51 protein-coding genes and 1 riboswitch (1 of these 52 only partly in view) are annotated in these 56,274 nt (G+C 72.2%); of the genes, 23 read left to right on the forward strand and 28 right to left on the reverse strand.

The genetic code is table 11. The features are described from left to right. Positions 1-183: 183 nt before the first annotated feature. From ACFVQG_RS15010 to ACFVQG_RS15025, 4 genes are all read right to left on the reverse strand, one after another. Positions 184-702 carry a SixA phosphatase family protein gene (locus ACFVQG_RS15010; protein ID WP_383381771.1) on the reverse strand — a complete coding sequence of 173 codons (519 nt, stop codon included), beginning with the start codon at positions 700-702 and terminating at the stop codon, positions 184-186. Between the two features lie 55 nt (positions 703-757). After that, complete coding sequence (locus ACFVQG_RS15015; RefSeq protein WP_383381774.1) at positions 758-967, reverse strand: hypothetical protein; 210 nt, start codon at positions 965-967, stop codon at positions 758-760. A gap of 163 nt (positions 968-1,130) precedes the next feature. Then, positions 1,131-1,247 (reverse strand): SGM_5486 family transporter-associated protein, encoded by a 117-nt coding sequence (locus ACFVQG_RS15020; RefSeq protein ID WP_383381777.1) that lies wholly within the window; start codon positions 1,245-1,247, stop codon positions 1,131-1,133. A gap of 42 nt (positions 1,248-1,289) precedes the next feature. Next, positions 1,290-2,591, reverse strand: coding sequence for a CynX/NimT family MFS transporter (locus ACFVQG_RS15025; protein WP_383381780.1), 1,302 nt, complete (start codon positions 2,589-2,591; stop codon positions 1,290-1,292). Between the two features lie 70 nt (positions 2,592-2,661). Between ACFVQG_RS15025 and ACFVQG_RS15030 the strand changes: the two genes are divergently transcribed. Then, positions 2,662-3,357, forward strand: a complete 696-nt coding sequence (locus ACFVQG_RS15030) for a FadR/GntR family transcriptional regulator (RefSeq protein ID WP_383381783.1) — start codon at positions 2,662-2,664, stop codon at positions 3,355-3,357. Here ACFVQG_RS15030 and ACFVQG_RS15035 read toward each other — a convergent pair. From ACFVQG_RS15035 to fabG, 3 genes are all read right to left on the reverse strand, one after another. Beyond that, entirely contained in the window at positions 3,332-3,685 is a 354-nt protein-coding gene (locus ACFVQG_RS15035) for a hypothetical protein (protein WP_383381786.1), read from the reverse strand. The genes ACFVQG_RS15030 and ACFVQG_RS15035 overlap by 26 nt on opposite strands. Before the next feature lie 190 nt (positions 3,686-3,875). Then, positions 3,876-4,643: an enoyl-ACP reductase FabI gene (fabI, locus tag ACFVQG_RS15040; RefSeq protein WP_383381789.1), complete on the reverse strand. Its 768-nt coding sequence runs from the start codon at positions 4,641-4,643 to the stop codon at positions 3,876-3,878. Between the two features lie 5 nt (positions 4,644-4,648). After that, complete coding sequence (fabG, locus tag ACFVQG_RS15045) at positions 4,649-5,353, reverse strand: 3-oxoacyl-[acyl-carrier-protein] reductase (RefSeq protein ID WP_383381792.1); 705 nt, start codon at positions 5,351-5,353, stop codon at positions 4,649-4,651. A gap of 292 nt (positions 5,354-5,645) precedes the next feature. Between fabG and ACFVQG_RS15050 the strand changes: the two genes are divergently transcribed. From ACFVQG_RS15050 to tyrS, 3 genes are all read left to right on the forward strand, one after another. Continuing rightward, positions 5,646-7,169 (forward strand): TldD/PmbA family protein, encoded by a 1,524-nt coding sequence (locus ACFVQG_RS15050; protein ID WP_383381795.1) that lies wholly within the window; start codon positions 5,646-5,648, stop codon positions 7,167-7,169. 82 nt (positions 7,170-7,251) lie between these two features. Beyond that, on the forward strand, positions 7,252-8,646 hold the full coding sequence (locus tag ACFVQG_RS15055; protein WP_383381799.1) for a metallopeptidase TldD-related protein: 1,395 nt from the start codon (positions 7,252-7,254) through the stop codon (positions 8,644-8,646). 105 nt (positions 8,647-8,751) lie between these two features. After that, complete coding sequence (tyrS, locus tag ACFVQG_RS15060; protein WP_383381802.1) at positions 8,752-10,020, forward strand: tyrosine--tRNA ligase; 1,269 nt, start codon at positions 8,752-8,754, stop codon at positions 10,018-10,020. Between the two features lie 41 nt (positions 10,021-10,061). On the opposite strand, the gene ACFVQG_RS15065 is transcribed toward tyrS, so the two are convergent. After that, a complete protein-coding gene (locus ACFVQG_RS15065) occupies positions 10,062-10,337 on the reverse strand; it encodes a GlsB/YeaQ/YmgE family stress response membrane protein (RefSeq protein ID WP_383381805.1) in 276 nt (91 codons plus the stop codon). A gap of 226 nt (positions 10,338-10,563) precedes the next feature. Between ACFVQG_RS15065 and ACFVQG_RS15070 the strand changes: the two genes are divergently transcribed. Together ACFVQG_RS15070 and ACFVQG_RS15075 are read left to right on the forward strand one after the other, a co-directional pair. Then, positions 10,564-10,944, forward strand: a complete 381-nt coding sequence (locus ACFVQG_RS15070; protein ID WP_383381808.1) for a DUF3099 domain-containing protein — start codon at positions 10,564-10,566, stop codon at positions 10,942-10,944. 211 nt (positions 10,945-11,155) lie between these two features. Then, the gene (locus ACFVQG_RS15075; RefSeq protein WP_383381812.1) at positions 11,156-11,377 is read left to right on the forward strand and encodes a hypothetical protein; all 222 of its coding nucleotides are present in this window, start codon (positions 11,156-11,158) and stop codon (positions 11,375-11,377) included. Positions 11,378-11,448: 71 nt separating this feature from the next. Here ACFVQG_RS15075 and ACFVQG_RS15080 read toward each other — a convergent pair whose 3' ends face one another. The 3 genes from ACFVQG_RS15080 to ACFVQG_RS15090 all read right to left on the reverse strand — a co-directional run bounded on the left by ACFVQG_RS15080 (position 11,449) and on the right by ACFVQG_RS15090 (position 19,455). Continuing rightward, a complete protein-coding gene (locus ACFVQG_RS15080; RefSeq protein ID WP_383383769.1) occupies positions 11,449-13,323 on the reverse strand; it encodes a pentapeptide repeat-containing protein in 1,875 nt (624 codons plus the stop codon). A 176-nt stretch (positions 13,324-13,499) separates the two neighbouring features. After that, positions 13,500-14,930 (reverse strand): lipase family alpha/beta hydrolase, encoded by a 1,431-nt coding sequence (locus ACFVQG_RS15085; protein WP_383381815.1) that lies wholly within the window; start codon positions 14,928-14,930, stop codon positions 13,500-13,502. Next, positions 14,920-19,455 carry a peptidase C14 caspase catalytic subunit p20 gene (locus tag ACFVQG_RS15090; RefSeq protein WP_383381818.1) on the reverse strand — a complete coding sequence of 1,512 codons (4,536 nt, stop codon included), beginning with the start codon at positions 19,453-19,455 and terminating at the stop codon, positions 14,920-14,922. Before ACFVQG_RS15090 ends, ACFVQG_RS15085 begins: the two co-directional genes overlap by 11 nt. A gap of 63 nt (positions 19,456-19,518) precedes the next feature. Between ACFVQG_RS15090 and ACFVQG_RS15095 the strand changes: the two genes are divergently transcribed. Next, positions 19,519-20,511, forward strand: a complete 993-nt coding sequence (locus tag ACFVQG_RS15095) for a translation initiation factor 2 (protein ID WP_383381821.1) — start codon at positions 19,519-19,521, stop codon at positions 20,509-20,511. A gap of 76 nt (positions 20,512-20,587) precedes the next feature. Here the strand turns inward: ACFVQG_RS15095 and moaA are convergent, their stop codons facing one another. The 3 genes from moaA to ACFVQG_RS15110 form a co-directional block, all read right to left on the reverse strand. After that, positions 20,588-21,577 (reverse strand): GTP 3',8-cyclase MoaA, encoded by a 990-nt coding sequence (moaA, locus tag ACFVQG_RS15100; RefSeq protein WP_383381824.1) that lies wholly within the window; start codon positions 21,575-21,577, stop codon positions 20,588-20,590. A 132-nt stretch (positions 21,578-21,709) separates the two neighbouring features. Further along, entirely contained in the window at positions 21,710-23,329 is a 1,620-nt protein-coding gene (locus ACFVQG_RS15105; RefSeq protein WP_383381827.1) for a cation acetate symporter, read from the reverse strand. Then, the gene (locus ACFVQG_RS15110) at positions 23,326-23,682 is read right to left on the reverse strand and encodes a DUF485 domain-containing protein (protein WP_383381829.1); all 357 of its coding nucleotides are present in this window, start codon (positions 23,680-23,682) and stop codon (positions 23,326-23,328) included. The genes ACFVQG_RS15105 and ACFVQG_RS15110 overlap by 4 nt, the downstream gene beginning before the upstream one ends. A gap of 330 nt (positions 23,683-24,012) precedes the next feature. Here ACFVQG_RS15110 and ACFVQG_RS15115 point away from each other — a divergent pair, with 330 nt between their 5' ends. The 4 genes from ACFVQG_RS15115 to ACFVQG_RS15130 all read left to right on the forward strand — a co-directional run bounded on the left by ACFVQG_RS15115 (position 24,013) and on the right by ACFVQG_RS15130 (position 29,736). Further along, on the forward strand, positions 24,013-25,545 hold the full coding sequence (locus ACFVQG_RS15115; protein ID WP_383381832.1) for a S8 family serine peptidase: 1,533 nt from the start codon (positions 24,013-24,015) through the stop codon (positions 25,543-25,545). A 105-nt stretch (positions 25,546-25,650) separates the two neighbouring features. Beyond that, positions 25,651-27,180, forward strand: coding sequence for a S8 family serine peptidase (locus ACFVQG_RS15120; RefSeq protein ID WP_383381835.1), 1,530 nt, complete (start codon positions 25,651-25,653; stop codon positions 27,178-27,180). 64 nt (positions 27,181-27,244) lie between these two features. After that, positions 27,245-28,630: a CoA transferase gene (locus tag ACFVQG_RS15125; RefSeq protein WP_383381839.1), complete on the forward strand. Its 1,386-nt coding sequence runs from the start codon at positions 27,245-27,247 to the stop codon at positions 28,628-28,630. Positions 28,631-28,728: 98 nt separating this feature from the next. Further along, positions 28,729-29,736 (forward strand): CopD family protein, encoded by a 1,008-nt coding sequence (locus tag ACFVQG_RS15130; RefSeq protein WP_383381842.1) that lies wholly within the window; start codon positions 28,729-28,731, stop codon positions 29,734-29,736. 7 nt (positions 29,737-29,743) lie between these two features. On the opposite strand, the gene ACFVQG_RS15135 is transcribed toward ACFVQG_RS15130, so the two are convergent. From ACFVQG_RS15135 to ACFVQG_RS15145, 3 genes are all read right to left on the reverse strand, one after another. After that, positions 29,744-30,388, reverse strand: coding sequence for a lysoplasmalogenase (locus ACFVQG_RS15135; RefSeq protein ID WP_383381845.1), 645 nt, complete (start codon positions 30,386-30,388; stop codon positions 29,744-29,746). Continuing rightward, on the reverse strand, positions 30,385-31,257 hold the full coding sequence (locus ACFVQG_RS15140; RefSeq protein WP_383381848.1) for a sterol desaturase family protein: 873 nt from the start codon (positions 31,255-31,257) through the stop codon (positions 30,385-30,387). Before ACFVQG_RS15140 ends, ACFVQG_RS15135 begins: the two co-directional genes overlap by 4 nt. A 155-nt stretch (positions 31,258-31,412) precedes the next feature. Further along, positions 31,413-32,138 (reverse strand): VIT family protein, encoded by a 726-nt coding sequence (locus ACFVQG_RS15145; protein ID WP_383381851.1) that lies wholly within the window; start codon positions 32,136-32,138, stop codon positions 31,413-31,415. 147 nt (positions 32,139-32,285) lie between these two features. On the opposite strand from ACFVQG_RS15145, the gene ACFVQG_RS15150 reads away from it, so the two are divergent. The 5 genes from ACFVQG_RS15150 to ACFVQG_RS15170 all read left to right on the forward strand — a co-directional run bounded on the left by ACFVQG_RS15150 (position 32,286) and on the right by ACFVQG_RS15170 (position 37,237). Continuing rightward, positions 32,286-33,284 (forward strand): DEDDh family exonuclease, encoded by a 999-nt coding sequence (locus ACFVQG_RS15150; protein WP_383381854.1) that lies wholly within the window; start codon positions 32,286-32,288, stop codon positions 33,282-33,284. Between the two features lie 90 nt (positions 33,285-33,374). Further along, positions 33,375-33,608: a hypothetical protein gene (locus ACFVQG_RS15155; RefSeq protein WP_383381856.1), complete on the forward strand. Its 234-nt coding sequence runs from the start codon at positions 33,375-33,377 to the stop codon at positions 33,606-33,608. 82 nt (positions 33,609-33,690) lie between these two features. Then, positions 33,691-34,488, forward strand: a complete 798-nt coding sequence (locus ACFVQG_RS15160) for an SURF1 family protein (protein WP_383381859.1) — start codon at positions 33,691-33,693, stop codon at positions 34,486-34,488. Between the two features lie 200 nt (positions 34,489-34,688). Beyond that, entirely contained in the window at positions 34,689-36,476 is a 1,788-nt protein-coding gene (locus tag ACFVQG_RS15165) for a glycoside hydrolase family 15 protein (RefSeq protein WP_383381862.1), read from the forward strand. Positions 36,477-36,481: 5 nt separating this feature from the next. Next, positions 36,482-37,237, forward strand: coding sequence for an SDR family oxidoreductase (locus tag ACFVQG_RS15170; protein WP_383381865.1), 756 nt, complete (start codon positions 36,482-36,484; stop codon positions 37,235-37,237). 8 nt (positions 37,238-37,245) lie between these two features. Here ACFVQG_RS15170 and amaP read toward each other — a convergent pair whose 3' ends face one another. Genes amaP through ACFVQG_RS15195 form a run of 5 tightly spaced genes read right to left on the reverse strand, consistent with a single transcriptional unit; the run spans position 37,246 to position 39,610 of the window. Beyond that, positions 37,246-37,824: an alkaline shock response membrane anchor protein AmaP gene (gene amaP / locus ACFVQG_RS15175; RefSeq protein ID WP_383381868.1), complete on the reverse strand. Its 579-nt coding sequence runs from the start codon at positions 37,822-37,824 to the stop codon at positions 37,246-37,248. A 5-nt stretch (positions 37,825-37,829) separates the two neighbouring features. Further along, positions 37,830-38,510, reverse strand: a complete 681-nt coding sequence (locus tag ACFVQG_RS15180; RefSeq protein WP_383381871.1) for a DUF6286 domain-containing protein — start codon at positions 38,508-38,510, stop codon at positions 37,830-37,832. Further along, positions 38,507-38,902: a hypothetical protein gene (locus ACFVQG_RS15185; protein WP_383381874.1), complete on the reverse strand. Its 396-nt coding sequence runs from the start codon at positions 38,900-38,902 to the stop codon at positions 38,507-38,509. The genes ACFVQG_RS15180 and ACFVQG_RS15185 overlap by 4 nt, the downstream gene beginning before the upstream one ends. Then, a complete protein-coding gene (locus ACFVQG_RS15190; RefSeq protein ID WP_383381877.1) occupies positions 38,899-39,084 on the reverse strand; it encodes a hypothetical protein in 186 nt (61 codons plus the stop codon). Before ACFVQG_RS15190 ends, ACFVQG_RS15185 begins: the two co-directional genes overlap by 4 nt. A gap of 34 nt (positions 39,085-39,118) precedes the next feature. After that, entirely contained in the window at positions 39,119-39,610 is a 492-nt protein-coding gene (locus tag ACFVQG_RS15195; protein ID WP_383381880.1) for an Asp23/Gls24 family envelope stress response protein, read from the reverse strand. Between the two features lie 87 nt (positions 39,611-39,697). On the opposite strand from ACFVQG_RS15195, the gene ACFVQG_RS15200 reads away from it, so the two are divergent. Then, positions 39,698-40,414 (forward strand): nucleopolyhedrovirus P10 family protein, encoded by a 717-nt coding sequence (locus ACFVQG_RS15200; protein ID WP_383381883.1) that lies wholly within the window; start codon positions 39,698-39,700, stop codon positions 40,412-40,414. A gap of 15 nt (positions 40,415-40,429) precedes the next feature. Here the strand turns inward: ACFVQG_RS15200 and ACFVQG_RS15205 are convergent, their stop codons facing one another. From ACFVQG_RS15205 to ACFVQG_RS15215, 3 genes are all read right to left on the reverse strand, one after another. Then, the gene (locus tag ACFVQG_RS15205; RefSeq protein ID WP_383381886.1) at positions 40,430-41,233 is read right to left on the reverse strand and encodes an enoyl-CoA hydratase/isomerase family protein; all 804 of its coding nucleotides are present in this window, start codon (positions 41,231-41,233) and stop codon (positions 40,430-40,432) included. A 157-nt stretch (positions 41,234-41,390) separates the two neighbouring features. Continuing rightward, the gene (locus ACFVQG_RS15210) at positions 41,391-41,612 is read right to left on the reverse strand and encodes a helix-turn-helix domain-containing protein (protein ID WP_018567695.1); all 222 of its coding nucleotides are present in this window, start codon (positions 41,610-41,612) and stop codon (positions 41,391-41,393) included. 335 nt (positions 41,613-41,947) lie between these two features. After that, entirely contained in the window at positions 41,948-43,546 is a 1,599-nt protein-coding gene (locus ACFVQG_RS15215) for an ABC-F family ATP-binding cassette domain-containing protein (RefSeq protein ID WP_383381890.1), read from the reverse strand. Between the two features lie 281 nt (positions 43,547-43,827). On the opposite strand from ACFVQG_RS15215, the gene ACFVQG_RS15220 reads away from it, so the two are divergent. Beyond that, positions 43,828-44,241, forward strand: coding sequence for a VOC family protein (locus ACFVQG_RS15220; protein WP_383381893.1), 414 nt, complete (start codon positions 43,828-43,830; stop codon positions 44,239-44,241). 24 nt (positions 44,242-44,265) lie between these two features. Here the strand turns inward: ACFVQG_RS15220 and ACFVQG_RS15225 are convergent, their stop codons facing one another. The 3 genes from ACFVQG_RS15225 to ACFVQG_RS15235 form a co-directional block, all read right to left on the reverse strand. Further along, positions 44,266-45,666, reverse strand: coding sequence for a hypothetical protein (locus tag ACFVQG_RS15225; RefSeq protein ID WP_383381895.1), 1,401 nt, complete (start codon positions 45,664-45,666; stop codon positions 44,266-44,268). A 230-nt stretch (positions 45,667-45,896) separates the two neighbouring features. Then, positions 45,897-47,024: an alpha/beta hydrolase family protein gene (locus ACFVQG_RS15230; RefSeq protein WP_383381898.1), complete on the reverse strand. Its 1,128-nt coding sequence runs from the start codon at positions 47,022-47,024 to the stop codon at positions 45,897-45,899. A gap of 69 nt (positions 47,025-47,093) precedes the next feature. Then, the gene (locus tag ACFVQG_RS15235) at positions 47,094-47,777 is read right to left on the reverse strand and encodes a class II aldolase/adducin family protein (RefSeq protein ID WP_383381901.1); all 684 of its coding nucleotides are present in this window, start codon (positions 47,775-47,777) and stop codon (positions 47,094-47,096) included. 322 nt (positions 47,778-48,099) lie between these two features. Here ACFVQG_RS15235 and ACFVQG_RS15240 point away from each other — a divergent pair, with 322 nt between their 5' ends. The 5 genes from ACFVQG_RS15240 to cobN form a co-directional block, all read left to right on the forward strand. Continuing rightward, positions 48,100-49,365 carry an anion permease gene (locus ACFVQG_RS15240; RefSeq protein ID WP_383381904.1) on the forward strand — a complete coding sequence of 422 codons (1,266 nt, stop codon included), beginning with the start codon at positions 48,100-48,102 and terminating at the stop codon, positions 49,363-49,365. A gap of 29 nt (positions 49,366-49,394) precedes the next feature. Further along, positions 49,395-49,616 (forward strand): hypothetical protein, encoded by a 222-nt coding sequence (locus tag ACFVQG_RS15245; RefSeq protein WP_383381907.1) that lies wholly within the window; start codon positions 49,395-49,397, stop codon positions 49,614-49,616. Between the two features lie 502 nt (positions 49,617-50,118). Beyond that, a riboswitch (cobalamin riboswitch) is annotated at positions 50,119-50,194 on the forward strand. 127 nt (positions 50,195-50,321) lie between these two features. Next, positions 50,322-51,272 (forward strand): cobalamin biosynthesis protein, encoded by a 951-nt coding sequence (locus tag ACFVQG_RS15250; RefSeq protein WP_383381910.1) that lies wholly within the window; start codon positions 50,322-50,324, stop codon positions 51,270-51,272. Continuing rightward, complete coding sequence (locus ACFVQG_RS15255) at positions 51,269-52,804, forward strand: cobyric acid synthase (RefSeq protein ID WP_383381913.1); 1,536 nt, start codon at positions 51,269-51,271, stop codon at positions 52,802-52,804. The genes ACFVQG_RS15250 and ACFVQG_RS15255 overlap by 4 nt, the downstream gene beginning before the upstream one ends. Next, on the forward strand, positions 52,801-56,274 hold the 5' portion of the coding sequence (cobN, locus tag ACFVQG_RS15260) for a cobaltochelatase subunit CobN (RefSeq protein ID WP_383381916.1). It continues 183 nt past the right edge of the window; 3,474 of the gene's 3,657 nt are visible here — the first part of the coding sequence; the start codon lies at positions 52,801-52,803; its stop codon lies beyond the right edge, outside the window. The genes ACFVQG_RS15255 and cobN overlap by 4 nt, the downstream gene beginning before the upstream one ends.

Consider the following 56,274-nt stretch of genomic DNA (forward strand, 5'->3'; position numbering starts at 1 on the left):
AACACCACACCTGGCCCCAGCCCACCCACACCGGCACTCAAGCAGTCCGCATCCAACGACCCCAACCCGCCGACCCCTAAACGCAACGGCATTGGAACTAGGGCCTGTCTGACCATTCCCGCCTGACCCGGGCCCCGGTCTGAGGGACCGGTGCCGGGGCCGGTCAGTTGGCTGGGGCTGGGGTCACTCGGAGGGCGCCCAGTAGTCGGTCAGGGTGGCCACGCCCGGTTCCAGGGACTTCCAGGAGCCGGTGAAGGACAGCACGGCGAAGGCGGCGGCCGGGAAGCCGCGGCGCTTCATCCGGTCACGGGCGTCGCCCTCGGCCGCACCGGCCAGGATGTCGGCGAGGCCGTGCACTCCGGGGTTGTGGCCGACGAGGATGGCGTGCTGGGCGTCGTCGGGGGTTTCGTTGAGTACGGCGATCAGCTCGCCGGGTGAGGCCTCGTAGACCCGCTCCTCGTAGTGGGTCTTCGGCCGGTGCGGCAGCTCCTGGACGGCGAGCTTCCAGGTCTCCCGGGTCCGGACGGCGGTGGAGACCAGGGCCAGATCGAAGGTGATGGCGGAGTCGGCCAGCTTGCGTCCGGCGACTGCCGCGTCCATGCGGCCCCGCTCGGCGAGTGGGCGTTCGTGGTCGTCCACCTGGGGCCAGTCGGCCTTCGCATGCCGGAAGAGGACAATCTTGCGGGGTTCTGCGACGCTCATGCACTCCAGCTTCGCATGAAACATGCCACCGGGCGCAGGGAGTTGACATGCGGCTTCATCGGTGGGTGACCAGCTGCTGGACCCGCTCGATGAGCTGTGCGAACGCCGGGTCGCCGCTGGCCGCGTGGGCGTCGGACGGGTTCAGTATCAGCGTGAGCAGGGTGACGAAGGCGAGGGTCGGCAGGGCCAGCGCCCACCAGGGCAGCCGGGTGTCGACGCCGCCCCGGGGCGCCGGGTGGGGCCGGGTGTACGTAGGGGCCGACATGGTGCCTCCGCTGTCTTCGAGTGGTCCGTCCGCGTCTCGCGGCGTATCTCGAAGCTACGGAACCGGCGGCCTCCAACCCATCCGGAGATCCACCCACTTGACCCTGAGCCTTACCCCCTAGGGGATGGGGGGTTAGCCCTACCCCGAAGGGACGCGGCCGGGGTCATGGCGCGGCGATCGTCGCGATGATGCCGATGATCACGAAGATGGCGAGGAACGAGCCGAAGACGAGCAGCATCTTCTTCTGGCCGTTTCGGGGGTTCGGGTCGAGCACTGGCATACGGCAAGTCTCGCACCCCCCGCCGACGGCCGGGCGCCGGGGTCAGCGGGCCGCCGCCTCGTCCTCCACCGTGCGGTCGCGTCCCGCCAGGAAGCCCACCGCCATCTGCGGGATCATCAGGCCGGTCATCAGGGCGATCGGCAGCCCCCAGCCCCCGCTGTGCTGGTAGAGCACGCCGACCAGGAGCGGCCCGGGGATGGAGATCAGGTAACCGGCGCTCTGGGCGAAGGCCGACAGCTGGACGACGCCCGCGCCGGTCCTGGCCCGCATCCCGACCATCGTCAGCGCCAGCGGGAAGGCGCAGTTGGAGACGCCGAGCAACCCGGCCCAGACCCAGGCGCCCGCGGCCGGTGCGAGGTACAGACCGGCGTATCCGGCGAGCCCGCTGACGCCGAGGGCGAGGACGATCGGGCCCTGGTGGGGCAGCCGCGCGGCGAGCCTCGGGATGACGAAGGAGAGCGGTACGCCCATCACCATGGTGACGGCGAGCAGCAGCCCGGCGGTGCCCGCGGACACCCCCGCGTCGCGGAAGATCTGCGCCATCCAGCCCATCGTGATGTAGGCGGCGGTGGCCTGGAGCCCGAAGAAGACGGCGAGTGCCCAGGCGGTACGGCTACGGGTGATCCGCAGCCCGGGCGACTGCGCCGACCGACCCGCCGGACCCGACCGACCCGGCTGCCCGGCGCCCGGCGCACGGTCCTTCACGAAGGCCGTCCAGGGCAGTACGGCAGCCGCGGCCAGCCCCGCCCACACCACGAGGCCCGACTGCCAGTCGCCGCCCAGCTGGCGGGTGACGGGCACGGTCACCGCGGCGGCGAGGGAGGTGCCGACGGCGAGGGCCATGGAGTACAGGCCGGTCATGGAGCCGACCCGGTCGGGGAAGTGACGCTTGACGATGACCGGCATCAGGACGTTGCTGACGGCGATGCCCATCAGCGCGAGGGCGCTGGCGGCCAGGAACCCGGCCGTACCGCCCGTGTACGGCCGTATGAGCAGGCCCGCGGCGATGGCGGCCATGCCCGCGCAGACGACCGCGCCGGGCCCGAAGCGGCGGGCGAGGCGCGGGGCCATGACGCCGAAGAGGGCGAAGCAGAGCGAGGGCACGGAGGTGAGCAGGCCCGCCACACTGCCGCTCATGCCGAGCCCGTCGCGGACCTCTTCGAGGAGGGCGCCGAGGCTGGTGATGGCCGGGCGCAGGTTCAGGGCGGCCAGCACGATGCCGACGACGAGCAGTCGCGTCCGCCACGCGCGCGTGGACGCGTCCGGCCCGGCGGCGGCTCCGGAGCTGGAGGGGGCGCGGTTCGGCTTCGTACGGGTGTCCTGGCGTGGCATGACGCCCATCATAGAATCATGGGATGATTGGTTGTCCATGGCGGGTGCGGAATCCCCCGCCCGTTCCGTGCGAAGGTGTGCCATGCCCTTGAGCCACCCCCGCCGTTCGGCCCTGTCCGAGCAGGTCATCGCCGAGCTGCGCACCCAGATCACGTCGGGCGAGTGGCCGGTCGGTTCGCGCATCCCGACCGAGCCGGAGCTGGTCGAGCAGCTCGGGGTCGCCCGCAACACGGTCCGCGAGGCCGTCCGGGCGCTGGCGCACAACGGCCTGCTGGACATCCGCCAGGGCTCCGGCACCTATGTGGTCGCCACCAGTGAGCTGGCGGGCGTGATGCACCGCAGGTTCGCCGGTGCCGACCCCCGGCACATCGCCGAGCTGCGCTCCACCCTGGAGTCGGGCGCGGCGAAGCTGGCCGCCGAGCGGCGCACGGAGAAGGACCTCAAGCAGCTCGACGCGCTCCTTGAGCGCCGTGAGGAGGCCTGGCTGTCGGGCGACGCGGAGGCCTTCGTGACGGCGGACGCGACCTTCCACCTGGCGGTGGTGGCGGCCTCCCACAACGACGCCATGACCGCGATGTACGCCGACCTCGGCGAGGTGCTGCGGGACTGGCTGCGCGAGGACATCGGCGAGGAGCTGACGCCGGGGACGCACATGGACCACACGCGGCTGCTGGACGCGATCCGCGCGGGCGACACGGCGACGGCCGCGGCGGAGGCGGCCAGCTATCCGTTCCTGTGCCGTCCGGGCCGGTTCAGCTCGCCCGCTTCTGGTGGCTGACCCACACCGCGCCGACCTCCTTCCAGCAGCGCCCGGTGATCCGCACCGTCGTCGCGGGCCCGGCGTCCACCGGCGCGCTGTCGGTGTCCAGGTCCCACCACCGGTCGCACTCGATGTGCAGGCGCACCCGGTCGGTGTCGACGTACGGGTTGTGGCAGTGGGCGATCACATGGGAGCCGTGGATCCTCGTACGGCACTCGGCGCCGAAGGGCGGCGGACTCGCGGCCTCCCCCCGCGCCACGCGCGCGTGCGGCAGCGCGTCGTACGGCGGGGACAGCACGAGCGTGACGGCGACGGTCACCGAGGCCAGGCTGGGGGGCAGGCGCACAAGGGGGACCTCCTCGGCCGTGCTGGGGAGGGGACGCGCGGTGGACGCGTGATCCGGCGTGCTGACGCGTAATCCAGCGTGCGCAGTCGCGGCCCGTTCCGCCCGGCCGACTGGGCCGAACGGGCGACGCCCCGCCCCCGCGCGCGGCGGGAACGGGGCGTCGTGTCCGGGTCCGTACCGGCGTGCGGCCTCAGGCGCCGACCGCGTGCAGACCGCCGTCGACGTGGATGATCTCGCCCGTGGTCTTGGGGAACCAGTCGCTCAGCAGCGCCACGACACCGCGACCGGCGGGCTCGGGGTCCTTCAGGTCCCACTCCAGCGGGGAGCGGGAGTCCCACACGGCGGCCAGCTCGCCGAAGCCGGGGATCGACTTGGCGGCCATCGAACCGATCGGGCCCGCCGAGACGAGGTTGCAGCGGATGTTCTGCTTGCCCAGGTCACGGGCCATGTAGCGGCTGGTGGCCTCCAGGGCGGCCTTGGCCGGGCCCATCCAGTCGTACTGCGGCCAGGCGTACTGGGCGTCGAAGGTGAGACCGACGACGGAGCCGCCGTTCTGCATCAGCGGCAGGCAGGCCATGGTCAGCGACTTCAGGGAGTACGCCGAGACGTGCATGGCCGTGGCGACGGACTCGAACGGCGTGTTGAGGAAGTTGCCGCCGAGCGCGTCCTGCGGGGCGAAGCCGATGGAGTGCACGACGCCGTCGAGGCCGCCCAGCTCCTCGCCGACGACGTCGGCGAGCCGCCCGAGGTGCTCGTCGTTGGTCACGTCCAGCTCGATGACCTTGGTGGGCCTGGGCAGCTTCTTGGCGATGCGCTCGGTCAGCGTGGGCCGCGGGAACGCGGTCAGGATGATCTCGGCGCCCTGCTCCTGGGCCAGCTTGGCGGTGTGGAAGGCGATGGAGGACTCCATCAGCACACCGGTGATCAGGACGCGCTTGCCCTCGAGAATTCCGCTCATGGTGATCAGTGACCCATTCCCAGTCCGCCGTCAACGGGAATGACGGCTCCAGTGATGTACGAGGCGTCCTCCGAGGTGAGGAACCGCACCGTCGCGGCGACCTCCTCGGGCCGCGCGTAGCGGCCGAGCGGCACCGCCGACAGGATGTTGGCGCGCTGCTCCTCGGTGAGCACCTTCGTCATGTCGGTGTCGACGAAGCCCGGCGCGACGACGTTGAAGGTGATGTTGCGCGAGCCCAGCTCACGGGCGAGCGAGCGCGCGAAGCCGACCAGACCGGCCTTGGAGGCGGCGTAGTTCGCCTGGCCGGGACCGCCGTACAGCCCGACGACCGACGAGATCAGGACGACCCGGCCCTTCTTGGCGCGCAGCATGCCGCGGTTGGCGCGCTTGACCACGCGGAAGGTGCCGGTGAGGTTGGTGTCGACGACCGAGGTGAAGTCCTCCTCGGACATCCGCATCAGGAGCTGGTCCTTGGTGATGCCGGCGTTGGCGATGAGGACCTCGACGGGGCCGTGCGCGTCCTCGATCTCCTTGTAGGCCTGCTCCACCTGCTCGGGGTCGGTGATGTCGCACTTGACGGCGAGGAACCCGGCCGGCGGCTCGCCGGACCGGTATGTGATCGCGACCTTGTCGCCGGCGTCGGCGAAAGCTCGGGCGATGGCGAGGCCGATGCCCCGGTTACCTCCGGTGACGAGAACCGAGCGGCTCAACGGATCACCCTTTCGATAGCGGTCAGATACCCGCCCGAACACCTCGACGACAGGCGGCGACGGCAGGCGGCTTCCCTGAAAACCTATCGGTCGGCCGCTGGACGGGGACATTCGGGCACCGACAGTGGCTTTGGCGACTCCCTGTCGGGTCCCTACAGAAAGTGCGCTGCCGACAACTCCCGACGCCCGACGGAAAGGTGTGGTCGGTGCTCGCCTCACACGCGATGATGCGGAGCGGGCCGGATCACCTTCGCACCAGCCACCGGTCAAAACCGAACAGAGAGAGACGCAGGTGCCTCATACCATCGACGAAGCCTTTCTGGCGCTTCCGTTGCGCGCCCTGGCCGACGCCGCCCTGGCACGCGCGCGTGCGCTGGGCGCGGACCATGCCGACTTCCGGTTGGAGCGGGTGCGCAGCGCCTCCCTTCGGCTGCGGGACGCCCGGCCGTCCGGGTCGTCGGACACCACCGACCTCGGGTACGCGGTGCGCGTGGTGCACGGCGGGACATGGGGGTTCGCGTCTGGCGTGGACCTGACCATGGACGCCGCCGCCAAGGTGGCGAGCCAGGCCGTGGCCATGGCGAAGCTGTCCGCCCAGGTGATCAAGGCGGCCGGGTCCGACGAGCGGGTGGAGCTGGCGGACGAGCCGGTGCACGCCGACCGGAGCTGGATCTCGTCGTACGAGATCGATCCGTTCACCGTGCCCGACGAGGAGAAGGCGGCGCTGCTGGCGGAGTGGAGCCGCGGGCTGCTGGCGGCGAACGGGGTCGACCATGTCGACGCCTCGCTGCTCTCCGTCCACGAGAACAAGTTCTACGCCGATACGGCCGGGACCGTGACCACCCAGCAGCGGGTGCGACTGCATCCGCAGCTCACCGCGGTCTCGGTCGACGAGTCCAGCGGCGAGTTCGACTCGATGCGGACCATCGCGCCGCCGGTGGGACGCGGCTGGGAGTACCTGACCGGCACCGGCTGGGACTGGGAGACCGAGCTGGCGGAGCTGCCCGGGCTGCTCGCCGAGAAGATGCGGGCGCCGAGCGTCGAGCCGGGCCTGTACGACCTCGTCGTGGACCCGTCCAACCTGTGGCTGACCATCCACGAGTCCATCGGCCACGCCACCGAGCTGGACCGCGCGCTCGGCTACGAGGCCGCCTACGCCGGGACCTCCTTCGCCACCTTCGACCAGCTCGGCAAGTTGCGCTACGGCTCGGACCTGATGAACGTCACCGGCGACCGCACCGCCGAGCACGGCCTCGCCACCATCGGCTACGACGACGAGGGCGTCGAGGCGCAGGCCTGGGACCTGGTGAGGGACGGCACGCTGGTCGGCTACCAGCTGGACCGCAGGATCGCCCGGCTGACCGGGTTCGAGCGGTCCAACGGGTGCGCCTTCGCCGACTCCCCCGCGCATGTGCCCGTGCAGCGCATGGCCAACGTGAGCCTCCGGCCCGATCCCGCCGGGATGTCCACGGAGGACCTGATCGGCGGGGTGGACCGCGGGATCTACGTCGTCGGGGACCGGTCGTGGTCCATCGACATGCAGCGGTACAACTTCCAGTTCACCGGGCAGCGGTTCTTCCGGATCGAGAACGGGCGGATCACCAGCCAGCTGCGCGATGTCGCCTACCAGGCGACCACCACCGACTTCTGGGGCTCCATGGCGGCCGTCGGCGGCCCCCAGACCTATGTCCTGGGCGGCGCCTTCAACTGCGGCAAGGCCCAGCCGGGCCAGATCGCGGCCGTGTCCCACGGCTGCCCGTCCGCCCTCTTCAAGGGCGTCAACATCCTCAATACCACGCAGGAGGCCGGTCGATGAGCGTCAGCCGCAGGATCGGCTGGGGGGCCGGGGGTTACCCCCCGGAAAGGCACAGTCTCAACACCACGCAGGAGGCCGGTCGATGAGCGCGCCCGTGAACAAGCCGCACGAGATCGTCGAGCGGGCCCTGGAGCTGTCCCGCGCCGACGGCTGTGTGGTGCTCGCCGACGAGCACTCGACCGCCAATCTGCGCTGGGCGGGCAACGCGCTGACCACGAACGGCGTCACGCGCGGGCGCACGCTCACCGTCATCGCGACCGTCGACGGGAGCGAGGGAACGGCGTCGGGAGTGGTGTCGCGGTCCGCGGTGACCGCCGACGAGCTGGAGCCCCTGGTGCGCGCCGCGGAGGCCGCCGCGCGGGGCGCCGGTCCCGCGGAGGACGCCCAGCCGCTGGTCACCGGCGTGCCCGAGGCGCCCGACTTCACCGACCCGCCCGCCGAGACGTCGTCCGCGGTGTTCGCCGACTTCGCCCCGGCCCTCGGTGAGTCCTTCGCACGCGCGCGTGCGGGCGGCCGTGAGCTGTACGGCTTCGCCAACCACGAGCTGGTCTCCACCTACCTCGGTACGTCGACGGGGCTGCGGCTGCGCTACGACCAGCCCAACGGGTCGCTGGAGCTGAACGCCAAGTCGCCGGACCGTACCCGCTCGGCGTGGGCGGGCCGGTCGACGCGGGACTTCAAGGACGTCGACCCGGCGGCGCTGGACGCGGAGCTGGCCGTACGCCTCGGCTGGGCGAAGCGGCGCGTCGAGCTGCCCGCCGGGCGGTACGAGACGCTGCTGCCGCCCACCGCCGTGGCGGACCTGCTGATCTACCAGCTGTGGTCGGCGTCGGGCCGGGACGCTGCCGAGGGCCGGACGGTGTTCTCCAAGCCCGGCGGCGGCACCCGCGTGGGCGAGCGGCTCAGCGAACTGCCGCTCACCCTGCGCAGCGACCCGAACGAGCCGGGTCTGGAGACCCCGCCCTTCGTGGTCGCGCACTCCTCCGGCGCCGACCAGTCCGTCTTCGACAACGGGCTGCCGGTACGCGCCACCGACTGGATCCGCGACGGCGAGCTGACGCGTCTGACGACCACCCGGCACAGCGCCGCCCTGACCGGGCTGCCGGTGTCCCCGGCGCTGGGCAACCTGATCCTGGAGGGGGGCACGGACCGCTCTCTGGAGGAGATGGTCGCCGCCACGGAGCGCGGGCTGCTGCTGACCTGCCTGTGGTACATCCGCGAGGTGGACCCGGCGACGCTGCTGCTCACCGGCCTGACCCGGGACGGCGTGTACCTCGTGGAGAACGGCGAGGTGACCGGCGAGGTGAACAACTTCCGGTTCAACGAGTCGCCGGTCGGTCTGCTCGGCCGGGCGGTGGAGGCGGGCCGTACGGAGCGGACCCTGCCCAGGGAGTGGAGTGACTGGTTCACCAGGGCCGCGATGCCCGCGCTGCGCGTCCCCGATTTCAATATGAGCTCTGTCAGTCAGGGCGTATAACCTCGTAGGCGATCCCCTCGGCTGTCACCCGACCGGCCGAGGATCACCCAGGCGGTCGCACAGACCGTCTGATCGCAGGCAGACCATCTAGGAGACACGAGAACCGTGACGGACATCGTCGACGAGCTGAAGTGGCGAGGGCTGTTCGCCCTGTCCACTGACGAGGACGCTTTGCGCAAGGCGCTCGCGGACGGTCCCGTCACGTTCTATTGCGGCTTCGACCCGACCGCGCCGTCCCTGCACGTGGGGCATCTGGTGCAGGTGCTCACCATGCGGCGGCTCCAGCAGGCGGGGCACCGCCCGCTCGCGCTCGTCGGCGGCGCCACCGGCCAGATCGGTGACCCCAAGCCGACCGCCGAGCGCACGCTGAACTCGCCGGAGACGGTCGCGGCCTGGGTGGAGCAGGTGCGCGCGCAGATCGAGCCGTTCCTGGACTTCGAGGGCGACAACGCGGCCACCATGGTCAACAACCTGGACTGGACCGCCGGGATGTCCGCGATCGAGTTCCTCCGCGACATCGGCAAGCACTTCCGCGTCAACAAGATGCTGACGAAGGACTCCGTCGCCCGCCGTCTGGAGTCCTCCGAGGGCATCAGCTACACGGAGTTCAGCTACCAGATCCTCCAGGGCATGGACTTCCTCCAGCTCTACCGGAGGTACGGCTGCACGCTCCAGCAGGGCGGTAGCGACCAGTGGGGCAACCTCACCGCCGGGCTCGACCTGATCCACCGGCTGGAGCCGGACGCCTCCGCGCACGCGATGGCGACGCCGCTGATGACCAAGGCGGACGGCACCAAGTTCGGCAAGACCGAGGGCGGCGCGGTCTGGCTGGACCCGGAGATGACGACGCCGTACGCGTTCTACCAGTTCTGGCTGAACGTGGACGACCGGGACATCAGCGGCTACTCCCGCATCCTGTCCTTCCGCTCCCGCGAGGAGCTGGAGGAGCTGGAGCGGCAGACCGAGGAGCGTCCGCAGGCGCGGGCCGCGCAGCGGGCGCTGGCCGAGGAACTGACCACGCTGGTGCACGGCGCCGACCAGACGGCCGCGGTGATCGCCGCGTCCCGGGCCCTGTTCGGCCAGGGTGAGCTGGCCGAGCTGGACGAGCGGACGCTGGCGGCGGCGCTCTCCGAGGTGCCGCACATCCAGGTCGCCGAGCCGGGCCCGGTGGTGGACCTGTTCGCCGAGGTCGGCCTGGCACCCAGCAAGTCGGCCGCGCGGCGCACGGTCAAGGAGGGCGGTGCCTACGTGAACAACACGAAGGTCGTCTCCGAGGACGCCGTCCCCGCCAAGGAGGACCTGCTGCACGACCGCTGGCTGGTGCTGCGCCGGGGCAAGCGGAACCTGGCCGCGGTCGAGGTCACCGGCGCCTGATCGTCAACGGACGCCGCGGGCCTGGGGGACGTGTACGCCCCTCAGGCCCGCTGCCTGTTGCCACGCAGCGCCATGTACACCCGGTCGCCCAGGGAGACGATGATCACCGCGGCCACCACCTGGAAGACATGCCGCCACCAGTCGATGCCGGAGGTCGCGTCGACCCCGGCGGCCCGGGCGATCGCGTTGCCCGCGATGGCCCCGAGGATGCCGAAGATGGTGATCAGCCACAGCGGGCTGTGCTGCTTGCCCGGGATGATCGCCTTGGCGATCAGACCCAGGACGAATCCCACAATGATCGCCCACAACCATCCCATGGCTGCCTCCTCGTACGACTCGATCCGAGATGCGTGCACTGCGTCCAGTCTTCGCCGGACCCCGGGCGGTCGCACATCTCGTACGGCCATCCGGCTGACGGCCGCCATCGGGGCCGTACGGCCCCTTGCCAGGGGAGGCGCCCCCGCTCTCGTGGGCGGCGGATGTGCGGCGTAACGTGGGGTGTGGACCGGGGCGAGTCCGATGCGGGCGGATGGTGGAAGTGTGATGCGGAAACGGCATGACGGTGGCAGTGCCCAGGTGTTCCGGATCACCGGCGCCCGGCAGGGACTCCAGGAGGACATCCGCGGGCGGCAGCGCCGGTATGTGATCTCGATGTCCATCCGCACGGTGTCGGTGATCCTCGCGGCCGTGCTGTGGGGCGTGGAGCGGCACGTGGCGATCGTGGCGCTGGTGCTCGGGGTGGTGCTGCCCTACATCGCGGTGGTCGTCGCCAACGCCGGGCGGGAGAACGCGCCATCGCTGCCGTCGACGTTCGTGACGACGCCGTCGCCCCCGATGATCACGTCACCGCGGGACACCGACGAGGCGACCGGTGCGCGGCAGGGCGCGACGGAAGGTGTGGGCGAGGCACGCGAGCGGCCGTGACCATGAGGGACGCGTGGCACGTCGACATCGGTTCCGGCCAAGCTCAAGAAAAGCTCAGATCAATAGTGTTGTTCCGGGTCCCGACGGCCGGTTACCCGTGACATACTTCGTAGGCGCTCCGCATCCCCCGTCGGAGCGACGGACCGACGCCGGGCAGCTCCCCCCGTGGCTGCTCGGCGTCGCCTTTTCCGCGCGGTTGTGAGACGAACCTGTGACTGACGAGAACACCCCCATCTGCTCCGCCAAGGGCTGCCGTGCCGCTGCCGTATGGGTGCTGGCCTGGAACAACCCCAAGCTCCACACCCCGGACCGGCGCAAGACGTGGCTGGCGTGCGAGGAGCACCGGGAGCATCTGTCGCAGTTCCTCGGGGTGCGGGGGTTCTTGAAGGATGTCGTCCTGCTGAGCGAGTGGGAGTCGGCGGAGCGGGGCTAGGGCCTGTCGTTCGGAGCGGGGCTAGGGCCTGTCGTTCGGATCGGGGCGGTGCCGCCCGTCGTCTCCCTCGGCTACCTCTTGACCCGGCTGCGGATCGCGATGGCGGCGAGCCCCAGCAGGGCTGGTTCGACGATGCGGGAGATCATTTCGATGTAGGTCCCCGCGGTGGTCAGTTGCTGTCCCGAGGACCGGAACACCACCGAGTTGATGACCACGCGCAAGCCCTTGTCGAACCGCTCGGACGACAGTCGTCGGCTGTACGGTCCCGTGGGGTTGACGGGCTCCGGGGTGTCCGTGGTCAGGGTGATGCTGTTGCCGGTGGTGCTCCCGGTGCTGACCGGCTTGGGGTCGTTCTGCGGCAGGCCCCACAGCATGATCGCCAGCACGGTGGCCGTCATGGCGAGGAACAGCCAGCCGAGCGTGCGCAGCGCCCGCAGGCCGTACCCGGACACCGCCCAGTACACGGTGAGGAGTGCGCGCTCGCCGCGCGAGGACTCGGGGTCATGGCGGCGCATCTCCATCTCGCCGTAGTAGAAGTCGGCCGCTCCCGGCTCGTTCCTGCCGTCCTCGAGCGCCTTGCGCAGTTGCCGGTACACGGGCGCCAACACGGCTGGATCCGGTACGTCCCTGCCGTCCGGTGCGGTCATCCAGCCGTCCGCGCCGTGCCGGGTCGCGCGCCAGTGGTGTTCCTCGGCCAGGGTCCGTCGCCCTGTCCAGCGCATCGGCGTCCCGCCCCGCCAGCACACCCCTGGGGGAGGAACGGCGAGGGGGCATCGCCCCTCGAGCCGCAACTGGTCGAGGTGCACGGTCTCGGCGAAGAGGCAGTGGGTCAGGTCCACGTCGGCCAGTACCAGGTGCGCGGCGTCGACTCCCCTCAGGGAGGTGACACGCACCCGTGGGTCGGTGAGTCCCTGTTCGCCGATCTCCTCACCGTCCTCCGCGACGAACGGACGGGAACGGCCGGTGACACCCACCGGAAACTCCAGCACGGCGTCACTGACATCGACGGCGGCATGCCGCAGGCGCAGTGCCGCCGTCGATGCCCAGCGCGTCCGTCGGCAGCTCAGCTCCCGCACGGCGGCTTCGATCGTCACCGCGGACTGGAAGACCGCGTCGGACAGGTCCAGCAACCCCGGAAACACCAGCGGGCCCAGCTTCGCCGTCTTCTGGAAGGTCACCCTCCGCAGGATGACGTCGCCGCGTATGTCCGCCTTGCCGAACCCGGCGTCGCCTCCGATCGTCGCCCCGAGGAACCCGACACCCTTGTCGAAGCAAGCGCCATGAAATGAGGCGTCCTCAGCGATCGTCGCCGCGCCGAAGTGCGCCTCCTGATGGAATCCGGCCCCATCGAACCACGCCGTATGGGCGATCTTGGCCTTGTCGAATCGAGCGCCCTCCCTGAATTCCGCCCCGTCGAACCAGGCCGCACCGCCGATGTCCACCTCGGCGAATCGCGCTATGCCCAGGAAGCGCACTCCACTGAACGCGGCGTCACCGCCTGTCGTCAGACCTTCGAAGACAGCGTCACCGCCGACTTCCTCGGCGTCGAACCGGAGCCCACCGCCGACTCTGGCCCTGTGGAACCAGGCCTCGGCTCGGACCTCCGCGTCCTCGAACCAGAGGTCGCGGGCCACCTCCAGTTCCCCGCACCTGATATCCGCCTCGAACCTGACCCGGTCGAAGTGTGCACCGCTCTCGAAGCACGCCCCACCGAAAGAGCTGACGCCCGTGAAATCCACCTGACGGAACCGCACGTCACCGCTGAATCGGGCCTCGTCGAACGCGACACGCCCCAGGCGGTACCGGCCCGTCGCGGGATCCCTGAGCGCCGTCAGCAACTCGTTCAGCAGCTCCTGCGTGAAGGGCGTGCCCCGGTGGTCGAGGTCGGCACCGGGCTCCAGGTCGGCCAGGTGGGCTGCCCGCTGGGCCGCGCTGAGGTGCGCCAGACAGGCTGTGTGCGGTGCGACCCGGTGGCCTCGGCACCGGTCCCCGGTCGCTTCGTACGCACACTGCGGCCAGTCAGGGGCCGCGAACGCGGTGGTGCCGGATGGCGCGGTGATGGTTGCGCTCCTTCACATCGGTGGACGACGCCCGTGGGAACCCGGCCCTGGCACGGCGGGATTCACGCCATGTAGACGGTGACGACCTTCCGGTCCGCGTACATCGGCCCTTCGACCTTGGCCTCCATCACCCATTTCCCGGGCTGCCCCACCAGTTCCGCGCGGAACCGGCCCGCCCCGTTGCGGGCGAATTCAACCGGGTACTTGGTGGGACTTCCGACGCGCCACATCACGGCTCGCAAGTTCCTCCCCTGGATGTTGATTCCCAGGACGGAGACTTCGAAAGGCCTACCGGCGACGGCCTCCGACGGGGCGTGCAAGGTGATGTGTTCATCACCGGCGAGATGGCCACTCACCGGAAGACCCCGTCTGATGTCGGTGAGCCACTCGCCGAGGGCACGGGCACTGGCCATATCCGCGTTCCGGTGGTCCGTCCACAGCATGACCGAGCGATCAAGGAGCGCCGGGTCCGCGAGAGCCGACTCCCGCGGTACCGTCCCGTCACCGGCCCCGAGGAACGCGTCGCTCTGCGCGCTGAAGCTCAGTCCGTCGGAGGACAGCCCGACGGTCCGTACCGTCGGATGGGCGAAGCTTCCCACGCAGTAGACCTGGTAGGCAGGACGGCTCCCCGTCTCGGCGGTGCGGTGTGCCTCCCGCGCCTCACTCAGTTCCCTGTGCAAGGAGAAGGCGTCCGCGACAAGCGCGGTGGGCAGGCCGGGTACGGGATACCGGCGGTCGGCGACCGTACGGAGACGGCTCTTGCCCTCGACCCGGACCGCGTCGTACACCGGCAGCATCTGCGCCACGGACGGCAGGTTGAGGGCGAAGTCGCGCAGCACCTCGTTCAGCGCGCGTGTGTCCTTGCCCAGGTCGCCGTCGTCCCCGACCGCGTGGCCGGTCAGGAGCCGGACGGCCTGGGCCATGCCCTGGTGCGGGGTCCCCAGGGTGACCAGCGTCCTGGCGGTCTCCCGGCCGCCGAGGCAGTCGAGGTAGTAGCGGCCGACCAGGCCTCCCGTCGAGTGGCAGACGAGCATGACCTTGGGGTCGTCCGGACGGTCCGGATAGTGCGTGTCGACCTGCTCGTGCCAGCGGCCCAGTTCGCGCTGTACTCGTGTGCGCAGTTGCTTCGCGATGAGCCGGTTGGACAGACGCCAGTCGTAGGGGAAGGGAACGTACTGGCCGTCGACCGGGTTGCCGAGCGCCGCGCGGATGTCGGCGTACCCCATGCAGGACAGCAGGCCGGGCATCGAGTCCGGCACCATGAGCAACTCGTCCGCCGCCAGGGGGAACCGGTGCTCGGGCGGCTCATCGCCGAGGCCCGGCGGCAGGGCCATGTCCTCCAGCGCCCGAGCGGAGGGCGGCGAACCGAGCAGGGCGGTGCCGCACTCGCCCCAGACGTCCCAGACGTCCCTGCCGTCCCTGCCGTCCCTGCCGTCCCTGGTGAGTCGGCTGCCGAGGAATCCGGGTACGAAGACCACCAGGTCATGCTCCACCAGCGCCCTCCAGCACCTGGGTCGTCTGCGTTGACTCGAAGAACGCGTGGGGCAGCCGGATCAGGTCGCATCGGTCGTTGCCCTGGAGTGCCACCACCAGGCCCTCCGGATCCGGGGCCGCGTCCGTGGCGTGCACCTCGTATCCGCGCCACGGGACGCCCCGTCCGTGCAGCCATGTCCTGGCCCGCACGTCCCACACGCGGGGCGCCGTCCGCTCGTCGCAGACCAACAGCGTGGGCCGCTCCGGAGGACCGGCGAACACCAGCGACCTCACGTCGGACAGGTCTCCCGGAAGCCGCTGCGGCGGGATGTCGTACCCGAACGAGCAGTCCTTCAGGTGGACGACGCCACCGTGCACCCAGGCCAGCAGCGGGAAGGACTCCTCGTCGTCCGGGTCGTACAGCTCCCCCAGTACCAGGCCGACGGGGCGTACGGACGTCAGCTGGTGCTCCTTCCTCGGCCGCTCCTCATCCTGTCTCCACAGGTGCACCTCGTCGCCGAGGTCGGCGGCCAGCCAGTACGTCCCGTCCCGCATGACCCGGGCGTCGATGCCACAGCAGTGCGGCCCCGCCGGTGTCGGTTCTCCCGTGTGCCAACCGGCGGAGCCGTCGACGGGCATGTGCGCGTGAACGACGCGTCCTCGGTCCGGCACGGAGATCCGCAGGCTCGTGGAGGAGGGAGCGACGACGAGGCTGAGCGACGTGACCCGTTCCCCGCCGTCTCCGCCGAGCGTGAGGTCGTGCTGGGCCTCGACGGACAGTTCCTCGGACAGGCGCCACATCCGTATGGTGCGTTCCGCCGCCGCGACCACCGCCCAGCCACCCGGCACGCGCACCGCGTCCACGGCGGTCACCAGCTTCAGCTGGGTGAGCACGGTGACCGCAGCGGTGGCCGGAGCGCCCCGGCCGGGCCGGGACACCAGGACCTGCTCGGCCCAGGTGCGGCAGAGCAGCGGCGGCCCGTCCGGGGCAGCGGCCAGGGCGACCGCCGGTTTCTGGTTGCTCGGGCGCCGCAGCGTTCCATGACCGGTGGTGAGCGCGGACGCCACGTCGATCACCCGGATGTCGGAGCCGTCGGCCAGGGCCAGCAGTCCCCGCCCACCGGGTTCGAAGGCGAGGGCCTTGTCCCGGGGCGCGGTCGTCTGGAAGGCCGCTTGGCGCTGGGGGTCCTCGACGGCCCAGACACGGACGGTGACGTCTTCGTAGCCCGCCAGGAGCAGGTCGTCGCCGTGCCGTCCGAACGCGAGTCCGCGTGCCGAGAAGTCCAGTCGGCGGACCAGTCGCACGGTGGGCGGTGAGACGGGGGCGCCGGGGTCCGTCTCGCAGCACCAGACATGGATGTGTCGTCCGTCGGCGACCGCGATCCAGCCCCGTTGCCCTGCGGGTCCCGGTTCGGCGGTCGCCGCGGCGGCCAGGGCGGGGGCCCCGAGTTCGCCCAGGTCCGTCCCCTGCGAGAGCAGGCCGCCGGACCCTTTCGTACGCCGGTCGACCTCGAACAGTTCGGCCCGCTCTCCGGCGACCAGGACGAACAGCCGGGGCTCCATGCGCAGGGCGGCGAGCCGCTCGACGTTCATCATGCGGATGTCGGTGAGGTGGGTGCCGTGTCGGCGCGGGCCGCCCTTCCAGGACCACATCCACATCCGCTGTCCGTCGGCCGCCAGGACGACGGTCTCCGATGCGCGCTCGGCCGCGGCCAGCGCCCGGACGGCACCGCCCCAGCGGTAGACGTGGTCGGGCAGCCGGGACCCCGAGTGCCAGAAGTAGATGGCCTGGTCGTCGCGGGCGATGGTGGTCCAGTGGGGTCCGGCGCCCACCTCGCGCACCTCGGTGAGGGCGCTCCCCCGCTCGCCGGACGCGTCCTGGGTCCGGCGGGTCAGCAGCCGGGTGCCCGACTCCGGGTGCAGGACCAGTATCTCGCCGCGTCCGCCCGCGGTCAGGGTGTCCCCGAGCGTCAGTTCCGCCGCCCCCTTGGCGGCGCGCCAGCTCAGCGTCCTGGCTCCGCCCAGGGGAGCCGGGCGGCGCCACTCCAGGGGGTCCGGCCGCATGTCGGTCCAGTACTCCTGCCAGGGCAGGAACCCGTCGATCCCGGCCAGCGCCCGGTAGGTCGCGTCCCGGTGGCTGACGAACGCGGTGGCCCTCATCAGGGCCTTGCGGGACAACAGGACCTCGGCGGAGAGCGGGGAGGACGACTGACGGAAGTCGCCTCCGACACGTCCGTACAGCGCGGCCCCGTCGCAGTCCCGGGCGAGGGTGGCCGCCAGCGGCAGCATCACATCGGGGTTGGTCCGCAGCAGGAAGTACACGTCCTGGAAGAGTTCCCGCAGTTCCCGCGGCCCGGTCTGGGCGGCGTGGGCTCCCAGGTAGTCGAAGGTGTAGTCGTCCGCGTCCCTCCAGTCGGCCCCGGCCTGGGCGCGCAGCGCCGTGACGACCTTCTGGTGGGCCCCCCGGGCGTCCAGGTGAGCGCCGGTGAGGAAGAACTCGCCGTAGCTGGGATGGGCCAACTGGTAGGTCGTGTACGTCGTTCCGTCGCCGTACGGTGTCTTCTGGGAGGCGATGATGCCGCCACCGGCGCTCCGGCACACACGTTGCAGATCGCCGAGCGTGAGTCCGGGACTTCCCTGGTCGCGCAGCGCGTTGGCGAGGGAGAGCCAGACCTTGCCCGGTGGCAGTCCGCGTCCCTGGATCACGGCCAGCGCGCGCAGGACCTCGTGCGCGCGCTCCGCTCCCCGCTGGGAGGTGAGGTGGCCCACCTCCTCGTTGAGGCGCCTGTGCAGGTCCATGCCGCCGGAACTCATCCACGACGACAGTTCCGCTTCGGTGACGACCCGGGGCCGACGGGCGAGTTCCGTCGCGGCGAGACGGGCCACCAGGAACGAGCCGTGGCTGTGGGAGGCGATGAGCCGGGCCGTCCAGTCGCGGTCGTCGTCCCGCGCTCGCCCCTGGTACGCGGAGCCCTCCATGGCGAGCACGGACAGGGCCATGCCCGCGATGGATCTGCTCGCCTCCTCGTCGTCCCCCAGCACCACCGGGCGGACGCTCTGGTCCAGCGTGTCCAGCAGCGACTCCTCCTCGGTGGGCGCCGTGGTGCGTCTGCGGGGCTGCGGCCGGGTGCCGACGATGACGCGGACGCCCGGGAGGCCGGACAGGGGGTTGAGCAGGTGGCGCGCGATGTCGTGCGCCTGGTCCGGTAGCGCCTCGTCGAGGGCGTCGAAGAGAAGGTTCAGGGACCCGGCCCTGGAGACCAGGGTGTCGACGGCGATGCGGCACCGCTCCGGTGTGACCGGCCCTTCGGGCCGCGGCGCCATGCCCTCGAAGTGCGACAGCACGCCCCACAGCGCCGTGATCAGCGAGTGGACCGACTGTCCCCGGCAGCTCAGGGCGGCATGCACCGTTCCGGCCCGCGGCAACGTCGAGGGGACCGGCTCGGACCGGAGGGCTTCCCGTCCTTCCAGGAGCGAGGTCATGGCCAGGCGACCGAGCAGCGCCGTCTTCCCCGTCCCCGCGAGGCCCGTCACCACGAGGAGCCCCTTGGGGTGGGTGTCCATCCATCGCACCATCCTTCCCAGGGCGCGGTGCCTGCCCGCGAAGTGGCGACGGAGATGGCTGCCCTCCTCGAGGCCGAACTGCTCGGCCTCGACCCAGGGGTTCCGCCGCCCCACCAGCGCCGCGGGGGTGTAGACCCGTCGCTCGCTGTCCTGGAAGTGGGGGTTGTCCAGGAAGCTGTTGGGCAGCGACCGGACCTCGGTGTAGCCGGGGCGCTGCGCGGGCTCGTCGAGGCCGGAGGCCGCGGCCTCCGCGTCCACGGCGTCCCGCAGGTACGGCAGGGGCAGGTACAGGGCCGAGGGTTCGAAGGGGCGGGCGTGGTCGGGGGCCACGAAGTCCGGCTTCGCGAGCGCTTCCTCCAGCCATCTCACCCAACGGCCTTCGGGAATCTGTACGTCGATCCCGGAGGTGCCGATGACGGCGAAACCGGCCTGCCGAGTCCGCCGGGCCCTGGATACGCTGGCCTGCTCCAGGTCCAGGGCGTGGCGCAGCGCCGCGGTGAGCTGGCTGTGTGAGGAGCAGGCGTCCACGATCAGGAGGGTGTGGGCCTCGCACCTGGGGCGCAGCAGCAGGTCCACGAGGTCCGTCAGGGAGATCGCACGTTCCGGCGCGAACCGGCCGGATGCCCAGGAGTCGGAGCAGGCGAGAAAGTATCCCTGGTCGGCGCGGTGGATGCCGTGTCCCGTCCAGTAGAGGATCTTCCGCTCGGCGTTGTGGGCGAGGAAGTCCTCCAGTCCCTTCCACAGGTGCTGGCGGCTGGCTCCGTCCGCGTCGACGGGGATGCTCTCGCCGAATCCCAGCGAGGTGCGCGCGATGCCGGTGAACCGGTCACGGACGTCCGCCACGTTCCGCAGTCTTCGCTGTTGCCGCATGTCCTCGTCGGGATGGGCGTAGTCGGACACCGCCACGGTGCCGACCAGGGACGAGGAGCGCCGTTCGGACTTGACCAGCGACAGGTGATCGCCCACATCGCTCCGTCTCATGACCGTGTCCAGGGCTGTAGCTTTGACCAGTTGCAAGAGAGCTTACTGAAGGGGGAGTTGGCGATGGCTCGGGACAGGTTCACCCTGGTCGGCCGGGAGACGAGCTGCCATGTCTACGAGGGTGACGGGACCCGTCCCATCCGGGAGGAGGACGTCCGCGTCAAGTACCGGGGGCAGCGGGTGGAGTTCCCGGAGGAGGTCGGCGGCTGGCGGCACGCGATCGAGGAGGAGGAGCGGCGCAACGAGGCTCTCGGACTGCCGCATCGCTGGAACAACGACCGTTTCGCGGTCGAGCGGATCGTCGTGACCCGCAACCACCTCGCGGAGGAGCCCGTGGTCACCCTCACCTTGCAGGACGCCGACTACTACGACTTCCTCACCACCTCGCTCAACCTGGAGCGCAAGCAGAAGAACGGTCTGACCCTGCGTGAGCAGTACCTGGAGGGTGAGGATCCGGCCGACGCACCGGCGTGGATGAACTGCAGCTTCGGCATCAACGTGGCGCTGGAGACCGGTAAGGACGGCAAGATGCTGTTCTCGCGGCGCAGTGCCCATGTCGCCGGGCCGAACAGTTCCCGGTGGAACTCCTCGGCGAACGAGGGCATGGCCCGTCAGCACGACCTGCCCAAGGACGGCGGCCCGATCAGTCTGCACGCGGTGGCCCGGCGCGCCCTGTACGAGGAACTCGCCGTACACGCCACCGATGAGCTGGACGTGGAGCTTCTCGGTTTCGGCCTGGACCTGAGCAACCACCAGTGGGCCGGTTTCTTCCGCGCGGTGCTGCCCGATCTGGACGAGGAGACGATGCGGCTGCGCTGGACACGCGGGATCACCGACAAGTGGGAGCACGACCGCTTCGAGTTCGTGCCCGCCGACCCCGACTCGGTGCTCGGCTTCATCGCCGATGAGCCGCCGGAGCGGTGGACTCCCTGCGCACCGGCCCTCTTCTATCTCGCCCTGGTGCGTGGTGCCGTACGGCGGGCGGGAAACGATCACTCCGCTCGCTTCGAGGTGGAGGCCGCGGAGCAGCGGGTCATCGAGGCCAGGGGGCTGTGACAGGGGTCCGACCGCTGAGGGTCACGACCTGCGCGTCCCCTGTGCCCACCTGTGCACGGGGCGTCGCGACGGCTCCCTAGCCTCCGATGGCCGACATGGGCCGATCCGGCTGAACGAACGACGGATCGTCCAGGCCCGCCCCCGCCTTCTTCCCCCACATCGCCAGCTTCCAGACGCGGGCGATCTCCTCGTCCGGTGCGTCGGAGCGGAGGGCGGCGCGCAGGTCGGTCTCCTCGGTGGCGAAGAGGCAGGTGCGTACCTGGCCGTCGGCGGTGAGGCGGGTGCGGTCGCAGGCGCGGCAGAACGGGCGGGTGACGGAGGCGATCACGCCGACGCGGTGGGGGCCGCCGTCCACCAGCCAGCGCTCGGCCGGGGCGGAGCCGCGCTTCTGTGAGCCTTCGGGGGTCAGCTCGAAGCGGGTGCGCAGGGAGGTGAGGATGTCCCCCGCGGTGATCATGCCGTCGCGCTTCCAGCCGTGCTGGGCGTCCAGGGGCATCTGCTCGATGAAGCGCAGTTCGTAGTCGTGTTCGACGGCCCAGGCGAGGAGGTCAGGGGCCTCGTCCTCGTTCAGGCCGGGCATCAGGACGGAGTTGACCTTGACCGGGGTCAGGCCCGCCTCGCGGGCGGCGTACAGGCCCTCGAGGACGTCGCGGTGGCGGTCACGGCGGGTGAGGGCCTTGAAGACGTCCGGGCGCAGGGTGTCCAGGGAGACGTTGACCCGGTCGAGGCCCGCCGCCTTGAGGGCCGGGGCGGTGCGCTTGAGGCCGATGCCGTTGGTGGTCAGGGACATCTGGGGGCGCCGGGACAGGGCCGCCACCCGCTCCACGATGCCGACCAGGCCGGGGCGCAGCAGTGGCTCGCCGCCGGTGAAGCGGACCTCCCGGATGCCCAGGGAGGTCACGGCGATGTCGATCAGCCGGACGATCTCGTCGTCCGTCAGCAGATCCGGCTTCGCGAGCCACTGCAGGCCCTCCTCGGGCATGCAGTACGTACACCGCAGGTTGCACCGGTCGGTCAGCGAGACCCGCAGATCGGTGGCCACCCGGCCATAGGTGTCGATGAGCACGTAACCCCTCCCGGTCTTCGTACTCACTCGAGCCTACGCGACGCCACTGACATCAACAGTCCCCGATCCCACCACGTGGACGCGGCCGCGTCGTAGGGAGCTACGACGCGGCCGCTGCGGGAGGGGCGCTGCTCAGTGGGCGCCGGTGCCGGTCAGGGACCGGACCTCCAGCTCCGCGAACTTCTTGGTGTCGGGCTCCTCCTTGGACAGGACCGTGCCGAGCCAGCCCATCAGGAAGCCGAACGGGATGGAGATGATGCCCGGGTTCTTCAGCGGGAACCAGGCGAAGTCGACGTCCGGGAACATCGCCTTCGGGTCGCCGGAGACGACGGGCGAGAACAGCACCAGGCCGGTGGCGACGATCAGACCGCCGTAGATCGACCACAGGGCGCCCTGGGTGGTGAACCGCTTCCAGAACAGGCTGTAGAGGATCGTCGGCAGGTTGGCGGAGGCCGCGACCGCGAAGGCGAGCGCGACCAGTCCGGCCACGTTCAGGTCGCGGGCGAGGGCGCCCAGCAGGATGGAGACGGCGCCGATGCCGATGGTGGCCAGCCGTGCCGCGCGGACCTCCTCCTTCTCGGTGGCCTGGCCCTTCCTGATGACGTTGGCGTAGATGTCGTGGGCGAACGAGGACGACGAGGCCAGGGTGAGGCCCGCGACCACGGCGAGGATCGTCGCGAAGGCCACCGCGGAGATGGTGGCGAGCAGGATCGCGCCCCAGGCGGAGTCGACGCCGCCGAGGTGCAGGGCGAGCAGCGGCGCCGCCGTGTTCCCGGACGGGTTGGACGCGATGATCTCGTCCTGGGAGATCAGCGCCGCGGCGCCGAAGCCGAGGGCGATGGTCATCAGGTAGAAGCCGCCGATGATGCCGATGGCCCAGTTCACGGACTTACGGGCGGCCTTGGCGTTGGGCACCGTGTAGAAGCGGATCAGGATGTGCGGCAGACCGGCGGTGCCGAGCACCAGGGCGATGCCCAGGGAGATGAAGTCGATCTTGGTGGTGGCGGTGGCGCCGTACTGGAGGCCGGGCTCCAGGAAGGCCGCGCCCTTGCCGCTGTTGTCGGCGGCGCTGCCGAGCAGGTCGGAGATGTTGAAGTTGAACTTCAGCAGCACCAGGAAGGTGATCAGGATGGTGCCGCCGATGAGCAGCACGGCCTTGACCATCTGGACCCAGGTGGTGCCCTTCATGCCGCCGATCGAGACGTAGATGATCATCAGTACGCCGACCAGGGCGACGATGAGGATCTTGCCCGCGTCGGAGGTGATGCCGAGCAGCAGCGACACCAGGACACCCGCGCCCGCCATCTGGGCCAGCAGGTAGAAGATCGACACCACGATGGTGGAGGTACCGGCGGCGGTACGGACCGGACGCTGGCGCATGCGGTAGGCGAGGACGTCGCCCATGGTGTACCGGCCGGAGTTGCGCAGCGGCTCGGCGACCAGGAGCAGGGCGACCAGCCAGGCGACCAGGAAGCCGATGGAGTAGAGGAAGCCGTCGTAGCCGAAGAGGGCGATGGCACCGGCGATGCCGAGGAAGGACGCGGCGGACATGTAGTCGCCGGAGACGGCGAGGCCGTTCTGGAAGGCGCTGAACTGTCTGCCGCCCGCGTAGAAGTCGGCGGCGTCCTTGGTCTGGCGGCCCGCCCAGACGGTGATGCCGAGGGTGGCGACGACGAACAGCGAGAAAAGGGTGATGATCAGCGGTCGGTGCTCGCTGGCCTCGTTGGCGGCCAGGGTGATCACGGGGCTCATGCGCCGCCCTCCATACGGGTCTTGATGGCCTCGGCCTTGGGGTCGAGCTTCGCGCCGGCGTGACGCGAGTACCACCAGGCGATGAGGAACGTGGTGACGAACTGGGCGATGCCGAAGACGAACGCGACGTTGATGTTGCCGAACAGCTTGGTGCCCATGAAGCCGCCCGCGTAGTTCGAGAGCAGCACGTACAGCAGGTACCAGACGATGAAGGCGACGGTCAGCGGGAAGGCGAAGGAGCGGTAGGAGCGGCGCAGTTCACCGAACTCCGCGCTCTGCTGCACCTCGACGAACTCCTCGGCGGAGGGGAGTTGGTGTGTTGTCTTCGAGGGGGGCGGTGCGTCGGTAGCCACGGAGTCTCCTCGTACGACGGACAGGGACGGTTCTGTATTCCTTGTGATGTGGATCACACGGCCGGTTGGCGATGGTAGGCGCCGGAGGCGTGATCCAAAAGGGGGCGCTCGGTGGTGCTGGCGTTCCCTGCCCAAGGTCCACGGCGCGACGCATGAGCCGGTTCAACGCTTCACGTTTCTTTCCGGAACCGTCCAGAAGTCAGTTCGAGGAAGTCATTGCTGGCCAGCGGCTTCGGGAGATAGCTTCGGGCTGCCAAACCCGTCATGTACCTGCCCGAGCACCACCTGTGCCCTCGGGCCGGTTTCGTTTCCGGATGATGTGGAGACCCCATGTCTCATCTGCGTTCCAGACGCCGACTCGCCCTCGCCGTGCCGGTGGTGCTGTCGCTGACCGCTTCGCTCGGTTTCCTCCCGGCCGCCGCGTCCGCCGCACCCGACACGACGGCCACCACGGCGCAGCGGGCGGCCGAGGGCACGCTGACGTACGTCGTCAACACCGCGGCGGACCGGGGCACGATCGCCTCGGTCAAGCGGGCCGTCGCCGCGGCCGGGGGCACCGTCGTGACGACGTACGACAGGATCGGGGTGCTCGTCGTGCACTCGGCGAACCCCGACTTCGGTACGCAGATACGCGAGGTCCGCGCCGTGCAGTCGGCGGGCGCCACCCGCACCGCGCCGCTGGCCGCCGCGGGCACCACCGACGTCGGCGGGGCGGACTACCTCACGGCCGCGGAGGCCGCGCGGACCGAGGCCGCCTCGGCGGCGGTCGCGGAGAGCGAGCCGCTCGAGGCCGACCAGTGGGACCTGCGCGCGATCGGCGCCGACCGGGCCGCGAAGATCAACCCCGGCAGCAAGAAGGTCACCGTCGCCGTCATCGACACCGGCGTCGACGACACCCACCCCGACCTCGCCCCGAACTTCTCCGCGGCCCAGTCCGCCAACTGCGTCGGCGGTGTCGCGGACACCAGCGAGGGCGCCTGGCGGCCGTACACCGCGGACGACTACCACGGCACGCACGTGGCCGGTGAGATCGCCGCGGCCCGCAACGACATCGGCGTCGCCGGGGTCGCCCCCGGCGTGCAGGTGTCCTCCATCAAGGTGAGCGAGCCGGACACCAGCCTGTTCTACCCGGAGGCCGTGGTCTGCGCCTTCGTCTTCGCCGCCGACCACGGCGTGGAGATCACCAACAACAGCTACTACATCGACCCGTGGCTCTACAACTGCATGGACGACCCCGACCAGAAGGCGGTCGTCGACGCGGTCAACCGGGCCCAGCTGTACGCCCAGAGCAAGGGCACGCTGCACCTGGCCTCGGCGGGCAACTCCAACCACGACCTGGGCGGGGACGCCATCGTGGACGCGTCGAGCCCGAACGACACCACGCCGGTCGAGCGGACCATCGACCCGAGCGAGTGCCTGGACCTGCCGACCCAGCTGCCGGGCGTGGTCACGGTCAGCGCCACGGGCGTGAACGACCTGAAGTCGTACTACTCCTCCTACGGCCACAAGGTCGTCGACGTGGCGGCGCCGGGCGGCGACCGGCTCTACCAGATCCCGGACACCCCGTCGAAGAACGGCCGCATCCTCTCCACGATGCCGAACAACCAGTACGGCTTCCTGCAGGGCACCTCGATGGCCGCCCCGCACGCCTCGGGCGTCGCCGCGCTGCTGAAGTCCACCCACCCGTGGGCCACTCCGGCACAGCTGCAGCTCCTCCTCAAGGCGCAGGCGGACAACCCGGGCTGCCCCGAGTCCTACGACCAGAACGGTGACGGAACCCAGGACGCGGTCTGCGAGGGCGGCACGCGCGTCAACGGTTTCTACGGATTCGGCATCGTCAACGCGCTCCGCGCGGTGAAGTAGACCTCCGCATCCCGTGAACGGGTGGCACCGCCGGTCCGGTGGTGCCACCCGGCGACCCGCACGGCCCCCTCGCCGATACCGCGAACGAACTGGAGACCACGACACATGACAGCGACTGCTCCACGCCACCGCCGCGCCCTGGCGATCCCGGTCGGGATGGCGATGGCCTCCGCCCTGGCGTTCCTGCCCAACGCCACGGCCTCCGCGGCCCCCGCGGCCGGGCCCGTCCCCGCCGCCACGGCCGACGCCACCTCGCTGAGCTACGTCGTCAACATCCGCCCCGGCGACGGCCCGTCGTCGTATCTGAAGAAGGCCATCGGCAAGGCCGGCGGCACCATCCTGACGTCGTACGACGAGATCGGCGTGGTCGTCGTCCACTCCGCGAACCCGGACTTCGCCACCGTCATCCGCAAGGCGTACGGCGTCCAGTCCGCCGGTGCCACCCGGAACGCGCCGCTGCCCTCGCAGTCCACCACCGACGTGGGCACCCCGAAGGCGCTCACCGCGGAGGACGTCGCGGACGTGGAGGCGGTCGCCGGTGAGGACCCGCTCCAGCCGCTCCAGTGGGACCTGCCCGCCATCAAGGCCGACCAGGCGCACGAGAAGTCGCTCGGCAGCAGCAAGGTGACCGTCGCCGTCATCGACACCGGCGTGGACGACACCCACCCCGACATCGCGCCGAACTTCGACCGCGCGGCGTCCGTCAACTGCGTCACGGGCAAGCCGGACACCGCCGACGGCGCCTGGCGGCCCGGCGCCACGGAGAGCCCGCACGGCACGCATGTCGCCGGGGAGATCGCCGCCGCCAAGAACGGCGTCGGCATGACCGGTGTCGCGCCCGGGGTGAAGGTCTCCGGCATCAAGGTGTCCAACCCGGACGGCTACTTCTACACCGAGGCCGTCGTCTGCGGCTTCATGTGGGCGGCCGAGCACGGCGTCGAGGTCACCAACAACAGCTATTACACCGACCCCTGGTACTTCAACTGCGTCGACGACCCCGACCAGAAGGCCCTCGTCGAGGCCATCACGCGCGCGTCGCGGTACGCCGAGAGGAAGGGCGCCGTCAACGTCGCCGCGGCGGGCAACGAGAACTACGACCTGGCCGCCGACGAGATCACCGACCCGGTCTCGCCGAACGACACCCCCACGCCCACGGAGCGGGTCATCGACCCCTCCGAGTGCTTCGACATCCCGACCCAGCTGCCGGGCATCGTGACGGTCGCGGCGACCGGCGCGAAGGACCTGAAGTCGTCGTTCTCCAACCACGGTCTGGGCGTCATCGACATAGCCGCCCCGGGTGGCGACTCCACCCGGTACCAGACCCCGGACGCCCCCGCCACCAGCGGCCTGATCCTCGGCCCGCTGCCCGGCGGGCGATGGGGCTACATGGCCGGTACGTCGATGGCCTCGCCGCATGTCGCGGGCGTCGCCGCCCTCATCAAGTCGACGCACCCGCGCGCCACCCCCGCCCTGGTGAAGGCCCTGCTGTACGCCCAGGCCGACGCCACGCCGTGCACGGACCCGTACGACATCGACGGGGACGGCAAGGTGGACGCGGTGTGTGAGGGGCCGAAGAACTACAACGGCTTCTACGGCTGGGGCATGACGGACGCGCTGGACGCCGTGACGAAGTAGGCGGTACGTCGTCCGCGGGCCGGGTGCCGTCGGTGGCGTCCGGCCCGTCGGGCATAGTGCGGCCATGGCTTCTTCGGCGTCACCCCTGGACATCGCGTACGCGTGGGAGGCCCTGGGCGGTGACCCCGCCCTCCTCGCGCGCGTGTCGTCCGTCGTGCGCGAGGGCGCTCTGCGGGCACGGCTTCCGGTACGGGAGCTGGCGCACGCGTGTGTCGGCGCGTGCGCGCTGGCCGCGGCCGAACTGGCGGCGGTGCGGCGCGGCGGTGCCGTGCCGGGGGTGACGGTCGACGACGGGGCGGTGGCCGCCGCGTTCACCAGCGAGCGGCACCTGCTCGTCGACGGGCGGGCACCGGTCTCCTTCGCGCCGCTGTCGCGGTTCTGGCGGACGGCGGACGGCTGGGTGCGCACCCACGCCAACTACCCCCACCACCGGGAGCGGTTGCTGGCCGCGCTCGACCTGACGGACGGCGAGGTGGCCACCGTGGCGGCGGCGCTCGCCGAGCGCTCCGCGACCGAGGTGGAGGAGGCCGTGTACGGCGCCGGTGGGCTGGCCGTCGCGCTGCGCACGCCCGAGCGGTGGGCGGGGCATCCGCAGGGTGTGGCGGTGGCGCGCGGGCCGCTCGTCGAGGGGCGGCGCCTGGACGCGGCACGCGCGCGTGCGCTGTCTGCCGTGGACGCCGGTCCGCTGCTGCCCGCCGCCGGGGTGCGGGTGCTGGACCTCACCCGGGTCATCGCGGGTCCGGTCGCCACCCGCACCCTCGCCCTGCTCGGCGCCGACGTCCTGCGCGTCGACCCGCCCGCGCCGCCCGAACTCGCCGACCAGCACGCCGACACGGGGTTCGGGAAGCGGTCGGCGGTCCTCGACCTCGTGGCCGACCGAGGCGTCTTCGAGGAACTGCTCTCCTCGGCGGACGTGGTGGTCACGGCCTACCGGCCGGGCGCCCTGGACCGCTTCGGTCTGTCGCCGGAGGCGCTGGCCGAGCGGCGGCCCGGTCTGGTGGTGGCCCAGTTGTCGGCGTGGGGCGGTGACGGGCCCTGGGGCGCGCGGCGCGGCTTCGACAGCCTGGTGCAGGCCGCCACCGGCATCGCGACGACGGAGGGCACCCCGTCCCGGCCCGGCGCCCTGCCCGCCCAGGCCCTCGACCACGGCACGGGGTACCTGCTGGCGGCGGCCGTGCTGCGCGCCCTGACGGAGCAGTCCCGCGTGGGCGGCACGCGCGTCGTACGGCTGGCGCTGGCCCGTACGGCGGCCTGGCTGACGGGAGGCGGGCCGGGCGCGGTGCCGGACGCCGCCCCTCCGGCGGCGGACCCGTGGCTCGGTGAGGCCGACAGCGCGCTCGGGCGGTTGCGGTACGCGCTGCCGCCCGTCGTCTTCGGCGGGGGGCCGGACGACTGGGCGCGGCCCCCGGGGGTCTGGGGGGCGGACGACGCACGGTGGGCCGGGGGCTGAGCGGGCGGGCCGGTGGGGCCGTATCCGTGGGGGAACGCCGTCCGCCAGCCGTTCTCCTGAACTTGCCCGGCTCCGTGACGGCTGGTGAAGATCGTGAGGTGACGTTGATACGACCGACCTCCGAGGCCGCCGACGGCAGCGAGGCGGCGGGCGGACCCGGCACGGGCCGGGCCGCGGCCGTCCTCGTCCTGGTGGCCCTCGGAGCGCTGATACCCCTGCTCGGCCCGTCCGCCGCCCTGCGCGACACCGGAGAGGCCGCCGCACCCGGCGCCGGGGGCATAGCCCTGCTGCGCACGGCGCTGTTCGCGGCGCTGTGCGTGCCGGTCGGGGAGTTGTTCGTGACCCGGCTGGCGCACGCGGTGCCCGGCGCCCCGGACGAGCGGCCCCGCAGCTGGGCCCCGGTCGCCGCCGCCGTCGGGTTCCTCGCCGCGCTGGGCCTCGCCTCGGTGGTGGCGACCGGCAACCTGATACCCGGCAGCCTCTCCCAGATGGACCCCGGCGGCCTCTACGCATCCCGGGACGGCAAGCTCGCGCTGCTGGAGGTGAACGCGTTCGTGGTGGCGGGCCTGTGCGCGCTGTCGCAGCGGCCGGGCACCCAGATGTGGCCGCTCGGGGCGGTCGTCGTCGCGGAGGCGCTGCGGGCGCATCCCACCACCGAGCACACCCCGCTGGTCGGCACCGGCCTGACGCTGGTGCATCTGACGTGCGCCTCGCTGTGGGTCGGCGGTCTGCTGTACGCGCTGCGCACCCTGCGCGGCTGGCGCGCCCCGGCGGCGGGCGCGGCGCTGCTGGGGCTGTACGCGCGCGTGGCGATCGTGCTGCTGGCCGCGATCACCGCGACGGGGGTGTGGAGTTCGCTGCGGCGGATGCCGCCGGAGACGATCGTGGAGCAGCTCACGTCGACGGCGTACGGGCGGACCCTGCTGGCCAAGGTGCTCCTCGTGGCCGCCGTCGCGGCGCTCGCCCTGTGGGCGCGGCTGAGACTGCGCCGGGTGGCCGATCCGCTGAGCGCCTGCGCCCCCGCGCGGGCGGAGGTGGTCGGGCTGGGCGTGGTCGTCGCGGTGTCGGGGCTGCTGACCGCGCTGCCGCTGCCGATCCGCTGGTGAGTCGCCGTCAGGCGGGCACCGGGCGGCGGTGCGCGGTCGCGCCGAGGGTGCCGAGGGTGCCCCTCACGAGCAGGTACTGCGCGGCGGCATACGTCAGCATGACCCAGAAGTCGGGCGCCGGGAGCTGCGGCCAGTCGGCGACCCCGGTCGCGATGAGGGTGTCCGAGAGCAGGAACAGCGCCCCGCCCGCGGCGGCGACCGGCCCGAGCCTCGTCGCCCCGTACGCCATGGCGGTGAGCAGCAGGCTGTAACCGGCGACGGGGACGCGGAGGTCGGCGGGCAGACCGGGCCACAGCAGCGAGACGGTGACGGCCAGGACGACGACGTAGCCGACGAGGACGGCACGCGCGCGTGGTGTGCCGTGGCGGGAGAACAGGACCAGGTAGCACACATGGCCGCCGGCGAAGGAGGCCATCCCCGCGAGGAAGGCGGGCTCGGCGTCCGACAGCAGCAGGAGGTCCCCGCCCCAGCCGAAGAGGAGCGCGACGACCAGCGGCCTCGGAGCGCCGCTCAGGTGGGCGTGGGCGGCGAGCAGCGGCATCAGGAGCGGTTTGGCCGCCAGGTGCCCGGCGTCGAAGCCGCCCGCGAGGGACGCGAGGTCGACGGCGACGGCGAGGCAGAAGGCGACGAGCGGGACGCGCGGGTGGCTCACGCGACCGCGGTCTTCTCAGCCGACTCCACGGCGGCCGGGGGCTCCGGTGCCCAGCCGGGGCCGCGCAGGACCCACCCGGCTCGCTCGCGCCAACTCCGCGCCGCCTTCAGGTCCTTGGCGAGGGAGACGTACTCGTGGGTGGCGACCTTCAGCGGGTTGTAGGTGTCGATGTTCTTGGTCAGCCCGTACACCGGCCGTTCGGTCTCGGCGACGAAGGAGCCGAACAGCCGGTCCCAGACGATGAGGATGCCGCCGAAGTTCCGGTCCAGGTAGCCGCCTTGGGAGGCGTGGTGGACCCGGTGGTGGGACGGCGTGTTGAAGACGAATTCAAAGCACCGGGGCAGCTTGTCGATCCGCTCGGTGTGGATCCAGAACTGGTAGACGAGGTTCGCGGAGGAGCAGAACGCGAGCGCCGCCGGGTGGACGCCGAGGGCGATGAGGGGGACGTAGAACGGCCATACGGTCAGCGAGGTCCAGGGCTGGCGCAGCGCGGTGGTGAGGTTGAACTTCCGGCTGGAGTGGTGGACGACGTGGCAGGCCCACAGGACGCGGATGACGTGGTGGCCGCGGTGGGACCAGTAGTAGAAGAAGTCCTGCGCGAGGAGCATCAGGACGACCGTCCACCACAGCACGGGGACGCGCAGGGGCGTGAGTTCGTACACGGCGGTGTAGATCGCGACGATCGGGATCTTCCACAGGAAGTCGAAGAAGAGGCTGCCGAGCCCCATGGTGAGGCTGGTCGCGGCGTCCTTCGCCTCGTACCCGGCCGCGTCCTCGTCGGGATGGAGCCGGACGCTGATCACCTCGACCACGGTGAGCAGCACGAAGGCGGGTATCGACCAGACCACGACATCGGGGAGGTTCGGCATGGCTGCACCGTAGGACCGCCGCCGGGCTGCCGCCAGACGTTGTTACCGACAAGTATTACCGGCGGTACGCGCTTGCTTGTTGGCGATCTCCGCCAATGGTCAGGAGCGGGGACACACCGTATGCGGGCCGGTACGCACGCCGCGCGTGCGCCCCCTCACACCCCCGCCGCCCCCAGCAGCGACCCCGCCGCGTAGGTGACCCCCATGGCCACCGCTCCCCCGCCCATGGTGCGGACCACCGCCCGGCCGGGCGGCGCCGCGCCCAGCCGGGCGCTGCTCCAGCCGGTGCCCGCCAGCACGACCAGCACCGACCCCACCGTCACCGGCAGCCGCCAGTCCGCCCCCGGCAGCACGATGGCGAGCAGCGGCAGCAGGGCACCGGCCGTGAACGCCAGGAAACTCGCCCCGGCCGCGTGCCAGGGATTGGTCAGCGCGTCGGGGTCGATACCGAGTTCCACGCGCGCGTGCGCCCGCAGGGCGTCCCGCTCGGTCAGCTGGGCCGCCGCCTCGCGGGCCACCGCCCGGGACAGCCCGCGGCGCTCCAGCAGTTCGGCCAGTTCGGCAAGCTCCGCTTCCGGCCGCTCCCTCAGTTCCCGTCGCTCCTGGGCGATGGCGGCCTTCTCGGAGTCCCGTTGCGTGGAGACGGACACGTACTCCCCGGCCGCCATCGACAGGGACCCGGCGAGCAGTCCGGCGAGACCCGCCGTCAGCAGGGCGGCCCGGTCGTCGGTGGCGCCCGCCACCCCGACGACGAGACCCGCCGTGGAGACGACGCCGTCGTTGGCGCCGAGCACGGCCGCGCGCAGCCAGTTCAGCCGCGCCCCCAGCGCACCCCCGTGCGCCTCGTCGTCCCGCGATGCGCCCGCGTTCGGTTCCGTCACCCGGGGAGGATGACACCGCACGCGCCCTGCCGGGGGCGGGACTTGACGCGCTGCCTCGACAGACACCCGAACGGACGGGCCCCGCGCCCGGCCTGACGGGGCACCGCGGGCCGGGGCTGTCAGTCCCGGGCCGTATCCTCAGGGACCATGCTCGAAGACCGCACGACCGCAGCGTCGTCCCCCACCGTGTGGCCGACCGCGTATCCCCAGGGGTACGCGGTCGTTGACGTGGAGACCACCGGCCTGGCCCGGGACGACCGCATCATCTCGGCGGCCGTCTACCGGCTGGACGCCCGCGGCGAGGTCGAGGACCACTGGTACACGCTGGTCAACCCGCAGCGGGACCCCGGGCCGGTGTGGATCCACGGCCTGACGAGCGAGGTGCTGCGGGGCGCGCCCCTGTTCGCGGATGTCGCCGAGGAGTTCGCGGCCCGGCTGCGGGACCGGGTGCTCGTCGCGCACAACGCCGTCTTCGACTGGCAGATGATCGCCCGGGAGTACGCGCGCGCCCGGCGCGAGGCGCCGGTGCGGCAGCGGCTGTGCACCATCGCGCTCGCCAAGGAGCTGGACCTGCCGCTGCCCAACCACAAGCTGGAGTCGCTCGCCGCGCACTTCGGCGTCGTACAGCGGCGGGCGCACCACGCGCTGGACGACGCGCGCGTGCTGGCGGAGGCGTTCCGGCCGAGCCTGCACGCGGCGGCCGAGGGCGGGCTGCGGCTGCCGCTGCACGAGTGCCGCCCGCTCACCGAGTGGACGGACCGCCCGGCGCCCCTGATCGGGCAGCAGGCGGGCTCGGGCGGGTACGGCGGGTACCGGCCCGGCAGTTGGCGCCCGTCCCGCAAAAGGCCTGCTTGCCCCTATCCCAACCCAGGCCGGTACGAAGTGGGCAAGCGCCTCAAACAGGGCATGCGGGTCGCCTTCTCCGGTGACACCTCGGTCGAGCGCGACCTGCTGGAGGACCGGGCGACCGAGGCCGGGCTGCATGTGGCCACGAGCCTGTCCCGGCTGACCAGCCTGCTGGTGACGAACGACCCGGACTCGGGCACCTCGAAGGTGGTCAAGGCCCGGCAGTACGGCACCCCGGTCGTCGACGAGGCCGCGTTCGGGCAACTGCTCGGGGACGTGGAACCGGCGTCCGAGGACTGAGCCGGGGCGAGCCGTACGGACGGGTGATTGCCGGGCGACTCGCCCGCCGCCCGCTCGCCCGTGCCGCGGCGACGGCCCACCCTGTGGCCCATGGCGACATGCGAAGTTTGCGGCAACCACTACGGCATGACCTTCGAGGTGCACGCACAGGGCGCGGTCCACGTCTTCGACTGCTTCTCCTGCGCGATCCACCGCATGGCACCCATCTGCGAGCACTGCCGGGTGCAGATCATCGGCCAGGGCGTCGAGGCCAACGGCCACTGGTACTGCGGGGCCCACTGCGCCCGCGCCGAGGGAAAGGCGGGCATCATCGACAAGGTGTGAGCCCGCACACCCACCGCGCCCCCACCCGGCCGTGCCCGTACCCGGCTGAACGCACCCCACGACCGAGTTGTACGGTCGTGGGGTGTACCGCTTCCTCCTGTCCCGCCAGTGGGTGATCACCACGTTGGTCGCCCTGCTGCTCATCCCCACGATGATCTGGCTCGGCTTCTGGCAGCTGGACCGGCACGACGAGCGCGCCGCCCGCAACCAGCGCGTCGCGGACGCACTGGCCGCCGACCCGGTGCCGGTGCAGCGGCTGACCTCCCCGGGACACGCCGTGACCAGCGAGGAGAGGTACCGCACGGTCACCGCGAAGGGACGTTTCGACACCGACGCCGAGGTGGTGGTCCGGCGCCGCACCAACGGCAACGACAGGATCGGCTACCACGTCCTGACCCCGTTCGTCCTCGACGACGGCAAGGTCCTGCTCGTCAACCGGGGCTGGATCCCCGCGGACCCCGCGAGCCAGAGCGCGTTCCCGAAGATCCCCGCACCGCCCCGCGGTGAGACCACCGTCACAGGCCGCCTGATGCCCGACGAGACGACCGAGGCGAGCGGGATCAGGGACCTCAAGGACCTGCCGGACCGGCAGATCATGCTGATCGACAGCGCGCAGGAGGCGCGTCGCCTCGGCGCCCCGGTGCTCGGCGGCTACCTGGTGCAGACGGCGCCCGAGCCCAAGGGCGACACCCCGGAACAGCTCGGCGACCCCGGCAGGGAGAACGCCGCGCTGAACATGGCCTACGCGGTCCAGTGGTGGCTGTTCGCCGCGGGCGTCCCGATCGGCTGGGTCGTCATGGTCCGCCGCGAGACCCGCGACCGGGCGGCGGCCACGACCGCCGAACCGGAACCGACGGAGACCGAACCGGCCACGGTCTGACCGCACGCACCAGCGCCCCTCAGCACGCGGCCCCCGTACACCCCCCAGTACACCCTCAGCACGCGCCCCCCGTACACCCCCAGTACACCCCTCAGCACGCGCCCCCGTACACCCCCCAGTACGCCCCCTCAGTACACCCCCTCACCCACCCAGCCCTGAGCGCTGATTGCGCGCCCCCTCCCCCGGGAACCCGCACCTGCGTGGACCGGCGCATCGAGGACTACGCGATCATCGGCGACGAACAGACCGCCGCGCTCGTCGGCAGGGACGGCTCGGTCGACTGGCTGTGTCTGCCGCGGTTCGACTCGGCGGCGTGCTTCGCGCGGCTGCTCGGCGACGAGGACAACGGCTACTGGAGACTCGCCCCGAAGGACGCGACCGGCCCCTGCGCCCGGCGCGGCTACCGCCGCGACACCCTGGTCCTCGACACCGAGTGGGAGACACCGCAGGGCGCCGTACGCGTCACCGACCTGATGCCCCAGCGGGACCGCGCGCCCGACCTGGTGCGCGTCGTCGAGGGCCTGCACGGCAGCGTGACCATGCACAGCGCGCTCCGGCTGCGCTTCGACTACGGCTCGATCGTGCCGTGGGTGCGCAGGGCCGACGGCCACCGGGTGGCGGTCGCGGGCCCGGACTCGGTGTGGCTGCGCAGCGAGCCCGAGGTGCACAGCTGGGGCGAGGACTTCGGCACGCACGCCGAATTCACCGTCGAGGCGGGCGAGAAGGTGGCCTTCGTCCTGACCTGGCACCCCTCCCACGAGCCACGGCCCCAGCTGGTGAACCCGTACAAGTCCGTGAACCACAGCGTCTCCGACTGGCGGGCGTGGACGGCGCGCTGCCGCTACGACGGCCCGCACCGGGACGCGGTGGTCCGCTCCCTGATCACCCTCAAGGCGCTCACCTACAAGCCGACCGGCGGCATCGTCGCCGCGCCGACCACCTCGCTGCCCGAGGAGATCGGCGGGGTGCGCAACTGGGACTACCGCTACTGCTGGCTGCGCGACTCCACGCTCACCCTGGGCGCGCTGGCGTCGGCGGGCTATGTGGAGGAGGCCGAGGCCTGGCGCGACTGGCTGCTGCGCGCGGTCGCGGGCGACCCGGCGGACCTGCAGATCATGTACGGCCTGGCGGGCGAGCGCCGACTGCCCGAGTACGAACTGCCCTGGCTGTCCGGTTTCGCGGACACCGCTCCCGTCCGGATCGGCAATGACGCCGTACGGCAGTTGCAGCTGGACGTCTACGGCGAGGTGATGGACTCGCTGTCGCTGGCGCGGAGCGCGGGCCTGCACTCCCGGCCGGACATCTGGGCGCTGCAACTGGCGCTGATGGAGTTCCTGCGCACGGCGTGGCGGCAGCCGGACGAGGGGCTGTGGGAGGTACGCGGCGGGCGCAGGCAGTTCGTGCACTCCAAGGTGATGGTGTGGGTGGCCGCCGACCGGGCGGTGCGCGCGCTGGAGCGGTACCCGCAGCTGGAGGGCGACCTGGACGGCTGGCGGGCGATGCGCGAGGAGGTGCACCGCGAGGTCTGCGAGCGCGGCTACGACCCCGAACGGAACACCTTCACGCAGTCCTACGGATCCACGGAACTGGACGCCGCCCTGCTGCTCATCCCGCGCACCGGTTTCCTCCCGCCGGACGACCCGCGCGTGCTGGGCACCATCGAGGCGATCCGCGCGGAGCTGGGCCACAACGGTCTCCTGCGCCGCTACAGCGCCGACGAGACGGCCGTCGACGGGCTGCCCGGCGGTGAGGGCGCGTTCCTGGTGTGCTCGTTCTGGCTGGCGGACGCGCTGCACGCCACGGGCCGCCGCAAGGAGGCCGAGGAACTGTTCGAGCGGCTGGTCGGCCTCACCAACGACGTTGGGCTGCTGGCCGAGGAGTACGACCCGGTCGCCGACCGCCAGCTCGGCAACTTCCCGCAGGCGTTCAGTCACATCGGTCTGGTGAACACCGCCCTCGCCCTCTACGGGGACGAGACGGCAGGATAGGAACCATGGATCTTGGACTGAAGGACCGGGTGTACGTCGTCACCGGGGCCACCCGCGGACTGGGCAACGCCACCGCGCGCGCCCTCCTCGCCGACGGCGCGAAGGTGGTCATCACGGGGCGGGACGACGAGCGCGTCGCGGACGCGGTGGCCGAACTGGGGCCGGACGCGGCCGGGGTGGCCGTCGACAACGCCGATCCGGAGGCGCCCGCGCGGCTGGTCGCGGCGGCGCGCGAGCGGTTCGGCGGCTTCGACGGCATCCTCGTCAGCGTCGGCGGCCCGCCGCCCGGCTTCATCGCGGACAACACCGACGAGCAGTGGCGGTCGGCGTTCGAGTCGGTGTTCCTGGGCGCGGCCCGGCTGGCCCGGACGGCGGCGGCGGAGCTGGAGGCGGGCGGGGTCGTCGCCTTCGTCCTGTCGGGCTCGGTGTACGAGCCGATCCCCGGCCTCACCATCTCCAACGGGCTGCGCCCCGGACTGGCCGGGCTCGCCAAGTCCCTCTCCGTGGAACTGGGCCCGCGCGGCATCCGCGTCCTCGGCCTGCTCCCCGGCCGCTTCGACACCGACCGGGTACGCGAACTGGACGCGCTCTCCGCCGACCCGGAGGCGACCCGCGCGGCGTCCGAGTCCCGCATCCCGCTGCGCCGCTACGGCGACCCCGCCGAGTTCGGCCGCACGGCCGCCTTCGCGCTCTCCCCCGCGGCCTCGTATCTGACGGGCGTGATGCTCCCGATCGACGGCGGGGCGCGACACGGCTTCTGAGCCGTTCGTCAGCTCACCCGTTCCGGGCGGTGCCTGACCCCGCGCAGCCGCACTTCCGTCGGCAGCTTCGCCAGCCCGGCCGAGTCACGCGCGTGGGCGATCGCCCGGGTTGTCAGGTGCTGGAGGGCGGCGGCCGGGTCGACATGGGGTTCGAGGTGGAGCCGTACCCGGGCGGCGGGGGTGGCCCGGCGGCCGGTGAGGTGGACCTGGGCGCGTCCGACACCGTCCAGGTCGGCGGCCTCGGCGGCGAGGGCGCCCTCCATGGCCCGGCCGCGCAGCAGGGCGCCTTCGCCGTCGCCGGTGTCCACCAGGACCTCGCCGAGCCTACGGCGGCGCAGGACGGCCGTGAGCCACCACAGGGCGAGCAGGACGGCGACGGCGAGCGCGGCGATGACGACCGGCCACCACCAGCCCTCGTCCCGCCACCGGCTCCGCTCGGCGGCGCTGAGCAGGACGTCGTCGGGCCCCTGGTGCAGCCACCACGACGGAGGTTCCAGACCGAGCCCGACGGCGAGCACCGCGCCGCCGAGCACCACCAGCACCAGCCCCACCAGCCCGAGCAGCACCCGGTTGACGGTCCTGAGCATCCCGCTCACCCCTTCCGGCCGGGCCGCCGCACCCGCACCGACAGGGCGGGCGGCCGGGACAGGCCCAGCCCTCCGATCGCGTCGGCGAGCACGGTGTCCAAGTCGGTGCGTACGTCGTCCAGTTCACGGAAGTGCGACACCGCGCGGACGTCGGCCTTGCGGCGGCGCATCCGCACGCGCACCGACTGCACGCCGGACACCTCCACCGCGCGGTCGCGCAGCACCGTCGCGGCGGCGCTCCGGTGCAGACCGGCGCGCACATCGGGATGCGCGCGCCGCATGGGCAGCACGGCGCGCAACCCCGGCGTGAGCGCCAGCACGATCAGCCACAGCCCGAGCGCGGCGGCGACCCCGGCGCCGACCAGCACCCAGGTGTCGTCCAGCGGCCGCTCGGCGAGCTGCCCGGCGAGTTCCCGGCGCCAGCGCATGCCCGGCTGGTCGGCGCGCACGGCGGCGATGTCGTAGAGGAAGGTGCCCGCGACGCCGAGGACCAGCACGGCGACGATGCCCGCGGGGACGCGCCGCGCCGACCAGAAGCGCCTGCCGTCGCCGCCGTCGGCGCCGAGCACCGGTGGCGCCGGTTCGTACGCCGCGGCGGACGCGGACTGGTCGAGGCCGCCCGCGTCCGGCTTCTCCATGACCGGCAGCCGTCGCGTGGTGCCCTCGGAGCCCTGGGGCTCGCTCATCGCGTCCTCCCCTGTGCCACACCGTGGGCCGGGGTCAGGTGCAGCAGCTCCACCTGGACGGCGACCTCCGGCACCTCCATTCCCACCAACGCGCCTACCCGCTCGGTGACATGACGACGCACCTCCCGGCAGTGGGCGCCGATGTCGCCGGGGTAGCCGAGTTCCAGATGGACCCGGACGCGGGCGACCCGGTGGTGCACGACCACCGTGGCGTGCGGGCGGGACGCGTCCGGCGGCAGGGCGCCCAGCGCCTCACGCGCCGCCTGCCCGGCGACCTTGGCGACGACGCGGTCCGCGATCCGGGTGGCGCCGCGCTCCCCCGGCGGGACGACGGCCAGGGGGTCACGGGTCTCGCCGCGCGCCTCTTCCGCCGTACCGTTCACGGGCGTCACCGGCGCCGGTCGTCACGCGGACGGAAGAAGTCACCCAGGTCCATGTCCCCCTCCAGGAACCGGCCGACGACGAACCCGATGGCGCCCAGCGCCGCCACCAGCAGAAAGGCACCGAATCCGCCGAAGTAACCGGCGAAGCCCAGCGCCATCCCGGCGATCATGCCGACCACGGCCATGCTCATGGTGCGCTCCCCATCAGTCATTCACTTGTCGCGGTCACTGGATCCGGGGCTCCGGCTCCTCTTCCTCTTCGTCCGGGAGTTTGACGTCACTCACCGCGATGTTGACCTCGACGACCTCGAGGCCGGTCATCCGCTCCACCGCCGCGATCACGTTCTCGCGCACGGCGCGGGCGACATCGGCGATCGAGACGCCGTAGTCGATCACGATCTCCAGGTCGAGTGCGGTCTGCACCTCGCCGACCTCGGCCTTGACGCCTCGGGTCACCGACTTGGCCTGGCCGGGCACGCGCTCACGGACCGCCCCGAAGGTGCGGCTGATCCCGCTGCCCATGGCGTGTACGCCGACGACGTCACGGGCGGCGAGTCCGGCGATCTTCTCCACGACCCCGTCGGCGATGGTGGTGCGGCCCCGGGTCCCCGGGTCCCCGCCACCGCGCCGGGCGGTCGTCTTACGGGTGGTGGTCTGCGTCGGCGGCTCGCTCTGGCCCTCAGGGGTCTGCGTCCGGTTCCGGTCCATGTCGGTCATCGCCGTACGTCCTTTTCGGTGGTCGTCCTCTGACCACCGTAAGCGGGGTTGCGCCGTCGCGCTCCGGGAATGCGGCAGGCTGGAGTAATGACGGCGGACTGGACACAGGCGGTACGGCAGCGGCTCGGCCTCGGCAGGCTCCTCCCGCTGGGCGGCCCACGCGACGGCGCGTGGCTCACCGAGGACGCGGCGCGCACGGCGCTGGAGCGGGCGGTGGGCGCGGTGCCGGGGGTGCGGCTCGGCCCGATGCGGATCGGCCTGGCCGACCCGGACCACACCTACGATCCCGCCGTGCCGCCCCCGCCCAGCGCGCTGCCACCCGGGCCGCTGCGCCTGACCGCCGACTTCGCGGCCACGGCCACCGAGCCCCTGCCCGCCGCCGCCTCCCGGCTGCGTACGGCCCTGGCGACGGCGTCGGCGGAGCGGCTCGGCCTGACGGTCGCGGAGATCGACCTACGGGTGATGGGTCTCCTGGACGACGGCGAGCCCACGCGACCCGTCGCGGAACCCGCCCCGGGACCCGCCCGGGCCGCCGAGCCGACCGACCCCACGGAGGCCCGAGCCGCCGCCGCGGCCCTCGCCGTACCCGGCGTGGACCGCCTGACCGGCGCCCTGGGCAGACCGGTGCACCTGATCACCGACGGCGGGCGGGACGACGCCCTGCCGCGCCCGCACGTCCGCCTGGAACTGGCCGTACGCGCGGACCGCAGGGCGGTGGACGTGGCCCGCGAGGTCCGCGCCCAGGTGAGCGAGGCCCTGCCGGATCACCCGTCCGTGGCGGTACTGATCACCGCCGTGCGCTGAACGCCGTAGACAGGACTAGTCGCCGACCCCCGCCAGATCCCGCAGCCTCCGCGCCTGCGCCGCCCGCTCGGCGACCCGCTGGTCGTCGAAGGTCCGCTCCCGCGCCCCGCGCAACAACGCCTTCGTCTCGATGACGGCATCCCGCGGGGCGGCCAGCAGCGCCGCCGCCAGATCGCGTACGGCGTCGTCGAGCTGGTCCGCGGGCACGGCGAGGTTGGCGAGGCCGGTGCGCTCGGCCTCCTCGGCCTGGACGAAACGACCGGTCGCGCAGATCTCCAGCGCGCGGGCGTACCCGACCAGCCCGACCAGCGGGTGCGTGCCGGTCAGGTCGGGCACCAGGCCCAGGCTGGTCTCGCGCATGGCGAACTGCACGTCGTCGGCGACGACGCGGAGATCACATGCGAGGGCGAGCTGGAACCCGGCGCCGATGGCATGTCCCTGTACGGCGGCGATGGAGACGATGTCGCTGCGCCGCCACCAGGTGAACGCGTCCTGGTACTCGGTGATGGTCGCGTCCAGCGTGGCGTCGTCGCCCCGCGCGAGGTCGATGAACGACGGCTCGCCGTCGAAGCCCTCGGGCGTGAACGCCTGCCGGTCGAGTCCGGCCGAGAAGGACTTCCCCTCGGCGCGCAGCACGACCACCCGGACGGACCCTGGCAGCAGCCGACCCGCCTCGGTCAGCGCCCGCCACAGAGCGGGGCTCTGCGCGTTGCGCTTGGCCGGGTTGGTCAGCGTCACCGTGGCGATCGCGTCGTCGACGGTGAGCCGTACGCCGTCCTGGTCGAGTACCGGATCGATTACCGAGTCGAGCGAAGCCATGGGGCGCCTCCGATGGGTGCGGTCATCGTCGAATGCCGTGACTGAGGCATTCGTGAGTGCCGTACGACAGCACTCGTAAGTGACTGCACAGTAACCACCCGGCCGATCGGACGGCCGACCGGGTGGTCACCATCGAAGACGGTGGGCCACCCGGGGGTCAGGCCGAGGCGGCCTTCTTGCCCCGCGTCGCCCCGCCACGCCCTCGGAGCGTGACGCCCGACTCGCTGAGCATGCGGTGCACAAAGCCATACGAGCGGCCGGTCTCCTCGGCCAACGCCCGGATGCTCGCACCGGCGTCGTACTTCTTCTTCAGGTCTGCCGCGAGCTTGTCGCGCGCGGCGCCGGTCACCCGGCTGCCCTTCTTCAGAGTCTCGGCCACCCGTGCCTCCTCATGGGAAGTGCGCTCTGGTCTCCTCATGATCACCCCTCCGGGCCGTCCTGGCCACCCATTCGGCAAGGTCCATGCGAGAGGGTTTTGACGACGGGAGCGCGTCCCCACAAACGGAATACCTGATTCCAGAGTGTCGGATACGCGTCTATGGACGAGGCTCTCCGCGAAGGCGCAGGTCAGAAAGGCGTCGCGGCCGACTCTCCGTTGACAGGGGACTCGGCCGCGAAATCGATGTAGGACACACCTCGGTACGAGGAGATCTCACACAGATGATGGATCACCGATAGGCCGAATGATCCATACGCAGTGGATCACTCATTCGATCAAGCCAGGGCGACGAGATCCGCGTAGTCCGCGCCCCACAGGTCCTCGACACCGTCCGGCAGCAGGATGATGCGCTCCGGCTGGAGCGCCTCGACCGCGCCCTCGTCGTGCGTGACCAGGACCACCGCGCCCTTGTAGGTGCGCAGCGCGCCGAGGATCTCCTCGCGGCTGGCCGGGTCGAGGTTGTTGGTCGGCTCGTCGAGCAGCAGGACGTTCGCCGAGGACACCACCAGGGTGGCCAGGGCGAGGCGGGTCTTCTCGCCGCCGGAGAGGACCGCTGCGGGCTTGTCGACGTCGTCACCGGAGAACAGGAACGAGCCGAGCACCTTGCGGACCTCCACGAGGTCCATGTCGGGGGCGGCGGAGCGCATGTTCTCCAGCACGGTGCGGTCCGGGTCCAGGGTCTCGTGCTCCTGGGCGTAGTAGCCCAGCTTGAGGCCGTGGCCGGGAACGACCATGCCGGTGTCCGGCTGCTCGACACCGGCGAGCAGCCGCAGCAGGGTCGTCTTGCCCGCGCCGTTGAGACCGAGGATGACGACCCGGGAACCCTTGTCGATGGCCAGGTCGACGTCGGTGAAGATCTCCAGGGAGCCGTACGACTTCGACAGCCCCTCCGCCATCAGCGGGGTCTTGCCGCAGGGCGCGGGCTCGGGGAAGCGCAGCTTGGCGACCTTGTCGGACTGGCGGACCGCGTCCAGACCGGCGAGCAGCTTGTCGGCGCGGCGGGCCATGTTCTGCGCGGCGACCGTCTTGGTGGCCTTGGCGCGCATCTTGTCGGCCTGCGAGTGCAGGGCGGCGGCCTTCTTCTCGGCGTTGGCGCGCTCGCGCTTGCGGCGCTTCTCGTCGGCCTCGCGCTGCTGCTGGTAGAGCTTCCAGCCCATGTTGTAGATGTCGATCTGGGCGCGGTTGGCGTCCAGATAGAACACCTTGTTGACGACCGTGTCCACCAGGTCGACGTCGTGACTGATCACGATGAAGCCGCCGCGGTAGGTCTTGAGGTAGTCACGCAGCCAGACGATCGAGTCGGCGTCGAGGTGGTTCGTGGGCTCGTCGAGGAGCAGGGTGTCCGCGTCCGAGAACAGGATGCGGGCCAGCTCGATACGGCGGCGCTGACCGCCGGAGAGGGTGTGCAGCGGCTGGCCGAGCACCCGGTCGGGCAGGTTCAGCGCGGCGGCGATGGTGGCGGCCTCGGCCTCGGCGGAGTAGCCGCCCTTGGTGAGGAACTCCGTCTCCTGGCGCTCGTACTGCTTCATCGCCTTGTCGCGGGTGGTGCCCTTGCCGGTGGCGATGCGCTGTTCGTTCTCGCGCATCTTGCGGATCAGTACGTCGAGGCCGCGCGCGGAGAGGATGCGGTCGCGGGCGAGCATGTCGAGGTCGCCGGTGCGCGGGTCCTGCGGGAGGTAGCCGACCTCGCCGGAGCGGGTGATGGTGCCCCCGGCGGGGATGCCCTCACCCGCGAGGCACTTGGTGAGGGTGGTCTTGCCCGCGCCGTTGCGGCCGACCAGGCCGATGCGGTCGCCCTTGGCGACTCGGAAGGTGGCGGACTCGATGAGGACGCGGGCACCGGCGCGCAGCTCGATGCCGGAGGCGGAGATCACGGACAGACTCCTGGGCGAATAGGAGGGCGGGATGGGCGGCTGAGGGCGTTCCCGCCGTCTAGTGCGCGAGGAGAATGGCCATGAGGCCAGTCTAACGGGGCGGCGCAAGCCGTTTTTCCGCGTCCCGGAGTTCGGGCCCCGGACCTGCGTGCGAGGGTCCGGGTCCGGCCGTTCGGCTCAGCCGCCGGGCGTTGTCAGTGGTGGCTGCCAGACTGAACAGCGGGTCGGAATGGGCGGAGTGCCGCCCTTTCCGCGAGTCCTCTTGCGAGGGAGTGATCGGCATGGCAGGCACGAACGGCGGGCGTCCGAGCATCTGCCCCACGCTGTTGTACGCCGACGCGAAGGCGGCGATCAGGCAGCTCACGGAGGCCTTCGGGTTCACGGAGCTGTCCGTGTACGAGGGCGAGGACGGCTCGGTCCTGCACGCCGAGCTGGCCCAGGGCAACGGCGTGGTGATGCTCGGCTCCAAGGGCCGCGGCGGGCGCTTCGACGAGGCGATGAAGGGCGCGGGCCCGACGGGGGTGTACGTCGTCGTGGACGACGTCGACGCCCACCACCAGCGGGCCGTGGACCACGGCGCGGAGATCCTGATGCCCCCGACGGACCAGGACTACGGCTCGCGGGACTACATGGCCCGCGACATCGAGGGCAACCTCTGGAGCTTCGGGACCTACGCCCCCGAGATAGCGGCCTGAGCCACGGCGGGGGCGGGCCCGGTTTCAGCTGCCCCCGGTGTGCACCTGGAAGGCCGCGCGGCGCACCGCCTTGGCCAGCGCCGGGTCGGGGTGGGCGGCGGCGAGCGCGACCAGGACCTGCACGGTGCGCGGGTGGCCGACCGCGCGCACCTCGTCGAGCAGCGCGGGGACGGTCGCCTGCACCGCGGACTCCAGGTGCCGCACCAGCAGCGGGGCCTCGCCGTGGTCGGCGACGGCGGCGGCGGTGTCGACCCACAGCCAGGTGGCCTCTTCCCGGGTGAGCACCTCGTGGGCGTCCTCGGGGTCGGCGCCCTCGTGCTCGGCGAGCCACAGCAGGGCGTAGGGCCGCACCGTCGGCACATCCAGGACGCCGCGCACCTCGGGCTCGGCGGGGGCGCCGACGACCCGCAGCGCCTCGAAGGCGAGGCCGCGCAGCAGGGCGTCCTCGCCGCGGGCGGCGTCGAGGAGTTCGGTGACGGCGCCGCCGACGGGGCGGGCGGCGAGCCAGGCCCGGTACTCGGCGCGGGCGGCGTTGGGGCGGAGCTGTGCGCAGCCGCGCAGCATCTCCTCCGCGGAGGCCTCGATGTTGCCCGCGGGGCTCTGGGCGGCGACGCAGATCTGCTCCAGCTTGACCCAGACCGCCCAGCTGCCCAGCGGGGTGAGGGTGGCCTGTCCGTCGCCGTAGGTGAGGGCGCCGACGGCGGCGAGGGCGTGCAGGGCCCAGTCCAGGAGCGGGGCGAGCGGGGTGTCGTCGGTCTGCGGCGGCTGGGGCTGGGGTTCCGGCTGCGGGCCGTAGGGGATCTCGCAGCGTTCGGTGCGCAGTTCGTGGACGCGCTGTTCGAGGAGGTCGAGGAGCTGGGCGACGGGGACGGGCCCGGCGGACAGCTGGAGGAAGGAGAGCAGTTGGGGCATGGCCGAGACGACCTCGGCGACGGCGGCGGGCTGCTGCTCGGGCTCGGGGTGGGCGAGCGACCAGGCGTCGAAGAGGGCGACCCAGCCACGCAGTACGGCGCTGTCGTCGCGGTCCCAGGCGCGCAGCCGCCAGCCGGGGCGTGCGCTGTCGCCGTGCACCTCGACGAGCCCCGCGAGGCGGGCGGTGTCCCAGTCGGCGCGCACCTGGCCCGGGGTCAGCCCCAGCTCGCGGGCCGCCTGCTCGGCGGTCGCGTCGGAGAGGGTGGCCTTGCCGTCGGTGGTCGCGCCGGTCCTGCCGGGGCGCAGCGTGCCATCGGCCCAGCGGGCGACGCGGGCGGCACCGGCCAGCCCGGAGCGCGCCATTCTGGCCAGTTCCGCGGGGGGCGGGGTGCCCTCCGGCGGACGCGGGGCGGGGCGGCGCGGGCGCCGCTGTTCCATCGCTCGGGGGGCGGCGGCCAGGGGTCGCGGGCGGACGAGTCGAAGCCTGGAGTCGCGCGGGATACGGGACGTCACGGGTGCAGTCTTCCGGTTGACGGTCCGAAAACCCAAACGGAATGCCCGCGGGGGCGACGGGGCTGGCCAGGGCACGTGGTCCCGGATGGGGTCGGGAGGGGTGATCAAGCCATTGATCCGGCCTTGAGCGGATGCCAAACGGAATGGTTACGGGCGGGTGGACGGAGGGTGGGGTGCAGGGGGCGGGGAGGGGGCGGGGCGGGGGCGGGGGGCGGCCCCCGGCACGCGGCTCACATCAGCGGGGTGAGGAAGCGGCGCAGGGACTCCTCGTAGACGGAGGGGTCGGGGTTCCACATGGCGCCGTGGGGGGCGTGCCGGACCGTGCGCAGGGCGACTCGGTCGGGACGCAGGGACGCGAGGCGACGGGAGTGGGCCCAGGGGGCCACCACGTCGTCGGGGCCGTGGAAGATCAGGGTCGGCGTCCGGATCCGCTCGGCGGTGGTGGCGTCGTCGAGGGCGTCGCCGTGCAGTCCGGTGCGGCCCTGGGCGGCGCGGACGGCCAGCGGCAGCAGCACGCCCGGTGTCCCGTGGGCCGCGGCCAGGGCGCGCAGCGTCGACTCCCAGTCGAGGACCGGGGAGTCCAGTACGAGCCCGGAGACCCGGTCGCCGACCGGGGAGTGCGTGGCGGTGCGCAGCGCCATGGCGGCGCCGGTGGACCAGCCGTGCAGCACGACGCGCCGGGCGCCGTACCGCAGGGCGTAGCGGATGGCGGCGTCCACGTCGCGCCACTCGGTCTCGCCGAAGTGGTGCAGCCCGTCCGGCGAGCGGGGGGCGCCGAGGTCGCCGCGGTAGGCGAGGGAGAGCACCGGGAAGCGGAGGCGGTGCAGCAGGCCCATGACGTTCATGGGGTGCTCCCGGGTGGTGCCGAGGCCGTGCACCGCGATCACCCAGGTGTCCCGGGCGCCGGGCAGGAACCAGGCGGGCAGGGCGCCGAGTTCGCCGGGGACGTCGACGTCGGCGTGGTCCAGGCCGAGGGCGGTGCGGGGGTTGCCGATGTGCACGTTGGGGGTGAGCCACACCTTGTCGCCGGACGCCAGGGTGCCGTGGGTGACGCGTTCCAGGCGGCGTACGACGGTGTCGGCGGGCTGGGAGTCGGCGCGCAGGACGGGGCCGACGACCGCGTGGGAGCCGTTTCCGGCCAGTCCGTAGACGCCGGGGCGCAGGGAGGCGAGGTCCCGGGTGAGCGCGATCTGTCCGGCGGCCGTGCCGTGCACGGTGAGCCGGGGCTCGGTGGGCAGCGGTCGTCCCGGTGGCGTCCTGAGTGCCGCGGCACTGGCGAACCGGCCGACGGCGACCGTGGCGGCCCCGGCCCCTAGCACGGCGGTGACGGCAGCGGCCGTCGCGGTGACAGTGCGCACGGCTCCAGTGTCCTGGCGGACCTGGTGAGCGGCCAGTGGGAGGACGGTACGGGGTGACGCCGAGCGGGCTCAGGCCCGCTGCCCGTACCCCTTCAGCCGCTCCCCCGCCTCGTCCAGCTGCCGGGCCGACAGCAGGGACGGTGAGCGGCCGGGGACGGAGGACGCGGTGAGCCAGAGGCGGCACATCCACTCCAGCTGGGCGGTGCGGTCGTAGGCCTGGTCGAGGGTGTCGCCGTAGGTCAGGGTGCCGTGGTTCTGGAGGAGGCAGCCGGAGCGGCCGTCGAGGGCGCGCAGCATGTTCTCGGCCAGTTCCTCGGTGCCGTAGGTGGCGTACGGGGCGACCCGGACGGGGCCGCCGAGCGCTCCGGCCATGTAGTGGATCAGGGGCAGCTCGCGGACGAGGGTCGAGACGGCGGTGGCGTGCACGGCGTGGGTGTGCACGACGGCGCGGGCGTCGGTGGTGCGGTACACGGCGAGGTGCATCGGCAGTTCGCTGGTCGGCACCAGGGTGCCGCGCGCCCGCCGTCCGTCGAGGTCGACGGCGGTGAGGTCGTCCGGGGTGAGCCGGTCGTAGGGCACGCCCGACGGGGTGACCAGGACGAGGTCGCCGACCCGGACGGAGACGTTGCCGGAGGTGCCGACGACCAGTCCGTCCGCGACGGTGCGGCGGGCGGTCGTCACCAGGTCCGCCCAGGCGCGTGCCTCCGCGTCGTCGCCGTGTGTGTCCCGCTGGTCTCGTGCGTGTCCGGCCATGCCGCGATCCTGCCAGGCGGGGCGAGGGGTCGCGGACAGGGGTTGGGGGTGCGGGGCGCGGACAGGGGTTGGGGGTGCGGGGCGCGGACAGGGGCAGGCGTCGGGGGATCGCGGGCGGGGTTCGGGGGCTCATGGGCGGGGGTGACGAGAATCTCCCCCGCCGCTCGCTGAGCCACGCGCGCCAGCCCACACAAGCCCGCCCGCGTCTCCTGGACCCCACTCCCCGGATCCAGACACCCTCAAGCCCCTCTCAGTTCACCTTTCGTTCACCTGGGTTACCTACGTTCATCCAGCCAATGACCTCGAACGATTGCCTGGGTAAATGGAAGGCATCTCGCTGATCCTCGCGATTGTGGTGGTAACCGCACTCGCGTTCGATTTCACGAACGGTTTCCACGACACCGCGAACGCGATGGCCACCACCATCTCGACCGGTGCGCTCAAGCCCAAGGTCGCGGTGGCCATGTCCGCCGTCCTCAACCTTGTCGGCGCCTTTCTCTCGGTGGAGGTCGCCAACACGATCTCCAAGGGGCTGGTCGACGAAAGCGGCATCCGTCCCGAGGTCATCTTCGCCGCCCTGGTCGGCGCGATCCTCTGGAACCTGCTGACCTGGCTCGTCGGACTGCCGTCCTCGTCCTCGCACGCCCTGATGGGCGGTCTGATCGGCGCCACCATCGCCTCCGCGGGTGTCGGCGCCGTCCACGGCGACGTGCTCGTCACCAAGGTGCTGATCCCGGCCATCGCCGCCCCGCTGGTCGCGGGCATCGCCGCGCTGCTGGCCACCCGCCTCACCTACCGCCTCGGCCACAAGACCGCCGGTGGCAAGTCCGCCGAGAAGGGCTACCGCGCGGGCCAGATCGCCTCCGCGGGCCTGGTCTCCCTCGCGCACGGCACCAACGACGCCCAGAAGACGATGGGTGTCATCACCCTCGCCCTGGTCGCCGGTGGCGCCGTCGCCCCCGACTCCGACCCGCCCCTGTGGGTCATCCTCTCCGCGGGCCTCGCCATCGCCCTCGGCACCTACCTCGGCGGCTGGCGCATCATCCGCACCATGGGCAAGGGCCTGACCGACCTCCAGCCGCAGCAGGGCTTCGCCGCCCAGACCAGCGCCGCGACGGTCATCCTGGCCTCCTCGCACCTCGGCTTCTCGCTCTCCACCACGCACTCCGTCTCCGGTTCGGTGATGGGCGCGGGTCTCGGCCGCAAGGGTGGTGTGGTCCGCTGGTCCACCGCCACCCGGATGTTCGTCGCGTGGGGGCTGACGCTGCCCGCCGCCGCGCTGGTCGCCGCGGTCGCCGAGTACGTGACGGATCTCGGGGACTGGGGCACCGCGCTCGTCGCCGTGTTCCTGATCGCCTCCAGCGCCGCCATCTGGAAGCTGTCGCGGCGTGAGGTCGTCGACCACACCAACGTCAACGACACGGACGGCGAGACCGGATCGCAGGAGTCGGCGGAGGAGTCGGCCGGAGTGGTGACGGCCGCCATCGCCGCCGTCACCCCGCCGCCGACCGTCGCCGCGGCCGAGGAACTGACGGCCACCATCCCCGCGCAGGCGGCCCCCGCCAAGTCCGACACCACGGTCGTCTGAGCGCACCAGGTACGTAAGGAAGCATCAGCATGAAGATCGACTGGGCGGCCCTCGGCTCCGTCTTCGGCGTCAGCCTCGTGGCCACCGTGGCCCTCGTGGCCCTCTTCACCCTCGGCATCACCGGCCTCTCCCGCCACGAGCGCGCCACCGAGCGCGGCGGGTCCGACGCGGTCGCGGTGACCGGCGCGTACGCCTGCTTCGCGGCCTGCGCGGCGGCGGTGGCGTACGGGATCTATCTGATCGTGGCCTGACCACGACGCGCATCCGCCTCCGCCCCGCGGGACGCCTACGAGCGTCCCGCGGGGCGGAGCCATGTCGGCCTCCTCGGGGACGCGCGGGGCGGCGACCGCCGGGGCCGCGCGCACGCCGGGAGGGCGGGGCCCGAGCGGCGCACACAGCGGGGCGGCGCCTCCGTCGGTCAGGCGGCCGAGGTCGTAGGCGAGACGGCCACACGCGGTGGTTCCGTGCAGACGGTCACCGTCGAGGGCCCGGAGACGAGTGCCGCTCCTCGCACCCACCCGGACCCTCACCCACCGGACATTCCAGGCGCCCGCTTCCCCCCGTACCAGCCGGACCGGGCGGATCCGCCCGCTGAAGGCGATGCGACGGCAGGTCGGTCCGGCCGAACAGGGCGGCGTGGTAGCGGCGTAAACCCCGGTGTGGGCCTCCACACACTCCAGCCTCGCAGGTCAACGGCAAGTTGACGGCCGTTCCCGGGCATGGTGGACTGCCCGGGCCATGTACGGCGGCAGGAGAGGAAGCCCGGTGCGAATCCGGCGCGGTCCCGCCACTGTGACCGGGGAAGAACACCCCCGGGAGCCAGGAACTCTCACCGCCGGTCTCGTCGAACCAGGGCGTGGACACCCTGAGTGAGGACATATCGCGATGCTCGGCTGCCGATTGCGGTCCCGGACCGGAACTCCCCCCTTCCCTGACCCCACGACCGGCTGAGCCCGATGCGTGCCGATCGCGTCTTCGCGTACGGCGCCACCGTCGGCCTCCTGGGTGACCTCCTCCTCGGCGATCCTCGCCGCGGCCATCCGGTGGCCGCGTTCGGGCGCGCCGCGACCGCCGTGGAACGGGTGCTGTGGCGCGACCACCGCGGCTGGGGCGCCCTGCACACCGCGGTGTGCGCCGGTGGCGCCGTCACCCTGGGCGCCGTGGCGTCCCGCTCCGTACGGTCCTCCGCCGCCGCCTCCGTCGCGCTGACCGGCGTCGCCACCTGGGCGGTCGTCGGCGGCACTTCGCTCGGCCGGGAGGCCCGCGCCATCGGGCGCGCCCTGGAGGCCGGGGACGTCGAGGGCGCGCGGGCCCGGCTGCCGCACCTGTGCGGGCGGGACCCGCAGGCGCTGGACGCGGACGGGATCGCGCGGGCGGTCGTGGAGTCGGTGGCCGAGAACACCTCCGACGCGGTCGTGGGCGCCCTGGTGTGGGGTGCCGTCGCCGGGGTGCCGGGGCTGCTCGGCTTCCGGGCCGTGAACACCCTGGACGCGATGGTCGGCCACAAGTCCCCCGTCCACCGCCGCTACGGCTGGGCCTCCGCCCGCCTCGACGACCTCGCCGGATGGCCGGGCGCGCGCCTGACCGCCGTACTCGCCGCCGTGGCGGGACCGGACCGGCGGGGCGCCGTGCGGGCCTGGCGGGCCGATGCCGCCCAGCACCCGAGCCCCAACGCCGGGCCCGTGGAGGCGTCGTTCGCCGGTGCGCTGGGGGTGCGGCTGGGCGGGACGCTGTCGTACGGCGGACGGGTCGAGCACCGGCCGGTCCTCAACGACGGCGGCCGTTCCGTGGCCGTCGCCGACATCGAACGGGCGGTACGGCTGTCGCGGCGCGTGGGTGTGCTCGCGCTGGCCGTGTGCGCGGCGGGGCGGGTCCTCGTCGGGAGGAAGAGGGGGCGTACGACATGACCGGTGGGGGACTCCTCGTCGCGGGCACCACCTCCGACGCCGGGAAGAGCGTCGTCACGGCCGGGATCTGCCGGTGGCTGGTGCGGCAGGGCGTGAAGGTGGCGCCGTTCAAGGCGCAGAACATGTCGCTGAACTCGTTCGTGACCCGGGAGGGCGCCGAGATCGGGCGGGCGCAGGCCATGCAGGCGCAGGCGTGCCGCGTGGAGCCGACCGCGCTGATGAACCCCGTACTGCTCAAGCCGGGCGGCGAGCAGAGCAGTCAGGTGGTGCTGCTGGGCAAGCCCGTGGGCGAGTTGAGCGCGCGCGGCTATCACGGGGGGCGGCAACAGCGGCTCCTCGGCACGGTCCTGGACTGTCTGGCCGAGTTGCGGGGCACGTATGACGCGGTGATCTGTGAAGGGGCGGGCAGTCCCGCCGAGATCAACCTGCGCCGCACCGACATCGTGAACATGGGCATCGCCCGCAACGCCCGGCTGCCCGTGCTGGTGGTCGGGGACATCGACCGGGGCGGGGTCTTCGCCTCCTTCTTCGGGACCGTGGCGCTGCTGTCGCGGGAGGACCAGGAGTGGGTGGCCGGGTTCCTCGTCAACAAGTTCCGGGGCGATGTCTCCCTCCTTGAGCCCGGCCTCGACATGCTGCACCGCCTCACCGGGCGGCGGACGTACGGTGTGCTGCCGTACCGGCACGGGCTCGGCATCGACGAGGAGGACGGACTGCGGGTCTCCCTGCGCGGGACCGTGCGCGAGTCGAACGTCGCCCCGCCCGTCGGCGAGGACGTGCTGCGGGTCGCCGTCTGCGCGGTCCCGCTGATGTCCAACTTCACGGACGTCGACGCGCTGGCCGCCGAACCCGGCGTCGTGGTGCGGTTCGTGGACCGGCCGGAGGAGCTGGCCGACGCGGACCTGGTCGTCGTACCGGGGACGCGGGGCACGGTCCGCGCCCTGGAGTGGTTGCGGGAGCGGGGGCTGGCCGAGGCGCTCGTGCGCAGGGCGGCCGAGGGACGGCCCGTGCTGGGCATCTGCGGCGGCTTCCAGGTCCTCGGCGAGCACATCGACGACGAGGTGGAGAGCCGCAGGGGGCCCGTGACCGGGCTCGGAGTGCTGCCGGTGCGGGTGCGGTTCGCCCGCGAGAAGACCCTCACCCGGCCGGTCGGCGAGGCCCTCGGCGAACGGGTCGAGGGCTACGAGATCCACCACGGGGTCGCGTCCGTCGAGGGCGGGGAAGCGTTCATCTGCGATGACGAGGGACACCGCCTGGACGGCTGCCGGGTCGGCCACACCTGGGGCACCCACTGGCACGGCTCACTGGAGTCGGACGGCTTCCGGCGGGCCTTCCTGCGCGAGGTGGCCGCCGCCGCGGGCCGCCGCTTCGTACCGTCCCCCGACACCTCGTTCGCCGCGCTGCGCGAGGAGCAGCTCGACCGGCTCGGCGACCTGATCGAACAGCACGCGGACACGGACGCGCTGTGGCGGCTCATCGAGTCCGGCACACCGCAAGGACTGCCCTTCATTCCACCGGGAGCGCCCGCATGAGCACAGTGTTGTTGTTGTCGACCGCCGACACCGATCTGCTGGCGGCCCGGGCCGCCTCCGGCGCCTCGTACCGGATCGGCAACCCGTCCCGCGTCGACGTCGCCACCGAGCTGCCCGCGCTGCTCGACGGCGCGGACGTCGCCGTCGTACGGCTGCTGGGCGGCAAGCGGGCCTGGGAGGACGGGCTCGCCGCGCTGAAGGCGTCCGGGGTGCCGACCGTGCTGCTGGGCGGGGAGAGCGTGCCCGACGCCGAGCTGATGGCCGAGTCGTCGGTCCCGGCGGGGGTGGTCGCGGAGGCGCTGCGCTATCTGGTCGAGGGCGGGCCGGGGAACCTCACCGAGCTGGCGCGGTTCCTCTCGGACACCGTGCTGCTGACGGGTGAGGGGTTCGAGGAGCCGCGGCGGATGCCGGAGTACGGCGTCCACGGGGAGCGGGCGTTCCTGGACGGCCGTCCCACCGTCGGCGTGCTCTTCTACCGCGCCCATGAACTCAGCGGCAACACCGCCTTCGTGGACACCCTGTGCGACGCGATCGAGGCGCACGGTGCCAACGCCCTGCCGGTGTACTGCGGTTCGCTGCGCGGCGCGGACGCCGGGCTGTACGAGCTGCTGGGCCGGGCGGACGCCCTGGTCGCCACCGTCCTGGCCGCGGGCGGCACCCACGCCTCGCAGGCGTCGGCGGGCGGCGACGAGGAGGCGTGGGACATCGGGGCGCTGGCCGACCTCAACGTGCCGGTGCTGCAAGGGCTGTGCCTCACGTCGTCCAGGGCCGCCTGGGCCGGGTCCGACGCCGCGCTGTCCCCCATGGACGCGGCGATGCAGGTCGCGATCCCGGAGTTCGACGGACGGCTCGTCACGGTCCCGTTCTCCTTCAAGGAGCAGGGGCCGGACGACGTGCCGGTGTACGTGGCCGACCCGGAGCGGGCGGCGCGGGTGGCGGGCATCGCCGTACGCCACGCGCGGCTGCGCCACAAGCCGAACGCGGAGAAGAAGGTCGCGCTCGTCTTCACCGCCTACCCGACCAAGCACTCCCGCGTCGGCAACGCGGTGGGCCTGGACACCCCCGCCTCGGCGGTACGGGTACTGAACGCGCTGCGGGACGCCGGGTACGGCGTCGACGGTCACCCGGAGGGCGGCGACGAGCTGATCCACCGGCTGATCGAGGCCGGTGGCCACGACGTGGAGTGGCTGACGGAGGACCAGTTGGCGGCGGCTCCGGCACGGGTGCCGCTGGCGGACTACCAGGCGTGGTTCGCCCAGCTGGACCCCGAGCTGCGGGACGCGATGACCGAGGCGTGGGGCGAGCCACCGGGGTCGCTGTACGTCGACGGCGACGACATCGTGCTGGCGTCGCTGCGGTTCGGGAACGCCGTGGTGATGATCCAGCCGCCGCGCGGCTTCGGCGAGAACCCGATCGCGATCTACCACGACCCCGACATGCCGCCCTCCCACCACTACCTGGCGGCCTACCGCTGGCTGGAGAACAGCTTCGGCGCCGACGCGATCGTGCACATGGGCAAGCACGGCACGATGGAGTGGCTGCCGGGCAAGGGCCTGGGCCTCGGCGCCGGTTGCGCCCCGGACGCGGTGCTCGGGGACCTGCCCCTGATCTACCCGTTCATCGTCAACGACCCCGGCGAGGGCACCCAGGCCAAGCGGCGCGGGCACGCCACGGTGGTCGACCATCTGGTGCCGCCGATGGCCCGTGCGGACACGTACGGGGACCTGGCGAAGCTGGAGCAGCTGCTCGACGAGTACGCCCTCGTCTCCGACCTGGACCCGACGAAGGCACCGGCCGTGCGGGCGCAGATCTGGACGCTGGTGAAGGCGGCCGAGCTGCACCACGACCTGCATGTGGACGAGCAGCCGGACGACGCCGAGTTCGACGAGTTCGTCATGCACATCGACGGCTATCTGTGCGAGATCAAGGACGTGCAGATCAGGGACGGCCTGCATGTGCTGGGCGGCGGCCCGGTCGGTGAGCCGCGCGTCAACCTGGTCCTGGCGGTGTTGCGGGCCTCGCAGGTGTGGGGCGGTCAGGCGAACGCGCTGCCCGGGCTGCGGGCCGCGCTGGCCGCGCACTTCGGGCTGGTGGAGAAGGAGCTGCTGGCCGAGCCCGGGGCGCCGCTGAAGGTGCCGGTGGAGCTGACGGACCTGGTGGACGGCCCGGCGCGGTCCGCCGCCGACGCGATCGACCTGCTGGAGCAGTTGTGCAGGCGGGCCGCGGAGGGCATGGAGGCGCGGGACTGGGACGCCGCGGCGGTGCCCGCGCTGGTGCGTGAGGTCCTGGGTACCGGGCTGCCCGACGCGGTGGCGGTGCTGGAGTTCGCCTGCCGGGAGGTCGTGCCGCGGCTCGCCCGTACGACGGACGAGATCGGGCACATCCTGCGGGCGCTGGACGGCGGCTATGTCCCGGCGGGGCCGTCCGGGTCCCCGACGCGCGGTCTGGTCAACGTCCTGCCGACCGGCCGCAACTTCTACTCCGTCGACCCCAAGGCGATCCCGTCCCGGCTGAGCTGGGAGGTCGGGCAGTCGCTCGCGGACTCGCTGGTGCAGCGGTATCTGACCGACACCGGCGCGTATCCGCAGTCGGTCGGGCTGACGGTGTGGGGGACGTCCGCGATGCGCACGCAGGGGGACGACATCGCCGAGATCCTGGCGCTCCTCGGGTGCCGTCCGGTGTGGGACGACGCGTCGAGGCGGGTGACGGGCTTCGAGGTCGTGCCGCTGGCGGAGCTGGGGCGGCCTCGCATCGACGTCACGGTCCGCATCTCCGGCTTCTTCCGGGACGCGTTCCCGCACGTCGTCGGGCTGATCGACGACGCGGTACGGACGGTGGCGGAGCTGGACGAGCCCGCCGACGCCAACTTCGTACGGGCGCACGTGGACGAGGACGCCGCCGAGCACGGTGACCGGCGCCGGGCCACGGCCCGGATCTTCGGGTCCAAGCCGGGGGCCTACGGGGCCGGGCTGCTGCCGCTGATCGACGCGCGGAACTGGCGGTCGGACGCGGATCTCGCCGAGGTGTACGCCGTGTGGGGCGGTTACGCGTACGGGCGGGGGCTGGACGGGCGGGCGGCCCGGGGGGACATGGAGACGGCGTTCAAGCGGATCGCGGTGGCGGCGAAGAACGTCGACACGCGCGAACACGATCTCGTCGACGCCGACGACTACTTCCAGTACCACGGCGGCATGGTCGCCATGGTGCGGCACCTGACGGGCGCCAACCCCGAGGCGTACGTCGGTGATTCGGCCACTCCGGACCAGGTGAGGACAAGGACCCTGGGCGAGGAGACGCACCGGGTGTTCCGGGCCCGGGTGGTCAACCCGCGCTGGATGGCGGCGATGCGGCGGCACGGCTACAAGGGTGCCTTCGAGATGGCGGCGACCGTGGACTACCTCTTCGGCTACGACGCGACGGCGGGCGTGGTCGACGACTGGATGTACGAGAAGCTCTCGGCCGAGTACGTC

Origin of the sequence: Streptomyces sp. NPDC057877 (assembly GCF_042796855.1) — a bacterium.
Classification (GTDB): domain Bacteria; phylum Actinomycetota; class Actinomycetes; order Streptomycetales; family Streptomycetaceae; genus Streptomyces.

What these genes read in the sequence shown, in the direction of transcription:
- ACFVQG_RS15010 (WP_383381771.1), bottom strand. Translation starts at nt 702, where the DNA reads ATGAGCGTCGCAGAACCCCGCAAGATTGTCCTCTTCCGGCATGCGAAG.
- ACFVQG_RS15015 (WP_383381774.1), bottom strand. Translation starts at nt 967, where the DNA reads ATGTCGGCCCCTACGTACACCCGGCCCCACCCGGCGCCCCGGGGCGGC.
- ACFVQG_RS15020 (WP_383381777.1), bottom strand. Translation starts at nt 1,247, where the DNA reads ATGCCAGTGCTCGACCCGAACCCCCGAAACGGCCAGAAGAAGATGCTG.
- ACFVQG_RS15025 (WP_383381780.1), bottom strand. Translation starts at nt 2,591, where the DNA reads ATGATGGGCGTCATGCCACGCCAGGACACCCGTACGAAGCCGAACCGC.
- ACFVQG_RS15030 (WP_383381783.1), top strand. Translation starts at nt 2,662, where the DNA reads ATGCCCTTGAGCCACCCCCGCCGTTCGGCCCTGTCCGAGCAGGTCATC.
- fabI (WP_383381789.1), bottom strand. Translation starts at nt 4,643, where the DNA reads ATGAGCGGAATTCTCGAGGGCAAGCGCGTCCTGATCACCGGTGTGCTG.
- ACFVQG_RS15055 (WP_383381799.1), top strand. Translation starts at nt 7,252, where the DNA reads ATGAGCGCGCCCGTGAACAAGCCGCACGAGATCGTCGAGCGGGCCCTG.
- ACFVQG_RS15065 (WP_383381805.1), bottom strand. Translation starts at nt 10,337, where the DNA reads ATGGGATGGTTGTGGGCGATCATTGTGGGATTCGTCCTGGGTCTGATC.
- ACFVQG_RS15070 (WP_383381808.1), top strand. Translation starts at nt 10,564, where the DNA reads ATGCGGAAACGGCATGACGGTGGCAGTGCCCAGGTGTTCCGGATCACC.
- ACFVQG_RS15090 (WP_383381818.1), bottom strand. Translation starts at nt 19,455, where the DNA reads ATGAGACGGAGCGATGTGGGCGATCACCTGTCGCTGGTCAAGTCCGAA.
- ACFVQG_RS15095 (WP_383381821.1), top strand. Translation starts at nt 19,519, where the DNA reads ATGGCTCGGGACAGGTTCACCCTGGTCGGCCGGGAGACGAGCTGCCAT.
- ACFVQG_RS15105 (WP_383381827.1), bottom strand. Translation starts at nt 23,329, where the DNA reads ATGAGCCCCGTGATCACCCTGGCCGCCAACGAGGCCAGCGAGCACCGA.
- ACFVQG_RS15115 (WP_383381832.1), top strand. Translation starts at nt 24,013, where the DNA reads ATGTCTCATCTGCGTTCCAGACGCCGACTCGCCCTCGCCGTGCCGGTG.
- ACFVQG_RS15120 (WP_383381835.1), top strand. Translation starts at nt 25,651, where the DNA reads ATGACAGCGACTGCTCCACGCCACCGCCGCGCCCTGGCGATCCCGGTC.
- ACFVQG_RS15125 (WP_383381839.1), top strand. Translation starts at nt 27,245, where the DNA reads ATGGCTTCTTCGGCGTCACCCCTGGACATCGCGTACGCGTGGGAGGCC.
- ACFVQG_RS15140 (WP_383381848.1), bottom strand. Translation starts at nt 31,257, where the DNA reads ATGCCGAACCTCCCCGATGTCGTGGTCTGGTCGATACCCGCCTTCGTG.
- ACFVQG_RS15150 (WP_383381854.1), top strand. Translation starts at nt 32,286, where the DNA reads ATGCTCGAAGACCGCACGACCGCAGCGTCGTCCCCCACCGTGTGGCCG.
- ACFVQG_RS15155 (WP_383381856.1), top strand. Translation starts at nt 33,375, where the DNA reads ATGGCGACATGCGAAGTTTGCGGCAACCACTACGGCATGACCTTCGAG.
- ACFVQG_RS15170 (WP_383381865.1), top strand. Translation starts at nt 36,482, where the DNA reads ATGGATCTTGGACTGAAGGACCGGGTGTACGTCGTCACCGGGGCCACC.
- amaP (WP_383381868.1), bottom strand. Translation starts at nt 37,824, where the DNA reads ATGCTCAGGACCGTCAACCGGGTGCTGCTCGGGCTGGTGGGGCTGGTG.
- ACFVQG_RS15180 (WP_383381871.1), bottom strand. Translation starts at nt 38,510, where the DNA reads ATGAGCGAGCCCCAGGGCTCCGAGGGCACCACGCGACGGCTGCCGGTC.
- ACFVQG_RS15190 (WP_383381877.1), bottom strand. Translation starts at nt 39,084, where the DNA reads ATGAGCATGGCCGTGGTCGGCATGATCGCCGGGATGGCGCTGGGCTTC.
- ACFVQG_RS15195 (WP_383381880.1), bottom strand. Translation starts at nt 39,610, where the DNA reads ATGACCGACATGGACCGGAACCGGACGCAGACCCCTGAGGGCCAGAGC.
- ACFVQG_RS15200 (WP_383381883.1), top strand. Translation starts at nt 39,698, where the DNA reads ATGACGGCGGACTGGACACAGGCGGTACGGCAGCGGCTCGGCCTCGGC.
- ACFVQG_RS15205 (WP_383381886.1), bottom strand. Translation starts at nt 41,233, where the DNA reads ATGGCTTCGCTCGACTCGGTAATCGATCCGGTACTCGACCAGGACGGC.
- ACFVQG_RS15220 (WP_383381893.1), top strand. Translation starts at nt 43,828, where the DNA reads ATGGCAGGCACGAACGGCGGGCGTCCGAGCATCTGCCCCACGCTGTTG.
- ACFVQG_RS15235 (WP_383381901.1), bottom strand. Translation starts at nt 47,777, where the DNA reads ATGGCCGGACACGCACGAGACCAGCGGGACACACACGGCGACGACGCG.
- ACFVQG_RS15240 (WP_383381904.1), top strand. Translation starts at nt 48,100, where the DNA reads ATGGAAGGCATCTCGCTGATCCTCGCGATTGTGGTGGTAACCGCACTC.
- ACFVQG_RS15245 (WP_383381907.1), top strand. Translation starts at nt 49,395, where the DNA reads ATGAAGATCGACTGGGCGGCCCTCGGCTCCGTCTTCGGCGTCAGCCTC.
- ACFVQG_RS15250 (WP_383381910.1), top strand. Translation starts at nt 50,322, where the DNA reads ATGCGTGCCGATCGCGTCTTCGCGTACGGCGCCACCGTCGGCCTCCTG.
- ACFVQG_RS15255 (WP_383381913.1), top strand. Translation starts at nt 51,269, where the DNA reads ATGACCGGTGGGGGACTCCTCGTCGCGGGCACCACCTCCGACGCCGGG.